This window comes from Actinosynnema pretiosum (assembly GCF_024171695.1).
GTDB classification, from domain to species: Bacteria; Actinomycetota; Actinomycetes; order Mycobacteriales; family Pseudonocardiaceae; genus Actinosynnema; species Actinosynnema pretiosum.
In genome coordinates, this window is the sequence record NZ_JAMTCF010000017.1 from 1 (window position 1) to 57671 (window position 57671).

Below are 57671 nucleotides of genomic sequence, written 5' to 3' on the forward strand. Positions count from 1 at the left end.
TCCGGTTCGCTGCACATGACCGTGCAGACCGCCGTGCTCATCGAGACCCTCGTCGCGCTCGGCGCGGAGGTCCGGTGGGCCTCCTGCAACATCTTCTCCACCCAGGACCACGCCGCCGCCGCCGTCGTGGTCGGCCCGCACGGCACCCCCGAGGAGCCGCGCGGTGTGCCGGTGTTCGCCTGGAAGGGCGAGTCCCTGGCCGAGTACTGGTGGACCGCCGAGTCCATGCTCACCTGGCCGGACGGCCAGGGGCCGAACATGATCCTGGACGACGGCGGCGACGCCACGCTGCTGGTGCACAAGGGCGCCCAGTACGAGAAGGCCGGCGTCGTCCCGGCCGCCTCCGAGGACGACTCGGAGGAGTGGGCCCTCGTCCTGGAGACCCTGCGCAACTCCCTCGCCGCCGACGCGGGGAAGTGGACGAAGATCGCCGAGGGCATCCGCGGGGTCACCGAGGAGACCACCACCGGCGTCATGCGCCTCTACCAGCTCGCCGCCGCAGGTGAGCTGCTGTTCCCGGCGATCAACGTCAACGACGCGGTCACCAAGTCGAAGTTCGACAACCGGTACGGCATCCGCCACTCCCTGATCGACGGGATCAACCGGGGCACCGACGTGCTCATGGGCGGCAAGGTCGCGGTGATCTGCGGCTACGGGGACGTGGGCAAGGGCGCGGCGGAGTCGCTGCGCGGGCAGGGCGCGCGGATCGTGGTGACGGAGATCGACCCGATCTGCGCGTTGCAGGCGGTGATGGACGGCTACGACGTGCAGACCCTGGAGTCGGTGCTGCCCAAGGCCGACATCGTGATCACGACCACGGGCAACAAGGACGTGGTGCGCATCGAGCACATGGCGGCGATGAAGCACCAGGCGATCGTGGGCAACATCGGGCACTTCGACAACGAGATCGACATGGCCGGTCTGGCCCGCTTCCCCGGTGTCCGCAGGATCAACATCAAGCCGCAGGTCGACGAGTGGGTCTTCCCGGACGGGCACTCGATCCTGGTGCTCTCGGAGGGCAGGTTGCTGAACCTGGGCAACGCGACCGGTCACCCGAGCTTCGTGATGTCCAACTCGTTCTCCAACCAGGTGATCGCGCAGATCGAGCTGTTCGGCAAGCACACCGAGTACGACCGCGAGGTCTACCGGCTGCCCAAGAAGCTGGACGAGAAGGTCGCCCGCATCCACCTGGAGGCCCTGGGCGGGGAGCTGACCAAGCTGTCCAAGGACCAGGCCGAGTACATCGACGTCGACGTCGAGGGGCCGTACAAGCCCGAGCACTACCGCTACTGACCGGGGTCCGGTGGGGCGGTCGGCTCAGCCCGGCCGTCCGCCGGTCCCGCTCAGGTCCACTCGACGGCGACGCCCGCCAGCCCCGGGCCGACGTCGCAGAAGTACGCGCTGACCACCCCGCCGAGCCCGCACACCAGCTCGTCCACCTCGACCGGCGTCGCGTCGGCGTCCTGGCGGAACTGCTTGGTGCACCGCGCGGGCAGCGCCCTGCGGTGGAACGCCACCTGGAGCAGGTAGCCCCGGCACGGCTCGCGGAACGTGCGGTGGTGCCCCGGCGTCGGGCCGCCGGTGTCGTCCACGACGGTGAAGCTGAAGACGTGCTCCTCGCCCTCGGCGAGCCTGCGGTCGAACAGCAGCTCGAACGCCAGCCCGCGCGACGCGCTCTGCCTGCGCACCCGGCCCTGGCGGCAGCCCTCGGCGGGGCGCACCAGCGCGTTGTCGATCAGGCAGCCCTCGTCGCCCTGGTGCACCGCGAGGTACCGGTCGGGCCCGGCCCGCAGCGCCCGCACCACCAGCCGCGTGGTGATGCTCCGCTGCTCGCGGGACGAGCCCACCACGATCGTGTCGTGCACGGACAGCACTTCCAGGTCCGCGTTGGCGCGGGCGCTCTCCGGCACCGCCTCGAACTCGGCCAGCAGCGGCGCGGTCTGCACCCACGCGGTGGCCAGCCCCGCGAACGAGGGCGCGGAGCGGGGGAGCCGGGGTTGCGGCCGGTTGCCGATCAGCTTCACCAGCGACTCGGTGGGCAGCCGGAGCACGCTCTCCAGGGCGCGCACGGTCGGGATCGCCCTGGGGACCTCCGGGTGGCGCAGCCCGCGCTGCCAGTAGCTCAGCGTGGACTGACCCACCTGAACGCCGAGCTGCTCCAGGTGCGCGCGCAACCGGGCGAGTGACAGACCCCGGTGCGCGATCGCGTCGTGCAACGCCCGGTGGAACGGCCCGTAGCGCAGCGTTTCCACCAGTGCGTCCGGCAGTCCCCCGGTGGAGTGGGCGTCGGGCTCCGCGAGGGGCCTGGCGTGTCCCGATTCCGCGCTCAACGCGGCACCACCCCTTCACACGGTGAGTTGGGTTCACCGTAGTCACTCATTACGGTGACCGAAAGGATCTCTGTTCACCCATATGGTGGATGTGTGCGGCCGAAAGGGCGGCGGAGGCGTTCCTGCGAGGGTTGCGGGGCGCGAAAACGCGGGGTGGCCGAGGTCGTCGGGGCCCGGGGCGCCGGTCCTCCCCGGTTCCCGGCCCGCCGCGTGCCGCCGAACGGCCGATGCCCGCCGCCCCGTAGGGTGGCCGCGTGGGGAGACTCGTGGTGGTCGAAGGCCTCGACGGCGCCGGGAAGCGGACCCTGACCGGGGCGCTCACCGCCGAGCTGGAGTCGCGCGGCGCGCGCGTGACGACCGGGGCGTTCCCCCGCTACGGCCGGGACGTGCACGCCGACCTGGTGCGCGCCGCCCTGTACGGCGAGCTGGGCCCGCTGGTGGACGAGGTGCGCGGCATGGCGCTGCTGTACGCGCTCGACCGGCGCGGCGCCCGCGAGGAGCTGCGCGCCGACCTGGCCTCGCACGACGTGGTGCTGCTGGACCGCTACATCGCCTCCGGCGCGGCCTACGGCGCGGCGCGGTTGCACCAGGGCCCGGACGGCGAGTTCGTGGCGTGGGTCCGCGCGCTGGAGGTGGACCGCTTCGAGCTCCCGCTGCCCGACCTGCAGCTGCTGCTGCGCGTCCCGGCCGCCGTCGCCGAGCAGCGGGCCGCCCACCGCGAGGCCACCGAGACCGACCGGGGCCGCGACGTCTACGAGTCCGACGGCGGCCTCCAGCGCCGCTGCGGCGAGGTCTACGACGGTCTCGCCGCCGCCTCCTGGCTCTCGCCGTGGCGCGCCGTCGACGGCTCGGTGCCCGCCGCCGAGCTGGGCGTCGCCGCCATCGCCGACCTGCTCGGCTGAGCACCCCGGTCCTCCTCCCGGCGGGGGAGTAACGAAACGTGACCGCTGGGCCGATCAGCTCCCTGACGGGCGAGGCAACGGCTGAGGTGGGCGGGTGGATCGGCGGCGAGCGCTGGTTACGGACCGGGACCGGGTGACGACCAGCGGCGATGAGCGCTGGGCGGTGCGGGAGAAGCGCGCGGGTAGTGGGACGATGTTCACCATGAAGGCACGCGTGCTCGTGGTGGACGACGACCCCGCCTTGGCGGAGATGCTGACCATCGTGCTGCGGGGCGAGGGGTTCGACACGGCCGTGGTCGCCGACGGCGCCCGTGCGCTCCCCGCGCTGCGCGAGCTCAAACCCGACCTCGTCCTGCTCGACCTGATGCTGCCGGGCATGAACGGCATCGACGTCTGCAAGGCGATCCGCTCGGAGTCCGGCGTCCCGATCGTCATGCTGACGGCCAAGAGCGACACCGTCGACGTGGTGCTGGGCCTGGAGTCCGGCGCCGACGACTACGTCGTCAAGCCGTTCAAGCCCAAGGAGCTGGTGGCGCGCATCCGCGCCCGGATGCGCCGCACCGAGGCCGAACCGGCCGAGATGCTCCAGATCGGCGACCTGACCATCGACGTGCCCGGCCACGAGGTGCTGCGCGAGGGTCGCCCGATCCAGCTCACCCCGCTGGAGTTCGACCTGCTGGTCGCGCTGGCCCGCAAGCCGCGCCAGGTGTTCACCCGCGAGGTGCTCCTGGAGCAGGTGTGGGGCTACCGGCACGCCGCCGACACCCGCCTGGTCAACGTCCACGTGCAGCGGCTGCGCTCCAAGGTGGAGCGCGACCCGGAGCACCCCGAGGTCGTCCTGACCGTGCGCGGCGTCGGGTACAAGGCGGGCCCTCCGTGATCGACGGCTCGACGGGGTCCTGGTCCCGGCGGTGATGAGGACGCGACTGCTGGACCCGGTGGCGCGCGAGGCTCGCCGGGTGGTCGAGCGCGCGCGTCGCCAGGCGGTGCGCTTCGGCGAGGTGTGGCGCCGGTCGATGCAGCTGCGGGTGGTGGTGAGCACCCTCGCGCTGTCCTCGGCCGTGGTGTTCGTGCTCGGCATGGTCCTGCAGGAGCAGATCGTCAAGCAGCTCCTCGACGCCAAGACCGAGGCCGCCACCCGCCAGACGGACGCCAGCGTCGCCGCGATCCAGCCCGACCTGCTCGGCCTGAACCCCGGCCCGGACAGTGTCAAGGCCCGGTTCACCGCCGCGCTCAACAAGATCAACGCCACCGGCACGACGCAGGAGGCCGCCACGTCCGGGGCGGGCGCGTTCGAGCCGGTGCTGGCCGACTCCGCGTTCGCGGGCTCGGACGGGCAGCTCAACGCGGTCGGGCCGTGGCGCGACGTGCCGGTGAGCCTGCGCGAGCTGGTCGAGCGCGGCAGCAGCGGCACCCAGATCAGCACCGTGGAGCGCGACAGCGGGCGCACCACGTTCCTGGTCGTGGGGGTGCCGGTGGCCTCGTCGGCCCGGTCCATGCAGCTCTACCTGCTGTTCCCGCTGACCAGCGAGCAGACCACCGCCGAGTTCGCCCAGAACACCCTGATCGTCGGCGGCGTCGTGCTGCTCCTGCTGCTCGCGGCGATCGCGAACCTGGTCACCCGGCAGGTGGTGCGGCCCGTCCGGCACGCCGCCGAGGTCGCCGAGCGGTTCGCCGAGGGCAGCCTGGACGAGCGGATGCCCGTCGTCGGCGAGGACGACGTGGCCAGGCTCGCCCAGTCCTACAACGAGATGGCCGCGAGCATCCAGCGGCAGTTCCACCAGCTGGAGGAGTTCGGCCAGCTCCAGCGCCGGTTCACCTCGGACGTGTCGCACGAGCTGCGCACCCCGCTGACCACGGTGCGGATGGCCGCCGACGTGCTGCACGCCTCCCGCGAGCAGTTCCCGGCCGGGCTGGCCCGCTCCACCGAGCTGCTGGTCGACGAGCTGGACCGGTTCGAGTCGCTGCTCGGCGACCTGCTGGAGATCAGCAGGCTCGACGCGGGCGTCGAGGAGCTCTCGCCCGAGCTGGTGGACGTGCGGGTGCTCGTGCGCCGGGCGCACGACTCGGTGCGCGCCATCGCCAACAGCAGCGGCACGTCCGTCGTGCTGGACCTGCCCGAGCACGAGGTCACCGCCGAGATCGAGGCCAGGCGGGTCGAGCGCATCCTGCGCAACCTGCTGGCCAACGCGATCGACCACGGCGAGGGGCTGCCGGTCGAGCTGACCCTGCGCGGGTCGGGCGACGCGATCGCGGTGACCGTGCGCGACCACGGCGTCGGCCTGCGCTCCGGCGAGGCGGACCTGGTGTTCAACCGGTTCTGGCGCGCCGACCCGTCCCGCAACCGCCGCACCGGTGGCACCGGCCTCGGGCTGTCCATCAGCCTGGAGGACGCGCGGCTGCACGGCGGCTGGTTGCAGGCGTGGGGCGAGCGCGGGCACGGCGCGGTGTTCCGGCTGACCCTGCCGCGCGTGCACGGCGACCGGTTCGAGGAGAGCCCGCTGCCGCTCGTGCCGCCGGAGCTGGCGGACGTCGAACCGGCGCCGGTCGAGGAGGAGGAAGTCGTCCTGCCGGTGGAGTTCACGGCGGGCGAGATCACCTGGCAGCCCGCGCAGCCGGTGGACGCGGACCGCGAGGTCCCGGACGAGCTGGGCGGGGTCGCGGTGGACGAGAGCTTCGAGCGCGACGAGCGCGCGGCGCGCGGGGACTACGGCGGGCTCGTGGGCGCGGACCTGGTGGACGCCGACCTGGCGGACGAGGAGCCGGGGGACGCGGAGCGGACCCAGCCGGTGCAGCCGCTCGGGCCGGACCGGCCGGAGCGGACCGGGCTGCTGCGGCGGGCGACCCGGCTGGCCAAGCGCGGCGCGGACCGGGCGGTCGACCGGGTGGGGCGCGCGGAGCGGTCGGAGAAGCCGGAGAAGCCCGAGAAGCCGGGGAAGCCCGGCAAGGGCGACCGGGCCGAGCGGATCGAGCGCGCGGGACGCGCTGGCCGGGCGAGCCGGGTCGGCCGGGTGGTCAGGGGCGGCCGGACGGCGCGCGCCGCCAAGGCGGGCGAGGCCGAGGTCGTTCCCGACGCGGGTGGGTCCGCGCTCGTGGACCGCGCTGACCGCGCTGACGGGGCCGACCTGGACCTCGACCCGCGCGCCGACCCGGCTCGTACCGATTCGGCTCGTACCGACCCGAATCGCGCCGACGGGTTCGACCGCGCGGTCGAACCCGGTGACGACCTCGGTGGCGACCTCGGGACCGGCCCGACCGCACGACCCGACGACGCCGACCCGAGGCGCGAGGAGGACCGGTGAAGAAGCTCGTCGCGCTGCTCCTGGCGGTGCTGACGCTGTCGGGGTGCGCGGCCATCCCGACCCAGACGTCGGTGTCGCCGATCAACCGGCGCGCGGGCAGCGCCGCCACCGCCGAGGCCGCCCCGCCGGTCAAGGACCTCGACCCGCTGAGCCTGGTGCGCGGGTTCGTCGACGCCACCAGCAACCCGGCGGGCGACTACGCGCAGGCCAAGGCCTACCTGACCGCCGACGCGGCCAAGGCGTGGAACACCAAGGACGCGCCGACGATCATCGAGACGGCGTTCAACACCGTGCCCGGCGAGGAGCCCGACGACCCGGACCGGCGCGCGGTGCAGCTCCAGGGCAAGTACCTCGGCAGGTTGGTCAACGACGGCTCGTTCACGCAGACCCTGGGCGACCTCCAGCAGTCGCTGGAGGTGGTGAAGGACGACGCCGGGCAGTGGCGCATCGCCACCGCCCCCGCGGGCGTCTTCATGCCGCTCAACGGCTTCCAGAGCAACTACCGCCGGGTCGTCCTGTACTTCTACACGCCGGACTTCTCCGTGCTCGTGCCCGACCCGCGCTACGTCGTGGTCCCGCCTGCCCCGAGCATCCCGCGCCGGGTGACCGAGCTGCTGCTCAACGGCCCGGCCGACTCGGTGCGCGGCGCGCTGGTCACCGCCATCCCGAACACCGCCCAAGCGCGGCGCAGCACCCAGGAGGGTGATGACGGGGCGTTGGAGGTGGACCTGAAGGACGTCGGCGACCTCACCCCGCAGCTGGCCAAGCAGATCGTGGCGCAGGTGGTGCAGTCGCTCAGCGGGGTGACCACCACCAGGGTCAAGGTGATGGTGGAGGGGCAGCCGATCTCCGCCGAGCAGGCCGAGTGGCGGGTCAACGACGTGGACACCGGCGAGGCCGCGGCCACGCCGGACGCCGAGCTGCGCGGGCTCGCGGTCAGCGGCGGGCGGGTGCTCGGGCTCGCGGACGGGCAGCCGATCGCCGGTCCTGCGGGCGAGGGCGACTACAACGTGCTCAGCGCGGCGCAGTCGCTGGGCGGCAGCGAGCTGGCCGTGGTGGCCACCGCGAGCGGCGGCGGGGTGCGGCTGCTGGTCGGCGGGCTGAACGACGCGCTGAACCCGGTCGAGCTGACCGCGCGCGAGATGACCCGGCCGACCTGGGTGCGCAGCGGGCGCAAGGGCGACCGGGCCAACGAGGTGTGGACCAGCCACGACGGGACGAACGTGGTGCGCGTGGTGCGCACCGACACCGGGTGGGCGGCGACGGCGGTGAACGCGGACGCGCTGTCGATCATCGGGCAGCAGATCACCGAGCTGCGGCTGTCCCGCGACGGGACGCGGGTCGCGGCGGTCATCAACGGCAAGATCGTGCTGGCGGCCGTGGTGCGGGCGCAGGACGGCGCGGTGACGCTCAAGAGCGCCAGGACGCTCCAGGGGAACACCCTGGGCACCAACGTGCTGTCGCTCGACTGGCTGGCCCCCGACGTGCTCGTGGTGAGCACGTCGCTGCCCGCGTGGCCGATCGCGAAGGTCAACATCGACGGGATGAAGATCGAGCGGTACAACACCTCGAACCTGACCGTGCCGGTGAGCTCGGTGAGCGCGGCCCCGGCGCGCAACGTCGTCGCGGTGGACCGCAGCGGGCTGTGGAGCACCGCCGACATCGGGGACGTGTGGCGGCAGCCGGGTCCGCTGCTGCCGTCGACGGCGAAGGTGTTCTACCCCGGCTGACCGCTTTTCCTCCGGCGCGGGGCGGCGCATTGCCGTGTCCGTCCTGTGATCAGGGGGTGGAAAGCGGCTTCTTCCGGTTGGGGTGAACCCTCCGGTCATCCCATGGTGAAGGACTTTCACCTCACTTCGCGTTTCACCTGATCGTGTCTGCGGGTACCCCGGTTTTCCGGTGTGGAATTGTCGGACCCCCGGAGCAGGCTCGACCACGTGCTGATCGAACTGCTGTTCCCACCCCGTTGTCCCGGCTGCGGCTCGGGCGGCGCGGCTGCCTGCCCCGCGTGCCTCGTGGGCTTCGGACCGCCACGCCGCGTGTCCGTCCGGGGCGTCCCGGTGTTCACACTCGCCGACCACGCGGGCGCGGCGCGGGCGCTGCTGCTCGCGTTCAAGGAGCGCGGGCGGCGCGACCTGGCCGCCGTGCTCGGCGCGCTGCTGGCCGCCGCGCTGCCGCTGCTGCCCCTCCCGCCCGGTCCGGTGTGGTTCGTGCCCGCGCCGTCCACCCGCCGCGCCGCGCGCCGCAGGGGCGGCTCCCACGTGGACGCCGCGCTGCGGGGTGCCGGAGTGCCGCGCGCGCCGGTGCTGGGGCTTGCCTCGGGCGTCGTGGACTCGGTGGGGCTGACGGCCGCCCAGCGGCGGGCCAACCTGCGCGGACGGGTCCTGCTGCGGGCCGGGCCGCTGCCGCCGCCGGGGGCGGTGTGCGTGGTCGTGGACGACGTGGTGACGACGGGCGCCACGGTGCTGGAGTGCGCGCGGGTGCTGCGCTCGGCGGGGTTCCGGGTACCCCTCGCGGTGACCTTCACGAGCGCCAGGAGAACGGAGCCCGACGGGTGAACGGGCTCGGGAACCCTGGCGCGTTCCCGTCCGTTGGCCGGACATGACGCCCGCGCGGAGGCCGTTCGGCCGGACCGGACAGCGGACGGGTGCGCCCATCGCACTGGACCTGTCGGGGGAGAAGGGCCTGCGGGCCCGATCCCGGCGGGACCAAGGTCCCGGCGCGCGCGACCGAAGGTCGTCGCTCTGCGTCATCAACCGGAAATTCTCGTTTTCCCCCGCCTCGGGGGCTGTCGCCGCAGCGGATACCGGGCTAACGTGCACCGCTATCAAGCGTTCCCGGCATTCACGGGGAGGAGGCGAAAAGCCCATGACCCTGGCACCGGAGAAGCGCTGAGTGACGCCAACCCCCCAGCGACTGTCCGCGACCGACGGGTTCGCGTGACACGGTGCCAAAACGATCCACAGGCAGAGCTCGCAGCAACGCGAGGGAGGTCGTGTATGGACATCGTCGTGAAAGGCCGCAACGTCGAGGTGCCCGAGCACTACCGGGTGCACGTCGCCGAAAAGCTGGCCCGGCTGGAGCGGTACGACCGCAAGGTCATCCGCTTCGACGTGGAGCTGTTCCACGAGCCGAACCGCAGGCAGAGCAAGAGCTGCCAGCGGGTGGAGATCACCGGCAAGGGGCGCGGGCCCGTGATCCGCGCCGAAGCGAGCGCTGGCGACTTCTACGCCGCGCTCGACGCCGCGGTGGCGAAGCTGGAGAGCAGACTGCGCCGCACGCACGACCGCAGGCGCGTGCACTACAGCCGCAGGGGCACCACGTCCGTCGCCGAGGCCACCGGAGGGCTCGCGGAGGTGCTCGTGTCCGACGGCCAGGCCGTCGCGCAGGGTCGCACCGCGCTCCTGGAGGCCGCGCCCGAGTCCGAGAACGGGTACGACGCCGAGGTGCCCGCTCAGCGCTGGGACGACGGGCTGGACGACAGCCTGCCGGGTCAGATCGTGCGCGAGAAGGAGCACGCGGCCAAGCCCATGACGGTCGACCAGGCCCTCTACGAGATGGAGCTCGTGGGCCACGACTTCTACCTCTTCGCGGACGCGGACTGCGGACGCCCCAGCGTCGTCTACCGGCGCAAGGGATTCGACTACGGCGTGATCAGGCTCGCCTGATCCACCCAGCGGTTCCGGCTGGTCTGCGCGCAGAAACCCCCGGAGCCGCCCGCCCGCAGGAGTTGCGGGCCGATGCCGGACAACGGCCTTCGAGCAGGCCCCAGTCGAACGCAGGAGGACCGACGCACCCTGAGCGGGCCAACCGGGCGCCCGGAGCCGAGGGCTCCACCGGAACGACCCGCTCAGGCTTGATCCGCGACAGATCCGAAGCGGCCCGGCGCACAGCCCCCACCGCCGGGACCACCGAGTCCGCCCCGCCCCAGCGCGGCGGCCGACCAGGTGGCCCCACGCCGTGGAGAGCCCGCCGCGACCCGCACCGCAGAGCGGTCCGGCCACCAGGGCCGATCCGCCCGAAGCCGGTTCCCGCGACCGCCGAAGCGAGGCCCGCGGACCCCGAGGCCCCAACCCCCGGCCCGCGCCGAGCCCGACCGGCGCTCCACAAGAGCGCCCGAGGGCCCGCGCGCACGCCGCCCACAACCAGGGCCCCACGACCGGCCGCAACCCGATCCCGTGAGCCGAGGACAACCCACGACCTACTGACCGAACCAGAAACCCCAACACCGGTCGGCCCCCGGCGCCCTCGCGCGCCGGGGGCAAGGCCGCGTGCGGGGAGCGCGGGGAGTTCGGGGATGGCCCGCGACCGACAGCAGCCTGTGCTGCGGCAAGGCCGCGCGGGGTGTTCGGGTTCGGCGGGCGGGGCCTCGTGCGGGGTGGCGGGGACGAGCAACGTCCGCCGGACAAGGCCTCGTACGAAACGCCCGCTGGGTGAGGCCGTGCGTCGGGGTGGGGGCGCGTTCAGCGTCCGCTGGACGAGGCTGTGCGTAGGGGTGGGTAGTAGGCGTCCGCTGGGTGAGGCCGTGTGCGGAGCGGTCGGCACCCGCTGGAAGAAGCGGCGTGCCAGGGTTGGATGGTCGACGTCCGCTGGACGAGGCTGCGTGCTGGCGTGGGTGGTCGGCGTCCGCTGGACGAGGCTGTGCGTAGGGGTGGGTAGTAGGCGTCCGCTGGGTGAGGCCGTGTGCGGAGCGGTCGGCACCCGCTGGAAGAAGCGGCGTGCCAGGGTTGGATGGTCGACGTCCGCTGGACGAGGCTGCGTGCTGGCGTGGGTGGTCGGCGCCCGCTGGGCGAGGCCGTATGCGGGGCGGTCGGCACCCGCTGGACGAGGCTATGTGCCGGGGTGGGTGGTCGGCGCCCGCTGGGCGAGGCCGTGTGCGGGGCGGTCTGCGCCCACTGGAAGGAGCCGCGTGCCGGGGTGGGCGGTTGGTGCCCACTGGTCGAGGCTGCGTGTGGGGTCGGTCGGCGCCGCTGAACGAGGCCGCATGCGGGGGATGAGGTCTCGCGCAGGGGTGACCTGCGCGTGGCAAGGCCACGTGCGGCGGCAAACCGATGCGGCGACAGGACCGGTTTTCGCCATGCCAGCCGTCCCGTCATGCTGGCCGTCCCGCCGTCACCGCGCTGGCCATCTCACCGCGCCAGCCATCTCGCCACGCTGGCCATGTCGCTGCGCCAGCCGTCCCGTCCCGTTGGTCGCCCTCTGCCGGTTGCTCACTCGTCCGGCGAGCCCTGCCCGCTGGTTGTCCTGAGCGAGCGTTGATCGCCGATTTCCCTCCGCCCGCCGGACAGCCGCCTCGCGTGGGCCGGGCCGTCCGCGAGGTGCCGTCCGCGAGTCGCGCTGTCGGCGTTCCGCGAATCGAGCCGTCCGCGCCCAGTGCGGCACCCCGGCTGTTCTCGTGCGCCGCCCCAACCGCCCGTTGTGCGGCAGCGGCCTGCCCCGCCTCGCCCGTCTTTGTCCCCGCCCGCCCTCTCACTCGTACCCCGCCTCCCCATTCCCTCCTTCTCCCACCCCTTCCCCCTCTCGCTCGTGCCCCGCCTCCCCGCCCCTCCCCCCTCCTACCCCGCCCCTCCCACCACGCCGTTCGCCCCCCTCACGACGGAGTGAACTTGATCGCCTTCTCGCCCCCTCCGCCCCGCTCCCGCCCTCCCCTCCCGCCAAGATCCCGGCCCATCACCCAGCCGTCCGCTCGGCCCCTGCTCCGACGAGCCCCGAAGGGCTCGCCGGGGGTTCCTACCTGTGTCTGTGCACACACCTTCACGACTTGCCTACGATGGCCATAGGTGAGGGGCCCACCGCCACCCCGGTGGACCCGAATGAAGGCGCCCGCCGGGGCGCGACGCGATGAGGTAATGAGGTCGACCCGAGATGGTGCTGTCCCGACTGCTCCGCGCAGGCGAAGGCAAGATGCTCAAGCGCCTGCGCAACATCGCAGCGCACATCAACAACCTCGAAGACGACGTCGTCGACCTCTCCGACGCCGAGCTCAGGGCCAAGACCGAGGAGTTCCGCAAGCGTCACGCCGAGGACGGCGAGTCGCTCGACGAGCTGCTCCCCGAGGCCTTCGCCGTCGTCCGCGAGGGCGCGAAGCGGGTGCTCGGCCAGCGGCACTTCGACGTCCAGCTGATGGGCGGCGCGGCGCTGCACCTCGGGCAGATCTCCGAGATGCGCACCGGTGAGGGCAAGACCCTGACCTCGGTGCTGCCCGCCTACCTGAACGCGATCGCGGGCAAGGGCGTGCACGTCGTCACGACCAACGACTACCTCGCCAAGCGCGACTCGGAGTGGATGGGCCGCATCCACCGCTTCCTCGGCATGACCGTCGGCGCGATCCTCTCCGACATGACGCCGGAGCAGCGGCGCGCGGCCTACAACGCCGACATCACCTACGGCACGAACAACGAGTTCGGCTTCGACTACCTGCGCGACAACATGGCGTGGAGCCTGGACGAGTGCGTGCAGCGCGGCCACTTCTTCGCCGTGGTCGACGAGGTCGACTCGATCCTGATCGACGAGGCCCGCACCCCGTTGATCATCTCCGGCCCGGCCGACCAGTCGTCGCGCTGGTACCTGGAGTTCGCCCGCCTGGCCACGCTGCTGCGCAAGGACACCCACTACGAGATCGACGAGCGCAAGCGCACCGTCGGCGTCTCGGAGACGGGCGTCGCCTTCATCGAGGACCAGCTCGGCATCGAGAACCTCTACGAGGCGGCGAACACCCCGCTGGTCGGCTACCTGAACAACGCCATCAAGGCGAAGGAGCTGTTCAGCAAGGACAAGGACTACATCGTCCGCAACGGTGAAGTCATGATCGTCGACGAGTTCACCGGCCGCGTGCTCTCGGGCCGCCGCTACAACGAGGGCATGCACCAGGCGATCGAGGCCAAGGAGGGGGTGGAGATCAAGGCCGAGAACCAGACCCTCGCCACGATCACCCTCCAGAACTACTTCCGCCTCTACGAGCGCATGGGCGGCATGACCGGTACCGCCGAGACCGAGGCGGCGGAGTTCTACCAGACCTACAAGCTCGGCGTCGTCCCCATCCCGACCAACCGCCCGATGAAGCGCCGCGACCAGCCGGACCTGGTCTACAAGTCCGAGGAGGCGAAGTTCCAGGCGGTCGCCGAGGACATCGCCGAGCGGCACGAGAAGGGCCAGCCGGTCCTGGTCGGCACGACCAGCGTCGAGCGCTCCGAGTACCTGTCGAAGCTGCTGGTGCGGATGAACATCCCGCACGAGGTCCTCAACGCCAAGCACCACGACCGCGAGGCGCTGATCATCGCCCGCGCCGGTCGCAAGGGCGCGGTCACCGTCGCGACGAACATGGCCGGTCGAGGCACCGACATCGTGCTCGGCGGCAACCCGGACATCCTGGCCGACCACGAGCTGCGCGACCGCGGTCTCGACCCGGTGGAGAACGTCGACGAGTACCAGGCGGCCTGGTCGAAGCTGATCGAGGACGTCAAGGCCGAGGTCAAGGTCGAGGGCGAGGCGGTCCGCGAGGCGGGCGGCCTGTACGTGCTCGGCACCGAGCGCCACGAGTCCCGCCGCATCGACAACCAGCTGCGCGGTCGCTCCGGCCGCCAGGGCGACCCCGGCGAGTCCCGGTTCTACCTGTCGCTGCGCGACGAGCTGATGCGCCGGTTCAACGCGGCCATGGTCGAGAACGTGATGACCCGCCTGAAGGTGCCGGACGAGCTGCCCATCGAGCACAAGTGGGTCACCAACGCGATCCGCAGCGCGCAGACCCAGGTCGAGCAGCAGAACTTCGAGATCCGCAAGAACGTCCTCAAGTACGACGAGGTCATGAACGAGCAGCGCAAGGTGATCTACGCCGAGCGCCACCGCGTCCTCGCGGGCGAGGACCTGCGCGAGCAGGTCACCCACATGATCAAGGACGTCACCGGCGAGTACGTCGACGCCGCCACCGCCGACGGCTACTCCGAGGACTGGGACCTCGACAAGCTCTGGACGGCCCTCAAGTCGCTCTACCCGGTGTCGCTGGACGCCAAGGCCCTGCTCGACGCCGAGGACGACCTCAGCCGCGAGGACCTGCGCGCCCGCGTGCAGGAGGACGCCTTGGAGGCGTACGACAACCGCGAGGCCGACATCGACGGCCGCGTCGGCCCCGGCGCCATGCGCGAGCTGGAGCGCCGCGTGCTGCTGTCCGTGCTCGACCGCAAGTGGCGCGAGCACCTCTACGAGATGGACTACCTCAAGGAGGGCATCGGCCTGCGGGCGATGGCCCAGCGCGACCCGCTGATCGAGTACCAGCGGGAGGGCTTCGACATGTTCAACGGCATGTTGGAGGCGCTGAAGGAGGAGATCGTCGGCTTCCTGTTCAACCTGCAGGTCGAGGCCGCCGAGCCCGAGCCCGCCCCGGAGCCCCCGGTGCAGGTGTCGATCAGCAACGGCGCGGGCAACCTGACCGGCAGCCGCGCCCGCGCGCGTGCCGCCGCGGCGGCCCAGGCCGAGGCGCAGCAGCAGGCGGCGGCCCAGCAGCAGGCCGCAGCGGCCAGGCAGCAGGAGGAGCAGCGCCGCCGCGAGGCCCCCGCGGGCTCGGCGCTGGCCCAGCTGTCGGGCGGCAACCCGATCCCGCCCGCCCTGCGCGGCAAGGGCCTCGACCCGCGCGCCAACACGAACCTGACCTACACCGGTCCGGACGAGAGCGGCGACGCGGAGAGCCACGGCACCACCAACCAGGGCGGCGGCAACCAGGGCGGCACCCGCAAGGAGCGCCGCGCCCAGGCCCGCGCCGAGGCCAAGGGCCACCGCAACCGGCCGCAGCACTGACCGGCCCGTGCCTCCGGTGACCGCGACGCGGTGACCGAAGGCGCGGCCACCGGGACACGCCCGCGCACGACCCCAGCAGCCCCAGCAGCCCCCGGACCCCACGCGGTCCGGGGGCTGCCGGCTTTCCGGGTGGGGGAGCGGGGACGGGCACGCCCTACTCGCGCGCCACCACCCGGCGAGCAGGCGCGGGGCAGCGGAAGGAGCCACGCAGGCCGAACTGCGGCACGGAACTGCGGCACGGTGCCGCGCCAGCCAGGCCGTTGGACGGCGAGGACCTGCGGGAAGAACCGCACCGGCCGACCTGCGGCACGGGACCACGGCGTGGTGGTGCGCGGGCCGCACGACGTCGAGGCACGGGCCGTCAGGACGTGCCACGGCGGCCGGGCCGCAGCGCCGTCCCACGACGAAGCGGTGCGGGCCGCGTCCGCCTGCCGAAAGCGCCGCACCGGTTGAGCCGCAGCCCGCACCCACCACGCAGCCCGCACCCACCACGCAGCCCGCACCCACCACGCAGTCCTCAACCACCGCGTAGCCCTCGACCACCGCGCGGCCCGCACCCACCGCACGGCGCTCACCCACCGCACGGCCCTCATCCACCACACGGCCCTCATCCACCACACGGCCGTGCGCGGTTCCGGGCTGTCGTGCGGCACGGGCCCGTTCCCCGCCCCTCAGCGCTCCCGTGACGCCACAGCGCGCCGCCCTCCGCACACTCACCCCAAGCGCGCCCGTCCCGCCGCAGCGGTCGTGTGCGGTCCACGCGGGTGCGGCCCTCACGGCAGCAGGTGGAAGCGCGAGAGCAGCCACCGCCCCTCCACCAGCTCCGCCCGCGCGGCCAGCGCCCGCACCCGAGCGCCCCGCCGCAGCGTCCCGGCGATCTCCGCGACCCGCTCCGACACCCGGCACATCCGCAGCCCGCCCACCGCCGTCCCCGACGCCCCCGGCGAGCGCAGCCGCCCGACCTCCCGCGCCGCCGCCCCCGTCAGCACCCCGCGCACCTGCCCGAGGGGCCGCCGCCCATCCACGGCCTCCACGACCACCCGCACCAGCCGCAGGTGCTCCAGCACCGCGCCGGGGCACCCCTGAGCGCCCCAGGCGTCCCGCACCCGCTCCAGTCCGCCGTACCCCTGCAACTCCCGCAACCACGTCATGACCAACACGACCCGCGAACCCCGGCATCGTGGACCGGGTTCACCCGGTCGAATGAAGGCGTAAGTTGTTCCCGGTGCGAGGACTGGTGCTCGACTTCGGCGGCGTGCTGACCGACAGCGGAAGTGAAGAACTCTTGATCGCGGTGGAAAGAGCGCGCCGCGCGGAGATCAGGACTGCGATCCTGAGCAATGCGGACGGCCGCTGGGCGCCGCCGCGCGAGTGGGGCCACCTGTTCGACGCGGTGGTCACCTCGGGCGCCTCGGGCACGGCCAAGCCGGACGCCGAGATCTACCTGCTCACGGCCGCCGAGCTGGGCCTCGATCCGGGGGACTGCGTGTTCGTCGACGACCTGCCGGTCAACGTGCGGGGCGCGGCGGCGGCCGGGATGGTCGGTGTTCACCACACGTCGGTGGAAACCACCCTCCAGGAACTTGAAATCCTCCTGGCAATCCCCCTCAGGGGGTAAGAACACCGGCTGCCGGTCACGGAAAAAGCGGAAATCCCCACCCCGACGAGTAATTCCAGGCCCGGTGCCTCGGGCGTACCGTGGAATCAGCGGACAACGCAGGCAATCCGAAGAGGAGTCCCGCACTTCGGGCCACCTCCCGGCTACCAGGAGCGGGGAGGCGGAAGCGGGACGCCGAACGGGTAGGGCCCCCTCACGTCGACGACCGGGACGTCGAAGGCTGTGACGGCGCAGGGCCGACCCACGCTGGTGCGGGCACCGGAAACCCCGGTGCCCGCACCAGTGCGCGTCCGATCAGCCCGCGAGCACCAGTACTCTCCGGCTCGGCGAGCCCCGGCCCGGTGCTCTCCGGCCTGCCGCGCCCGGCCTGCCGCGCCCGGCCTGCCGCGCCCGGCCCGCCGCGCCCCAGCCTGCCGCACCCCGGCTCAGAGCGAGCGCCTGCGGACCACCTCGAAGCACAGCACCGCCGCCGCGCTCGCCACGTTCAGCGACTCCACACCCGCGGCCATCGGGATCGACAGCCAGTCGGTCACGTGCTCCCGGACCCCGTCCGAGATCCCCGCCGTCTCGCTGCCCAGCACGAACGCCGCCCGCTCCGGCAGTTCCGCCGCGTACACGCTCTGCTTCGCCGCCGCGTCCAGCGCGAACAGCGGGTACCCGGCCGCCCGCAGCTGCGCGGCGGCCTCGGCGGCCGTCCCGCAGCGCAGCACCGGCGCCCGGAACGCCACCCCCGCCGACGCCTTCACCACGAGCGGGTCGATCGAGGCCACCCCGCGCCGGGGCACCACGATCCCCTCCACCCCCGCCGCCGTGGCGGTGCGCAGGATCATGCCGACGTTCGCGGGCGTGGTGATCCCGTCCAGCAGCAGCACCCCGCGCGGCCGGGACTCCAGGGCCAGCGCGAGCGGCGCCATGCGCGGGGCGACCACGTCCGCGAGCACGCCCTGGTCGTGCCTGCCGTTGCCCGCCAGCACCTTCACCCGCTGCGCGGTCGCCCGCTGCACCCTGACCCCGCGCCGCGACGCGGCGTCCAGGATCTCCTTGGCGGCGGGCCCGCGCGCGCCCTCCGCCATCAGCACCTTGTCGACCTCCAACCGAGGGTCGTCCAGCGCCTCCAGCACGGGCTTGCGGCCGTAGACCGTGACGAACCTGTCCTTGGGCGAGATCTCCACGCGTGCATGGTCGCACCTCCGCCCGGCGCACCGCGAAACCCCCGATCAGCCCTTGCGGATCAGCTGTCAACTGTGATGATCGTCCCATGACCCCGCGTCTGCGCAACGTCGCGCACCGTGACCACCTGCTGGCCCGAGGCCGCGAGGCCGACGTCTTCCTGCGCCCGGACGGCCTGCTCCGCAAGCGCAGCCGCACCGGTCGCGACCCGCGTCCCGAGGCCGAGCTGATGCGCCACCTGCGCGCCCACGGCATCCCGGTGCCCAGGGTCGCCGAGGCCGACGCCACCGAGATCGTCATGGAGTACGTGCCCGGCCCGCGCATGTCGCAGGAGCTGGACGCCAAGCCGTGGCGCGCCCGCCGCCTCGGCCGCCAGCTCGCCCGCCTGCACCGCGACCTGGACGCCGTCCCCGCCCCCGACTTCCTGCCCGGCGACGGCGCCCTGCTGCACCTGGACCTGCACCCCGGCAACGTCGTGCTCGGCCCGGACGGCCCGGTGCTCGTGGACTGGGCCGACGCCGCGCGCGGCGACCGCAGCCTGGACGTGGCGCTGAGCTGGCTCGCCGTCGAGGTCGGCCGGGTCGCGCCGCTGCGCAGGCCGGTCAGGGGCGCGTTCCTCGGCGCGTTCCTGGCGGGCCGCGTCGACGCCGCCGTCCGCCGCGCCATGCCCGCCGCCGCCCGCATCCGGCTCGGCAGGGCCCGCCGCGACGACGCCGAAGTCGCGGCCGTGAGCCGCCTCGTCGAGCGGTGCAGCGGATAGCCTGGCCCCATGCCCGACCGACTGTCCGCGCTGGACGCCTCGTACCTCTACCTGGAGGACGCGTCGACGCCGATGCACGTCGGCAGCGTCGCGGTGTTCCGCAGGCCCAAGTCCGGCTTCGACTACGACCGGCTGGTCGACCTGGTCGAGCAGCGGCTGTCGCTGGCCCCGCGCTACCGGCGCAAGGTGGTGCACGTGCCGGGCAGGCTCGCCCGCCCGGTGTGGGTCGACGACCAGGACTTCGACGTCACCTACCACGTGCGCCGCTCCGCGCTGCCCACGCCGGGCACCGACCAGCAGCTGCACGACCTGGTCGGCAGGCTCATGTCCCGCCCGCTCGACAACACCCGCCCGCTCTGGGAGGCCTACCTGGTCGAGGGCCTGGCGCGGAACCGGATCGCCGTGGTCACCAAGACCCACCAGGCCATGGTGGACGGGGTCGGCGCGCCCGACATCACCCAGGTCATGCTCGACGTGTCCGCGTCCCCGCGCCGCCAGGTCGAGAACCTGTGGATGCCCCAGCCCGAGCCCAGCGGCCTGCAGCTGGTCGTGGACGCGGTCGCCGAGGCGGTGCAGCGGCCCGGCGAGGTCGTGGAGAACGCCCGCTCCGCCGCGCTGGACACGGTCGCCACCGTCCGCAAGGCCACCGACGCGCTCGGCGGCCTCCTCTCGGCCGTCCGCACCGCCGCCACCCCAGCCCCCGGCAGCCCGCTCAACGTGCGGATCTCCTCGCCGCAGCGCCGGTTCGCGGTGGCCAGGACCCGCCTCGACGAGTTCCGCGCCATCCGCAAGGCGCACGGCGGCACGGTCAACGACGGCGTCCTCGCCGCGCTGACCGGCGCGCTGCGCGCCTGGCTGCTCTCGCGCGGCGAGGTCGTCTCGGCCAGCACCACCATGCGCGCCATGACGCCCATGTCGGTCCGCTCGGCCGACGGCAAGCCGGGCGAGGTGTCCGCGTACCTGGTGGACCTGCCGGTGGGGGAGCCGAACCCGGTGGTGCGCCTGCACCACGTCAGCCACGCCACCCGCGCCCACCAGGAGTCCGGCCAGAAGGTGGCCGCGCAGACCCTGGTGCGGGTCAGCGGCTTCGCCCCGCCGACGCTGCACGCGCTCGGCGCGCGGGCCGCCAGCTCGTTCTCGAAGCGGCTGTTCAACGTCGTGGTCACGAACGTGCCGGGCCCGCAGGTGCCGCTGTACGCGTCGGGCGCGAAGATGGCGGAGATGTTCCCCGTGGTGCCGCTGGCCAAGAGCCAGGCGCTGGCGATCGGCGTCACGTCCTACGACGGTGGTGTGTACTTCGGGCTGAACGCTGACCGTGACGCGATGCCGGACGTGGACGTCCTCGCGGGCATGGTCGAGGAGTCGGTGGAGGAACTGATGGGAACGGTGTCCGGATGAGGGTCTACCTGCCCGCCACGGTCGCGTCGCTGCGCGCCCTGGTCGAGACGGGCGAGTTCGCCCCGGTCGGCGGGACCGGGTTCGCGCTGACCCCGGCGCTGCGCGAGTCGTACGCGGCGGGCGACACCGAGGAGCTGGAGTACGCCGCGATGCTCGACGCCGCGCGCGCGTCGCTGCGGCTGCTCGGCCAGGAGCTGACCGGCGACGAGAAGGCCAGGCCCCGCCGCGCGGTGGTGTCGGTGGACGTCGAGGACAACGCGGTGAAGCTGCGCCCCGACCTGGACTTCTCGGTGGTGAAGCTGTCCGGCGCGATCCCGCTGAAGAAGATCGCCGCCGTGCACCTGGACACGGCCGAGGCCGAGGACGCGGTGCGCGAGGCGGCCAACGTGATCGACGCCGCCGACCTCGGCGACCCGGACGCGGACTTCGCGGTCGGCAGCGCCGAGGACCACGAGCTGGCCTGGTACGCCCCGCAGGAACTGCCGTTCGTGCTCGACCTGATGTAGCTGCCCGGCGCCCGCGCCCGGCTCACATGCCGCGCGCGGGCTCCCACAGCTCGACCCGGTTCCCCTCGGGGTCGACGCACCACCCGAACCGCCCGTACTCGGAGTCCTCGGTCTGCTCCAGCACCTCGACCCCGTGCGCCCGCAACCGGTCGAGCAGCCCCCCGAGGTCGTCCACCCGAAGGTTCAGCATGGCCCGCTGACCGGGCTCCCCGAAGTAGTCCGTGTCCTGCGCGAACAGCGCGAGCGTGGTGGTGCCGGGGTTGTCGTCCGTGGCGGTCTCCTCCCAGTGGAAGGTCACCGTCCCCCGATCGTTCATGGGGATGCCGAGGTGCGCCCGATACCAGGCCGCGAGCCGCGCGGGGTTGCGCGCCCTGAGGAAGATCCCACCGATTCCGATCACCCTTGCCACCCGCCGGACGTTACCCGCAGCACCCGCTACCACCGGGCGTGTTCACAACCGGGCCGCCTGATCCGGTGAACGGCAACTATCGGTAACCCGAAACCGGCCCACCCTGGGTAGCTGTTCCGGCAGACCGCTCACTTTGCTACCAACTGTTGACAGTCAACAGTTGGCGGCAACGTGCTGACCAGCAACGACGCACGACGAGCAAGCCTGAGGAAGCACGCCAGGTGAGAGACGCACGCAAGCCGGGCTGATCGACGCAGGCGCATCGCGGGCTGCGGGGCGAGCGCAGCGAGCCCGCAGCCAGCCCATCCCGCGTCCCTCTTCTCCGTTTGGCCTGGCGAAGCCCGAGCACGCTCGTCAAGATGCCGCCGCACCGCCCGGCAGACCTCCCGAGTCAAACGGCGTCTTGACGAGTGTGCTTGCCTGAAAGGAGGCCAAACGGAGAAGAGGGACCCCACCCACCGCAGTAGTACAACGGGACCACAAGACCAACCGCCACCAGCCGGCAGAGCTCGTGTCCCCTCTTTTTTGGAGGCCTGCCCCGCCGGCGAGGCGAGCCCTAGTCGTACTCCTCCAACTTCCCCCGAGACTCCAACAACCGCCGCAACGACTCCAACCGCCGCTCCGTCGCAGCCCCGCTGCTCACCAGCTCGTCCAACTTGCACTCGGGGTCCTCATCCCCCCCGAGGTGCCCACACCCTGGCGGGCACTCCTCCGCCATCTCCTTCATGTCCGGGAACGCCATCACGATGTCGTCCGGCGTGATGTGCGCCAGCCCGAACGACCTAATCCCCGGCGTGTCCACCGCCCACCCGCCCTCGGGCAGCGCCAGCGCCACCGCCTGGGTCGACGTGTGCCGCCCCTTCCCGACCCCGCTCACCACACCCACCGCCCGGTTCGCGTCAGGCACCAACCGGTTCACCAGGGTCGACTTCCCCACCCCCGAGTGCCCGATCAACGCCGACAACCGGTCCACCATCCGCTCCCGCAGCTCGACCGGGTCCTCGTCCGACCTCGTCACCACCACCGGGACGTCCAGCTCCGCGTACGCCTCCAACAACTCCTCCGCCGAAGCCAGGTCCGACTTCGTCAAGCACAGCAACGGCTCCAACCCACCCGCGTAAGCCGCCACCAAGCACCGGTCGATGAACCCCCGCCGGGGCTCCGGCTCGGCCAGCGCCGTCACGATCACCAGCTGCGCCGCGTTCGCCACCACCACCCGCTCGAACGGGTCCGTGTCGTCCGCCGTCCGCCGCAGCACGCTGGACCGCTCCTCCACCCGCACGATCCGCGCCAGCGTGTCCGGCTGCCCCGAGGTGTCCCCGACCAGCCCGACCTGGTCCCCGACCACCACCGGCGTGCGCCCCAGCTCCCGCGCCCGCATCGCCGTCACCAGCAACCCCGGATCCGAGTCCACCGCGCACGTCCACCGCCCCCGGTCGACGCCGACGACCATCGCGCCCACCGCGTCCGCGTGCTCCGGCCGCCGCTTGCTCCTCGGCCTGGTCCCCTTGCCCGGCCGGACCCGGACGTCCGACTCGTCCAGCTTGCGCCAATCCCGTCCCACGTCAGCGCTGCCCGAGCATCGCCGCCCACATTCCGGGGAAGTCCGGGATCGTCTTGGACGTCGTGCCGATGTCGTCCACCTCCACACCGGGCACCCGCAGCCCGATGATCGCCCCGGCCGTGGCCATCCTGTGGTCCGCGTACGCCTTCCACGTCCCACCGCTCAGCGTCCCGCCGCTCAGCGCTCCACCACTCAGCGCCCGAGGCCTGATCACCAGCCCGTCCTCGGTCTCCTCGACGTCCCCACCCAACCCGTTGACCTCGGCGGCCAGCGCCGCGAGCCGGTCGGTCTCGTGCCCGCGCAGGTGCGCGATGCCGCGCAGCACCGTCGGCCCGGACGCGAACACCGCCAGCGCCACCACGGTCGGGGTCAGCTCGCCCACGTCGTGCAGGTCCAGGTCCACCCCGCGCAGCTCGCCGCCGCGCACCCGCAGCCCGTCCGCGCCCAGCTCCACCGAGCAGCCCATCTCCGCCAGGATTCCCCTGATCGCGTCACCGGCCTGCGTGGTCGCCGTCGGCCACCCCGGCACGAGCACCTCGCCGCCGGTCACCGCCGCCGCCGCCAGGAACGGCGTCGCGTTCGACAGGTCCGGCTCCACGTCCCACTCGCGCCCCGCGACCGGACCCGGCTCGACCCGCCACCGGTCGGTCCCCGAGTCGTCCACCTCGACGCCCGCCTCGCGCAGCATCGCCACGGTCATCTCGATGTGCGGCAGCGACGGCACCGGCTCGCCCTCGTGCACGACCACCACGCCCTTGTCGTACCGCGCGCCCGACAGCAGCAGCCCCGACACGAACTGCGAGGACGCCGACGCGTCGATCACCACCTCGCCGCCGGGCAGCCCGCCCGCGCCGCGCAGGGTGAACGGCAGCGCGTCGCCGTCCACGTCCGCGCCCAGCGCCCGCAGCGCGCCCAGCACGGTCCCCATGGGCCGCACCCGCGCCTGCTCGTCGCCGTCGAACACGACCTCGCCCGAGGCCAGCGCGGCGACCGGCGGCAGGAAGCGCATGACCGTGCCCGCGAGCCCGCAGTCCACCCGCGCCGCCCCGCGCAGCTCACCCGGCTGCACCAGCCACGACCCGTCCGGGCCGTCCTCGATCCGCGCCCCCAGCACGCGCAGCGCCTCCGCCATCAGCAGGGTGTCCCGGCTGCGCAGCGGCGCGCGCAGCACCGAGGGGGCGTCGGCGATGGCGGCGAGCACCAGCGCGCGATTGGTGATCGACTTCGAGCCGGGGACCGGTACCGTCGCGTTGACGGGACCGCCGGCGGTGCGGGCGGACCACTGCTGCGTCATGCCCAGATGATCCCGCATGCCGTTCCCGGCGGCTCGCACCGGTCGCCGCGACGTGCGACGATGAGTCAGGAGGTGATCGGTTGTGTGCGGCAGGTACGCCTCCACCAAGAACCCGGCCCAGGTGGCGACCGAGTTCGACGCGGTGGACGCAACGGACGGCGCGGTCTCCGGTCCGGACTACAACGTCGCCCCCACCAAGACCGTGTCCGCGGTGGTCGACCGGCACCCGCGCGACGCGGAGGGCGAACCGGTGCCCGACGAGGTCGAGCGCACCGTGCGCGCCATGCGCTGGGGCCTGGTCCCGCACTGGGCCAAGGACCTCTCCGGCGCCGCCAAGATGATCAACGCCCGCTCGGAGAGCGTGCTGGAGAAGCCCTCCTACCGCGACTCCGCCGCCCGCCGCCGCTGCATCGTGCCCGCCGAGGGGTGGTACGAGTGGCAGCCCGGCGAGGGCCGCAAGCAGCCGTACTTCATCACCCCAGGCGACGGCTCCAGCCTGGCCATGGCGGGCATCTGGTCCGTCTGGTGGCAGCAGGACGGCGACGAGCGCAAGCCGATCATCACCCTCGCCGTGCTCACCACCGACGCCATCGGCGAGATGACCCAGGTCCACCACCGGATGCCGCTCGTGCTCCCGAGGGACCGCTGGGACGACTGGCTCGACCCCGACCGCGCCGACCCGAGCGCGCTGCTGGCCCCCGACCTCGACCTGGTGAACGCGCTGGAGCTGCGCCCGGTCTCGACGCGGGTCAACAGCATCAAGAACAACGACCGCACCCTCACGGACCCGGTGCGGTTGGGCGAGGACGAGAAACCGGAGCCCACCTTGTTCGAGCTGACGTGACCGCCCGCGTGGTCGACACCCCGCACGGCCCCGCGCGGGCCGTGCTGCACTGCGCCGCCGAGGGCCGCGCCGCGCTGCTGCTCGGCCACGGCGCTGGCGGCGGCATCGAGGCCCCCGACCTGGTCGCGGCCACCCGAGCCGCCGTCGAGGCCGGCGTGCACGTCGCGCTGGTGGAGCAGCCGTACCGGGTCGCCGGTCGCCGCGCCCCGGCCCCCGCCAAGCAGCTGGACACCGCGTGGCTCGCGGTCGCGGAGGACCTCGGCGCGGGCCTGTTCGACACCCTGCCGCTGGTGTTCGGCGGGCGCTCGTCGGGCGCGCGGGTGGCCTGCCGCACCGCCGCCGAGGGCCAGGCCGTCGCGGTGCTGTGCCTGGCGTTCCCGCTGCACCCGGTCGGCAAGCCGGAGAAGTCCCGGCTGCCCGAGCTGGACGCGGTCGACGTGGCGACCCTGGTCGTGCAGGGCGAGCGCGACCCGTTCGGCGTTCCGGGCGGCGCGCCGCACCGGGAGGTCGTGCTCCAGGAGGGCGACCACAACCTCAAGGCCGACGTGGAGGGGTTGCAGCGCTCGGTGGGGGAGTGGCTGGCCCGCGTACTGCGCCCCTTGGAGGTCTGACCCCGAGGTCTGACCCCGAGGTCTGACGGACCCCGAACCCAGGGGTTCGGGCCTCAGCCCGCGATCGGCGCGACCACGGCCCCGGTCAGCCTGATCAGCTCCGCCGGGTCCAGCTCCACCTCGACCCCGCGCTTGCCCGCCGAGCAGAACACCGTCGGGTACTCGCTCGCCGACGAGTCCAGCACCAGCGGCAGCCGCTTCTTCTGCCCCAGCGGCGAGATCCCGCCCGCCACGTACCCGGTAGCCCGCTCGGCCGCCGCCACCTCGGCCATCTTCGCCTTCTTCCCGCCCAGCGCCGCCGCGAGCGCCTTCAGGTTCAGCTGCCCGGTGACCGGCACCACGCCGACCGCGAGCTTCCCGTCGACCTCCGCCACCAGCGTCTTGAACACCCGCTCCGGCGCCACCCCGAGCGCCTCGGCCGCCTCCATCCCGTAGGACTCGTGGCGCGGGTCGTGCTCGTAGGAGTGCAGCTCGAAGGCCACCTTCTGCTTGCTCAGCAGCAGCGTGGCGGGGGTACCGGTCGCGGGCCTGGCCATGGGCGCGGACCCTAGCCGGGGAATGCCGCGCCCCGCCACCGCGTTGACGGGGACGTGCCAGCAGAGGTGATGGAGCAGCAGGTCGGCAGGCAGGCCAAGGCCCGGCCCCCGCGCGGGTCGGCGCTCTGCCGCCCGGGTGACCGCCGCGTATCCTCGAACGCGACCCAGACAGCCGCGAACACGGGGAGAGCGGTGCCACCAGCAGCGCGAGCACAGGCCGCCGAGAACGGGGCCACACCGCGTGGCCAGGCGCACGGCGAGGAGACGGCTGACCAGCGGGCAGCGCGGTTCGAGCGCGACGCGATGCCGATGCTCGACCAGCTCTACTCGGCGGCGCTGCGGATGACGCGCAACCCCGCCGACGCGGAGGACCTGGTCCAGGAGACCTACCTCAAGGCGTACGCCGCGTTCGCGTCCTTCTCCGAGGGCACGAACCTCAAGGCGTGGCTGTACCGGATCCTGACCAACACCTACATCAACGGCTACCGCAAGAAGCAGCGCCAGCCGCTCCAGCAGCCCACGGAGGAGATCACCGACTGGCAGCTGGCGCAGGCGGAGAGCCACACCTCCTCCGGGCTGCGCTCGGCCGAGGTCGAGGCGATGGACCGGTTGCCGGACACCGACGTCAAGGAGGCGCTCCAGCGCCTGCCCGAGGAGTTCCGCATCGCGGTGTACCTGGCGGACGTGGAGGGTTTCGCCTACAAGGAGATCGCTGACATCATGGGCACCCCGATCGGCACCGTGATGTCCCGGTTGCACCGGGGCCGCAGGCAGCTTCGCGAGCAGCTGGCCGACACCGCGCGCGAGCGCGGCTTCCTGCGCGGCGGTCAGCAGGAGGTGGCGGGACGATGAGCTGCGGCGAGCACCACGAGACCAACTGCTCCGAGGTGCTGTCGGAGGTGTGGCTGTTCCTCGACCAGGAGTGCGACCAGGCCCGGCGCGAGCTGCTGGCCACGCACCTGGACGAGTGCCACCCCTGCCTGGAGGAGTACGGGCTGGAGGAGCACCTGAAGGCGCTGCTCGCCCGCAAGTGCGGCGGCGACCTCGCCCCGGACGAGCTCAAGGCCAGGCTGCGGGCCCGCATCCGGGAGACCGTGACGGTCCGGGAGACGACCGTGCGGGAGACGACGGCCTCGCGCGAGGGCGCCGACGGCGTCGTCACCGAGGTCCGCCGGGTCGACGTCGAGGTGACGACCGCCACGACAACGGCTCCCAGCTCCCCCAGGGCGTCCTCGGACTGACCCCGGACCGGCCGCAGACCGGCCACGGGAGCCCGCGCGGCCCCCGACCGGTCCGCCGGGTCGGAGCTGGCGGTCCACCCGGCCCCAAGAACGCCGAAGGCCCCGGAGACCAGGTCTCCGGGGCCTTTCGCCAGGTCAGCGACCTCAGGCGTTGGGGCGCTTCCCGTGGTTGGCGCCGCCCTTCTTGCGGTCACGACGCTTGCGGGCACGCTTCGACATGGGGTTCTCCTCCAGCTAACAGTGCTTCACCCAAGTGTGACACGGCGTCACCTGACCGCCGGCGGCACGGTCTCCGAACCGTGGTTGGATGGCTGGCAGAGCCCGTTCGCACCGCGGTGTCGCAGGGCGGCCGTGGAGCGGGAGCCGACCTCATCGCGGTGGTCGAGTTAGGAGCACAACCTGTCCACGCTCACCGACCTGCTCGCCGAGCACACCAAGCTGTCCGGAGTCGCCGCCGACCACCTGCAGCTCGTGGTCGCCGAGTGGCAGCTGCTCTCGGACCTGTCGTTCGCCGACTTCCTCATGTGGGTGCCGCTGGACGACGGCACGTTCCTGTGCGTCGCCCAGGCCCGCCCGACCACCGCGCCGACCGCCCACCCCGAGGACGTCGTCGGCAGCACCGTCCCGGTGGACGAGCACCCGCAGCTGCGCCGCGCGATCGCCGAGGTGCGGATCTGCCGCGAGGAGGACCCGCGCTGGCACCTGGGCGTCCCGGTGCGCCGCGAGGCCATCCCGGTCCGGCTGGGCAGCGAGGTCATCGCCGTGCTCAGCCGCAACACGAACCTGGCCGTGCCGCGCGTGCCCAGCCCGCTGGAGATCTCCTACCTGGGCTCCGCCGCCGACCTGTGCCAGATGATCGCGGACGGCACGTTCCCCACCACCGAGCCGTCACCCGACGTGCACACCAGCCCGCGCGTGGGCGACGGCCTGGTGCGCCTGGACTCGTCGGGCGCCGTGGTGTTCGCCAGCCCCAACGCGCTGTCGGCCTACCACCGCATGGGCCACGCCGCCGACCTGATCGGCGTGCACCTGGCCCCGCTGACCCGCTCGCTGATCGGCGACCCGTTCGACGCCACCGAGGTGGCGCAGCGGATCAGGGCCGCGCTCGACGGGCAGCCGTCGATGCGGATCGAGGCCGAGTCGCGTCGCGGTGCGGCGGTGCTGTTCCGGGCGCTGCCGCTGCGGCCGAGGGGCAGCGCGGCGGGCGCGCTCGTGCTGTGCCGGGACGTCACCGAGGTGCGCAGGCGCGACCGGGCGCTGATGTCCAAGGACGCCACGATCCGCGAGATCCACCACCGGGTGAAGAACAACCTGCAGACCGTGGCCGCGCTGCTGCGGCTCCAGTCCCGCCGCACCTCCAGCGAGGAGGCGCGGGAGGCGCTGGCCGAGTCGGTGCGCCGGGTCACCTCGATCGCGCTCGTGCACGAGACGCTGTCGATGTCGGTGGACGAGCGGGTCGACCTGGACGACGTGGTCGACAAGGTCATCCCGATGATGAGCGACGTGGCGGCCACCGAGTCGCAGGTCGTGGTGCGCCGGGACGGGAAGTTCGGGATCGTGCAGGCCGAGCTGGCGACACCGCTGGTGATGGTGCTGACCGAGCTGGTGCAGAACGCCTTCGAGCACGCGTACAGCCCCGGCCAGCGCGGTGAGGTGGTCGTGCACTCCGAGCGGTCGGCGAAGTGGTTGGACGTCCTGATCTGCGACGACGGGCGCGGACTGCCGCAGGGCTTCTCGCTGGAGCGCACGGACCGGCTCGGGCTGCAGATCGTCCGGACGCTCGTCGAGTCCGAATTGAGAGGCTCCTTGAGCTTGCGCCGCAGGCCCCGAGGCGGTACAGAGGCGGTCCTGCGCGTGCCCCTCAGGGCGCGGCGTTAGACTACTGCTCGTGCACGCGTGACGGCCTTCCTCAGGGGTGGTCACGTGGTCATGCGGGAGGGTGTGCAACAAGGCCGAAGGGCCCGACACCTGGCACGGTGTCGGGCCCTTCGAGCTAGCTTCCGGTGGGCTCGCAGGTCGCGGTCCTACCGCGCTGACCTGTGCCTCACGGGCGGCGGCAGTGCTTCAAGCTGCCGCCTGGTGGTGCTGCCTTGCTCGTCCTGCGCGGGCTTCGAGCCGCCGCGCGGGCAGTGCTTGCTTCGGTGCTGAGCTGTGGTGCTGTGTTTCGAGGCTTGCCGATCAGGCGTTGCTGCGAGCCCTGGTCCGGGCGTTGCGGCGCTTCAGCGCGCGACGCTCGTCCTCGCTCATCCCGCCCCACACGCCCGCGTCCTGGCCGCTCTCCAGCGCCCACGCGAGGCAGTCGGAGACGACGGGACAGCGGCGGCACACGGTCTTCGCCTCGGCGATCTGCAGGAGCGCAGGACCACTGTTCCCCACGGGGAAGAACAGCTCCGGGTCCTCGTCGCGGCAGATCGCGCGGTGGCGCCAGTCCATTGGAACTACTCCTCAGCTATGGCGCGCTCGTAGGCACGCCACTCGTCAGCGGTCGGTTTTGGGGTGCTTGTGAATGCTTTCACGAACGCGCGGGATGTCAAGAGGTTAGATCCAACCCGGTGAGTGAACTCACCCGAAAGATCGGCCGCGTTCACCTGGGCTTTCAGTGCGTGGCGGCTATCCCGTGGGGAAAATCGCGTTTGGGTGGCGTAGTGGTCACGCCACGGTCACACGGCCACCGTGAGCACGCCTGGCGCCGAGGTGAACTCCACCTCGGTGCAGGTCCCGAGCAGGTCACCGTCCACCTGGAGGTTGACCGGTTCCTGGCTCGTCACCCGAATGTACGCAACATCGTCCCGGCGCAACAGGTTCTCGCCCTTGGGATTCCCGTCCGTGACGAGAAGATGCGTCAAGTAGCGGAGAACCGTCGGCAATCCGAGGCCGTGCAGCGCGAACAGGCCGAGATCACCGTCGAAGGACGTGCTGGGGTTGAGCCGCAGCGGCTTGTCGCCCAGGTAGGTCCACGGGTCGGTGTTCGACACGAAGGCCAGTCGCATGTCCTCGAAGACGGGCTCGCCGGGGATCTGCACGGTGAGCGCGGGCTCGTGCCTGCGCTGGCTGAAGTAGCTGGCCAGCGCGGTGCGCGCGTACAGGACGGGGCCAGCGACGCGGCCCTTGGCGCGCTGCTCCTCGACGCCCGCGACGACGTCGGCGTCCCAGCCGACGCCCGCGTTGAAGGTGAACCAGCGGTCGTGGTCCTCGCTGCCGCCGGCCGAGGCCACCCGGCCGAGGCCGACGCGGCGGCTCGTGCCGTGCTCGACGGACTGGAGCAGGCGGTAGGTCGCCTCCACCGGGTCGCGGGGCAGTCCGAGCGCGCCCGCGAAGACGTTCGCCGAACCGCCGGGCACCACGCCCAGCATCGGCAGCGGTCGGTCGGCGCCACCTCGGAGCACGCCGTTCACGACCTCGTTGACGGTGCCGTCACCGCCGTGGGCCACGACCAGGTCGTAGCCCTCCGCCACGGATCGCGCGGCGGCGTCCGCCGCGTGCCCCCGGTAGTCGGTCTCGACGACGTCCAGCTTCACCTCGCTGGCGAGCGCGTGCGCGAGCACGTCCCTGCCGGCGGGCGTAGTCGCCGTCGCCTGTGGGTTGACCACCAGTAGTGCGCGCACACCTGAAGAGTAGGACAGTTGGTGACCCGGCATCGGGGGTTGTTCCCCCAATGAGAGGTCTTGACGCGCACGAAAGTGGCCCATCTCATCTTCTGCGGCCGGTCACCGGCCGGCCGCGACGCTCCTCCCTGACGTGCTGCCGTGCTTTTCGACAAGTGCACCCCGACCCGACCGTCGGCTCGCCGAAGAGACCCCTTGATCTTCGCCTGCCGGACGGCCGAACGGGACTCGCCAACCGGGTGGCCTACGATCCGTGACGAGTACGCACGGTGAGGAAAGGGCCAGCGTGATGGTGGAACGGGGGGTACCCGGCGCCGTGCGCGCGGCCGGGGCGCTCACGATCGTGCAAGGACTGGTCGGTCTCGGCTTCGCGATCGCGCTCGTCGCGCGGTCGTTCGCGCCGGAGGTGGAGCGCGGTCAGGTGCTCGGCGAGGCCGCGTACTTCGCGGTGCTCTGCTCCGGCGTCGTCGCGGTCGGCGTAGGCCTTGCGCTGGGCAAAGGCTGGGGCCGCACCCCCGCGCTCGTCGTACAACTGCTCCTGCTCGGGGTCGCCTGGTACATGTACGGGCCCTCCGGCAGGCAGCTCTGGGGAGCGCTCATCGGGGTCTACGCGGTGGGGGTGATCTACCTGCTCTTCACGAACGCGGCGCGCGGGTGGGCGCTCGGGTTGCACGAGTCGGACGACGACTAGCGGCACGCCGGTTGGGACGTCCGACCCCCGCTGATCGTCTGGTTGCCCGCCGACGATCGGGGGGTTGGACGACTCACCGTGACGGGTGATGCTGTGCGTGGCGAATTCGCCACCCCCTGCAACCGCCCCTGCGTCCGAAGGTGACTCAATGCGACTGCCCCGCGCCCTGTCCGCGGCCATCAGCACCGGCGCCGCGCTCCTGGCCGCACTGGCCGTGACCGCCATCGCCCCGGCGGCCTCCGCGGCCCCCGTCCCCGACGACCTCTCGCCCGCCATCATCGGCGGCGGCACCGCGAGCAACGCCCCGTGGGCGGCGCGCCTGTTCGCGAACGGCCGGGAGAACTGCTCGGCCACCATCATCGCGCCGACCTGGATCCTGACCGCGCAGCACTGCGTGGCCAGCTCGGCGACCTACACGTTCCGCATCGGCAGCCTCGACCAGAGCAGCGGCGGCACGGTGGCGACCGCGACGCAGATCATCCAGCACCCGTCGGTCGACCTGGCCCTGGCGAAGCTGGACCGCTCGGTGACCGCCACCTACTCGCCGCTGGGGACCAACTCGGCGGTGGCGAACGGGCAGACCGTGCAGCTGTACGGGTGGGGCGCCACGTGCACCAACCAGCCGGAGATCAACTGCCAGTCGCGGTACCTGAAGGTCGCGGACACGCGGGTGTCGACCGTGAACGGGCGCGACTACCGGGGCGGCGTCGCGATCTCGGTGCGCCGGGTGAACGGCATCGCGGCGGGCGGGGACTCGGGCGGCCCGATGTTCGCGACGAGCCCGGTGGACGGCAGGTACTACCAGGTCGGCGTGGCGTCGACGAGCGACCGGTCGAGCGTGTCGAACTACACGGCTGTCGGGCAGTACCGGACGTGGATCCGGCAGTACGCGGGCGTGTGATCCTGCGGGTCGCCGCCACCGGGCTGGGGCTCGGTGGGTGACCCGGAGGTGAGTCGGCGGAGCGGCGGTCCCCTCGGGGGGACCGCCGCTCTGGCGCGTTCGGGGGTGTTGAGGTGGCTGGGGCGCGCGGGTTTGTGGCCGAGGTGGGCGTCACGTGGGGGCTGGAGGGACTGGGAGCCGCCCGGTTTTGTGACGGAGGCGGGGGATCGCGCGGGAGCTGAGGGCTGGGAGTCGCGTGTTCTGGGGCGGAGGCGGGGATCGCGCGGCCTCGTGACGGAGGTGGGGAGTCGCGCGGGGCGGTGCGGTCGGTGAGTCGGGTAGTTCGTGCCGGGGAGCGGTGAGCCGGGCGGTCCGGTGCGGTGGTCTTCGGGGTTGTGGTTGCGGGGCATCGGCTTTCCGAAGCCGTGCCGATCGTCTTCGGCGGGTGGTTCGCCCCGCGTTCGTCCGTCCGGGAACTGCCGACCGCCGACCGCAGGCAGTGGGCAGTTCCCGGCGCGGTGGCCTGCCTGCTCGACGGCGCGCGGCTGCCCGCCCGGTGTCCGCTTCTCGCCCTCCGCGCCGCTCCTCGCGCACCCGCGTCCGGCCGGGGTCGTGTTCGCGCCCGCCCCCCGCGTTCGGGGTTTTGTGCCCGGTTGCGGGCTGTGCGCGGTCCGATTCCCCCTCACCCGGAGTTGCGCGCTCGTTTCCCCCATTCGGTGTTGTGTGTCGCATTTCCGCTGACTCGCGCCATCGACCGTTACAGGGAGTTCCACGCGGGGCTCCCGAGGGCCTGAGCTGCGAGTTGTCGATCTTCCAACCGGGGGATCGGGGCCCGTCGGGATGACCCTCGGACGAGTGGTTAGCCCCCTTAGACCAGCAGCAATCACCCTTCGTGTTCACGATTGGCGGATGGACACGAACGGAGTAGCCCGGATACGGTTTCGCAGGCGTTCGCGCCGCTTCGCAGTCCAGGCAGGGTGAGGTGCGCTGTGCAGAACTCCCCGAGACCGGTGTCGGACGACCGGGACCGTCCGAACGCGGCTCGGCTGTACGACTACTACCTCGGCGGCGCGCACAACTTCGCCGTCGACCGGGAGTTCGCGGTCCGCGCGGTCAGCGAGGTGCCCGCCGACGCGATGGTGCAGCACGGCCGCGCGTTCCTGCGGCGCGCCGTGAAGCTGTGCCTGGAGCGCGGCATCCGGCAGTTCCTCGACCTCGGCTCCGGCATCCCCACGGCGGGCAACGTGCACGAGGTCGCCCACGAGGTCGACCCGGACTGCCGCGTGGTCTACGTGGACAACGAGCCCGCCACCGTCGCGCACGCCCGCGCGATGCTGCGCGGTCGGGCCGGTGTGGCGATGGCCGAGGCCGACGTCCGCGACCCGGCCGCAGTGCTGGCCTCGCCGGAGTGCCGCGAGCTGCTCGACCTGACGGCGCCCGTCGCGGTGCTGATGGTGGCGATCCTGCCGTGCCTGGTGGCGGCCGACCGGCCGGAGCGGGTCGTCGCGGGGTACCGGGACGTGATGGCGGCGGGCAGCCTGCTGGTGTTCACCCACCTCACGGCGGACTTCCAGCCCGAGGTGGTGGACAAGCTGCTCGGCGTCGCGACCGACGCGCACCCGCTCACGCCCAGGAGCAAGGCCGAGGTCGAGGTGCTGCTGGACGGGTTCGAGCTGCTGGAGCCGGGGCTGGTGCTGTCGTCCAAGTGGCGGCGTGAGGGCGACGAGCCGGAGTTCGGGGTCGAGGCCGTGTCGTACGGGGTGGTGGGGGTGCGGCGCTGAGGCGCCTGATCGTCGAGGGGCGCCGCGCGGCCGGGTCGCGGGGGCGCGCGGCGCGTCCGGTCAGTACTGGGGCGGGTAGCCGCCCTGCTGGGGGTGACCCGGCTGCTGGGGGTAGCCGGGCTGCTGCGGGTAACCGGGCTGCTGGGGGTAACCCGGCTGTGCGTAACCCTGCTGCGGGTAGCCCGGCTGCGGGTAACCCTGCTGGGGGTAACTGCCCTGGTACTTGTGCAGCGCCGCCGGGCCCCGGTAGGTCGCGTTGCCGAAGGCCAGCACCGGGAAGCCGATGACCCCGAAGAAGCCGAGGCCGAAGATCCCGAACGCGGACGACCTGCCGAACGAGCGGGCCAGGTCGGCCATGACGGTGAAGACGAAGAAGATGTTGGCGCACGGGACGAAGAGCAGCGCCAGCCACCAGTCCGGCCTGCCCGCCATCCGCAGCACCGTGAGGGTGTTGTAGACGGGCACGAGCGCGATCCAGCCCTCGTAGCCCGCTTTCGTGAAGACGCGCCACATGGACACGACCGTGATCGCGCCGAAGGCCAGGCTGAACAGCACGATGAGGAGCACCGCGACCGGGCTCAGCTCGACGCTCGCGCTGTACTGGTACTGGTAGTCGTACTGCTGGGTGAGATGCACCAGAAGAGGGTGACCGTTCCGCCGTTCGGGCGAAGGCGGTTGAGCGATCCGTGAGCTTCCCGACATGCGCGCGGGAGCTGCGGTGGGGCCGTCCCCACCGCGGCGCCACCGCCGGTCAGTCGCTCGCGAGCTCCCAGGCGGGCACGTTCAGCGACCGCACCTGGGGCACCCCGCGCTCGTCCCCGAGCACCGCGATGCCCGCCGGGTCGAGCGCGAACCGCACCCCGTCCTCCGGCCCGAGCCCGAGCCACGCGGCGATCACGGCGCGGGTGAAGTGCCCGTGGCCGACCAGCACGACGTCGCCCTTGCGCAACCCGGTGCGCGCCTCGTCGACCACCAGCGCGGCCCGGTCGCGCACCTGCTCGGCGGTCTCGCCGTTCGGGCAGGGGTGCGTCCAGACCGTCCAGCCGGGGACCTGCTCGCGGATCTGCTCGGTGGTGAGGCCCTCGTAGTCGCCGTAGTCCCACTCGGCGAGCGCCTCGGTCTTCTCCGCTTCGAGCCCGACGAGCTCGGCGGTCCGCCAGGAGCGCTCGCGGGTGGAGCACAGCGCGAGGGCGGGGGGAAGGTCGGTTCCGCGCAGCCTGGCCAGCACGGCGCCCGCGCGCCTGGCCTGCTGAACGCCGTGGGTGGTGAGGGGCACGTCCGAGATCCCGGTGTGCCTGCCGCTCTCGGACCAAGCGGTCTGGCCGTGCCGCACGAGGTAGAGGTGGGCCGTCACGATCACGAGCGTAGTGGCGGTGCGGGGCGGGCGCGGGGGTCGAGCGGGGTGGGATAGCGCACTTCGGGGACACGACGTGAACGCGGCTGGGGGACTGGTCGACCGGGTGGGTGGTGGGGGACGCGCGGGTGGGGCGGGAGGGGCGTGCGGTGCGTGAATGGACCCGCCGATGTGATGACGCGCTTATGGTTCAACCGTGCAGGATTTGCTACAGGGCGTGTTGCAGCTCCAGCCGGTGTGGAGCCAGGAGAACACCGTCGAGATGCAGGAGCGCGGCAAGCTGGTGCGCGACGGGATCACGCGCTGGTTGAGGGCGCGGGTCGAGCGGCTGGACGCGGAGCTGCCGGAGCCGATCGGCGACCTGCGGGTCGAGGCGCGGGACGGGACCGGTCGCAAGAGCGAGATCCCGTGGGCGCGGGTTTACTCGCACAGCAGGTCGCCCTCGGCCACCAAGGGCTGGTACCTCGTCTACCTGTTCAACGCCCAGGGTGACGGCGCCTACCTGAACCTCGGCAAGGGGGCGACCAGGTGGGAGAACGACGAGCTCCACCCGCTGCCGCACGACGAGCTCAGGCGGAGCACGGCCGTCGCCAGGGAGCGGTTGCGGGACCTGCTGGACCTGCGGCCCGACCTGGTCACCGAGATCTCCCTGGACGCCCGGCGCTCGCAGCTCGGCCCCGCCTACGAGGCGGGCACCGTGGCCGGGTTCCACTACCCGGTCGGCGAGGTGCCGGACGAGGACGTGCTGGAGCGCGACCTGGCGTTCCTGCTCGGGGTGCTGGCCGAGCTGCACCACCGGGACGGGCGCGCGCCCGAGGTCGCCGAGGCTGAGAGCGCCGCTGAGGTCGTCGCGGGCAGGCGGCGGGCGGGGCAGGGGTTCCTGCGGTCCGCCGCCGAGCGCAAGGCCGTCGAGGGGCGGGCCGTGCTGCTGGCCGCCGAGCACCTGGAGGGGCTCGGGTACGAGGTGGAGGACGTGGGCGCGGTGCGGTCCTACGACCTGGACGCGCGGCGCGGTGACGAGCGGTTGTTCGTGGAGGTGAAGGGCACCACGCAGGCCTGGGGCGCGGACAGCCGGATCGTGCTGACGCGCAACGAGGTCGAGCTCAACCGGCGGGACCACCGGGACTCGGTGCTCGTCGTGGTGAGCGGGATCTCGCTCGACCGGGCCACCTGCGCGGCGTCCGGGGGCGAGGTCCGGGTCGCGCACCCGTGGCGGATCGACGAGGAGCGGCTGACGCCGGTGTCGTACCAGTACGCGGTCGGGCACGACGTCGTGCCGGTCGACGGGGAGACCGCCTGATCGCGAGCGGCCCCGGAGACGGGAACGGCCCCGGAAACGGGAACGGCGCCCGCCTCCCGGTGGTGCGGGGGCGGGCGCCGGGGCAGCCTGCGCTAGCTCACGCCTGCTTGGTCTCCCAGAAGATCTTGTCGATCTCCGCGATCAGGTCCAGCAGCTGCTGGCCCGTCGCCGGGTCCATGTTGCCCTTGGTGCCCGACGCGCCCGCGGCCTTGGTGGCGCGGTTGAACAGGTCGTGCAGCTGCGGGTACTTCTCGAAGTGCGGCGCCTTGAAGTAGTCGGTCCACAGCACCCACAGGTGGTGCTTCACCAGTTCGCTGCGCTGCTCCTTGATCAGCACGGCGCGCTGGCGGAACTCCGGGTCCTCGTTGGCCTGGTACTTCTCCTGGACCGCCTTGATGGACTCCGCTTCGATCCTGGCCTGGGCCGGGTCGTAGACACCGCACGGGAGGTCGCAGTGCGCGGTGGCCTCCGGGATCGCGCGGTGGAGTTCACGGATGCGCGACAGAAGTCGCATCTTTCCTCCCTGACAATGGATGCTCCGACGTGCGGAACACTACTCCGAGTGAACCGGTCGGGCAGTCGGAGGTGATCGTGCTCGGGATGCTCAGGGTCCGCGGGCCCTCCATGCACCCCACCATCCGGACGGGTGATCTCGTCTCCGTGGCGCACGGGCGGTCGCCGCGCGTCGGGGACGTCGTGCTGGTCAGGTGGGCGCACCGGCCCGGCCAGCTCTCGGTCAAGCGGGCCGTGCGGGCGGACGGGGCCGGGACCGGGTGGCACGTCGAGGGGGACAACCCGTTCGCCTCCACCGACTCCCGCGAGCTGGGACCGGCCGAGGTGCTCGGGGTCGTGCGGTTCCGGGTGTGGCCCCGGCCCGGTCGGCTGGGGAAGTCGCCGTGGGCCGGGGGTGGCGCGGAGCTGGACGGGTGACGCCGAGCCGGACGGGTGACGCGGGTGGCGGGGGTCAGGCGCGCTTGAGCCCCGCGTACCAGCGGACGCACTCCTCGTAGTCCGGCAGCAGGCCCCGCTCCTCCGCCTCGGCCAGGCTCGGCGCCTGCGCGTCCTTCTCGGACAGCACCGGCTCGATCCCCTCCGGCCACGGCAGGTCCAGGCTCAGCGGGTCGACGCCGCGCTCCGCCTTCGGGTTGAAGCCCTCGCTGCACAGGTACGCGGTGACCGTGTCGTCCTCCAGCGCCATCAGCGCGTGGCCGAACCCCTCGGGCAGGTACACCCCGTTGAACTTCTCCGCCGACAGCTCGACCGCGTCCCACTGCCCGAACGTCGGCGACCCGACCCGGACGTCCACCACCACGTCCAGCAGCCTGCCGCGCGGGCAGTGCACGTACTTCGCCTGCCCCGGCGGCACGTCCGCGTAGTGCAGCCCCCTGATCACCCCGCGCCTGGACTGCGAGTGGTTCACCTGCGCGACCCGCAGGCGGTGCCCGGTGATCCGCTCGAACGCGGACTCCTGGAACGGGGCGACGAAGAAGCCGCGGTCGTCCGGGAAAACCGAAGGTGTGAACTCGAACGCACCGGGAATTCGCAACTCGCGTGCCTGCATGGGCGTCACCCTAGTTCATTACGGGTCTTGACCGATCCTGCCTGCGCAAATCCGCCGAACCGCGCGCCAAACCGGACGAGCGTTCTGGAAGAAGCCCCTGACCTGCTGCGATGGTGTGATCCCCACCGCACTCGGTGATGCCCTACGCTGCCACACCTGGCGAACCCAGGCTTCGCGGACCACCATTCGGTCGCAACTCGACCCCGAATGGGTGGTTCGCGCTCCATTAACACCGAACGGCCCCGTCGATCACGCGCGACAACGCGATCCGGAGTGCTGACCGGCCTCACGCGCCGCAGGAAGGACCAGGTCAAGTGACCGCAGTGAACGACACCCCAGTCCAGCTCACCGACGACGAGATCTTCACCGCCCACGAGGGCGGCAAGCTCGCCGTCGGGGCCACCGCCTCGCTCGCCGACCCCAGGGCGCTCTCCATCGCCTACACGCCCGGCGTGGCCAGGGTCAGCCGCGCCATCGCGCAGGACCCCTCGCTCGCCGACCGCTACACCTGGGCGGGCCGCCTGGTCGCCGTGGTCAGCGACGGCACCGCCGTGCTGGGCCTCGGCGACATCGGCCCGCGCGCCTCGCTGCCCGTCATGGAGGGCAAGGCCGCGCTGTTCAAGACCTTCGGCGGCCTCGACTCCATCCCGCTGGTGCTCGACACCACCGACGTGGACGAGATCGTCGAGACCCTGGTCCGGCTGCGCCCGTCCTTCGGCGCGGTCAACCTGGAGGACGTCTCCGCCCCGCGCTGCTTCGAGCTGGAGGCGAAGCTGATCGAGGCGCTGGACGTGCCGGTCATGCACGACGACCAGCACGGCACGGCGGTCGTCGCGCTCGCCGCCCTGCGCGGCGCGAACACCGTGCTGGGCAAGGACATCGCCGACCAGCGCGTGGTCGTCTCCGGCGCGGGCGCGGCGGGCGTCGCCATCACCCGCATCCTGCTCGCGGCGGGCGCGGGCGAGGTGACCCTGGTGGACTCGCGCGGGATCATCCACGCCGGACGCGCCGGGCTGAACCCGGTGAAGGAGCAGCTGGCCCCGCTCACCAACGGCAGCGGGCTGCGCGGCGGCCTGGACGTCGCGCTGCGCGGCGCGGACGTGTTCGTCGGCGTCTCCTCGGCGCAGGTGCCCGAGGAGCAGGTGGCGAGCATGGCCGCCGGGTCCGTGGTGTTCGCGCTGTCCAACCCGGACCCCGAGGTGCACCCCGAGGTCGCGGCCAGGCACGCCGCCGTCGTGGCCACCGGGCGCAGCGACTTCCCCAACCAGATCAACAACGTGCTGGCCTTCCCCGGCATCTTCCGGGGCGCGCTGGACGCGGGCGCCAAGCGCATCACCGAGGGCATGAAGCTGGCCGCCGCCGGGGCGATCGCCGCCGTGGCCGCCGAGGACCTCGCGGTGGACCGGATCGTGCCGAGCGCGCTCGACCCCAGGGTCGGGCCGGAAGTCGCCGCCGCTGTGGCCTTGGCAGCGGCCGAAGACGGAGTAGCCTGATCCCCTGTCGGAGTTGGGAGAGCTCCGGCCGACGCTGTCCGTCTTCTTCTCGGGAAAACGACGCCACGATCGGGTTCAATCGTTAGTCCGTTAAGGGGTGGGACGTGACGCTGCTAGGCGCTAGCGTCCTTCTCTTCCGGGGGAACGATCCCCGGTCGAGGGGACCGCTTTCGCGGGTGGTCCACGGGGCAGCGGCCGGGCCGGGCATCCCCGCCCCCAGACACGGGAAGGTGGGACCGTGCCCAAGCGGGTTGGCCGCGCTCCAGTGGTGCTTGACGACCCCGAGGGGCCTGCGCGACCCGAGGCCGTCGCGCTGGGCGGCGTGACGCTGCCCGACCCGCCCTCGCTGCTGTGCGACCCCGAGGGCGTCGTGGTCCGGGCCAACGTCGCGGTGGCCGTGCTCGCCGGGGTCGCCGACCCCGACGCGCTCGTCGGCCGCCCCCTGGGCGAGCTGCTCGCGGGCGACCCGCCGGAGCACCGGCTCACCCGCGCCGACGGCGCCGGGGTCGCCGTGCGGGTCGTGCGCGTCCCGGCCGCCGAGCCGGGGTTCAGCACCGTCCTGCTCGTGGACGTGTCCGACCTGGCCAAGTCCGCCGACGAGCTGCGCGACGAGCAGCGGCGGCTGCGCGCGGTCCAGCGCGTGGCCGCCATCGGCTCCTGGGAGTACGACCCGGACACCGGCGCGACCGTCTGGTCCGAGACCCACTACGAGCTGCTCGGCATCGCGCCGGGCTCGGTCGTGCCCGGCGCGCAGGCCGTGCTCGACGTGACCCACCCGGACGACCACGACGTGGTCGCCAACTACTGGAGCAACCGGGAGATCACCGGCGCGCCGATAGACATCGTCTACCGGGTCATCCGGCCGGACGGCGAGCTGCGCTGGATCAGGGGCGTCGCCGAGGCCGAGCTGCGCGCCGACGGCCGCGCCCGGCTGATCACCGGCTTCATCAGGGACATCACCGAGCAGTGGCGCGCCGACCGGGCGCTGGCCACCGAGCGCGCGCGCCTGCTGGAGGCGCAGCGGATCGCCCGCATCGGCAGCTGGACCTACGACGTGCGGGCCCGCTCGCTGCACCGCAGCGAGGTGCTGCTGGAGATGTACTCGGCGCTCGGCGTCTCGCCCGACCGCCACGACCTGCTCGGCGGCGTGCACCCCGACGACCGCCCGCACCTGCTGGAGCTGCGCCGGAAGCTGTTGCGCGCCAAGGACGGCCGCACGCAGGAGGCCGAGGTCCGCAGCGAGCTGGGCGAGCGGGTCTACGTGTGCCGCGCCCGCGTCGAGCGCGAACCCGGCGGGCGCGCCCCGGTGCGGCTGCACGGGACCGTGCAGGACGTCACCGAGGCGCGGGCCATGGAGCGTCAGCTGCGCGAGGACCGGCGCAGGCTCGCCGACGCCCAGCGCGCGGCCAGGCTCGGCGTGTGGGAGTGGGACCTCGCGACCGGCGAGGTGGTGTGGTCGGACATGCTCGCCGAGCTGTTCGGCGTGCCGCGCGACGAGCGCACCACGTACCGGACCTACCTGGACCTGGTGCACCCGGACGACCGGGGCTGGGTCGACGACATGTGGCAGCAGCTGGCCACCGAGGAGACGCCGGTGCAGTGCGAGCACCGGATCGTGCGGCGCGACGGGGCGGTGCGGGTGTTCCGCAGCCACGGCGTCGTCATCAACGGGCCGGACGGGCGCACGCTCGCCGTGGGCACCGCGCAGGACATCACCGAGCAGCGCGTCGCCGAGACCCGGATGCAGCGCTCCAGCCAGCGGTTCGCCGACCTGGTGTCGCTGACCCCGGTCGGCATCGGGCTGTTCGACGAGGGCGAGCGGCTGGTGGAGGCCAACGACGCGCTGTGCGACCTGCTGGGCATGGATCTGGAGCAGTTGCGCGGCATGACCGCCGAGCAGCTGACCGACCCGGCCGATAACGACGACCGGTTGCAGTCGGTCAGCCGGATGACCGAGTTCGGCGCGGAGCGGGCGCACAAGATCCCGCAGCGGATACTGGTCAGGCCGGACGGCGAGCGGGTCTACTGCGAGCTGCACATCGCGCTGTCCGTGCAGGACGACGGCAGGCGGTTCTGGCTCATCGTCTTCCAGGACATCACCGAGCGCCGCCGCACCGCCGAGGCGCTGCGCCACCAGGCCACCCACGACGACCTGACCGGCCTGCCGAACCGGGCGCTGGTCAAGGAACTGCTCGGCGAGCTGCTGGAGGGCGGTGACCGGGCGAAGGTCGCGGTGCTGTTCTGCGACATCGACAACTTCAAGCGGGTCAACGACTCCCTCGGCCACGACGCCGGTGACGAGCTGCTCGTCGCGCTGGCGCGGCGGCTGGAGGGCGGGCTGCCCGACGGGTGCACGGCGGCCCGGCTGTCCGGCGACGAGTACGTGATCATCTGCGAGAACATCGACGCGGTGGGCGGCGTGGACGCGCTGGCCACCCGCGTCGCCGGGCTGCTGCGCACGGCCGTCCCGGTGCACGGGCAGCTGGTCCGGGTGTCGGCGTCGATCGGCGCGGCGGTGCCCAACGGTTCGCGCGCCACCGGCGCGGACCTGCTGCGGTTCGCGGACGCGGCGATGTTCGAGGCCAAGCGGTCCGGCGCCGGGCGGGTGTCGCTGGCGTCGGCGGCGCTGATCGCGTCGGCCGACCGGCAGGTGCACCTGGAGGGGCAGCTGCGGGACGCGCTCGCCCACGACGGGCTGGCGCTGCACTACCAGCCGGTGGTCGGCGTGGACGGGTCGGTGCAGACCGCCGAGGCGCTGGTGCGGTGGCCGCACCCGGACCGGGGGCTGCTGTCGCCGGACATCTTCCTGCCCGTCGCCGAGCAGGGCGACCTGCTGCGCGAGCTGGACCGGTGGGTGCTGCGGACCGCGCTCAAGGAGGCCGCGACCTGGCCAGCGCCGGACGGCAAGCCCGTGGCGGTGGCGGTGAACCTGGCCGGGCTGGTGCCCGGCGACCCGGAGTTCGTGGACATCGTGTCGGCGACCATCGCCGAGTCGGGCATCCCGTGGGACCGGGTGGTGCTGGAGCTGGTGGAGACGGCGCTGGTCGACCTGCCCTCGCGGGTGCGGCAGTCCATGGCGGAGCTGGTCGAGCGCGGCGTGCAGTTCGCGGTGGACGACTTCGGCACCGGGTACTCGTCGCTGGCGCGGCTCAAGGACCTGCCCGCGCAGATCATCAAGGTGGACCGGCGGTTCGTGGCCGGGGTGGGCAGCGACTCGTCGGACTTCGCGGTGGCGCGGGCCGTGGTGGACATGGCGCGGGCGATGGGGCGCAAGTGCGTCGCGGAGGGCGTCGAGACGGCCACCCAGTTCCACGTGCTGCGCGGGGTCGGGGTGGACGCGTACCAGGGGTGGTTGTTCTCCCGGCCGGTGCCGCCGAAGGAGTTCCGGGCGGTGCTCGCGCTGGGGCCGCTGCACATCCCCAAGGCCGGGTGAGGGCGCCCCTCCCGGTGTGACGCGCCGCGCAGGGCCGAGGTCTTTTGTCGGATTTCGGCCACTCGATCGTGGGGTGAGCGCCATACTCCCGCTCCGGGACCAGTGTTCGTGCTGGTCAGGGGAGGGGAAACGTGGAGCCCGAACGGGTGATCGCCGAGTTGGAGGCCAGGGCCCGTGACCTGGCCGCGCGGTCGGCGCAGGCGCAGGAGCAGATCCGGCATGCGTCGGCGACCGTGCGCGCCAAGGACGGGGCGGTCTCGGTGACCGTGGCGCCGAACGGGGCGGTGCAGGCGATCGAGTTCTCGCCGAAGGCGGGCGAGCTGTCGCACGTGCAGCTGGGGCAGGTCGTGATGGGGGTGCTGCGGCAGGCCCAGGCGCAGGCGGCGCGGCAGGTCGCGGCGGTGCTGGAACCGGACTTCGGCGGGACGCAGGCGATGGAGTTCCTGACCGGGTTCATCCCGGTGGAGGAGGTCGAGGAGCCCCCGGCGCGGGAGCGCGAGGAGGGCAGCGTGCTGCGGGACGAGTCCTGGGGCGCCGGACCGGCGCGACCGGGCTACTCGGCCCCGCCCACGCCCCCGGCCCCGCCCGCGCGGCGGCCTGCGGACCGGGGCGAGCCGGACGAGGACGACGGCTTCGGGCCGGTGCTCAGGTGAGCGGCGGCGGGTACGAGGTCGTCACCGGGCAGCTGGAGGCGTTCGCCGAGGCGCAGGACGGGCGCGGCGGCGAGGTGGGCGCTGCGGCGGGCAAGGCCGGTGGAGTGAGCCTGGGCGGGGAGACGTTTGGGGTGCTGCTGTCGTTCTTCGCGAACGGCGCGGAGAGCGCGGCGGCGGAGGTCGTCGAGGGGATCGAGCGGCTGGCGGCGGCGTACGGGGAGGCGGCGGGGGACACCAGGGCCACCGCGGCGGAGTACGCGGCCGTGGAGGACGGGAACGCGGCGGGGTTCGGGGGTGAGGGCTGATGGTGGAGTGGACGGGGTTCGGCGACGGGGTGATGAGTCCGGACAACGTGGCTGGGGCGGGACCGGTCGAGTCCCTGTTCCAGACGATCGAATCCCTGACGCGGGACGGTGACAAGGACGTCGCCGAGATCGCGATGAACGGCGGCGCGCTCGCCCTTGACGTGCTCGGGGCCGCGCTCGACCCGCTGGGCGCGCTCGGCACGGCCGGTATCGGCTGGTTGATTGAGCACGTGTCCTTCCTGCGCGAGCCGCTGGACTACCTGGCGGGCGACGGCGACCGGATCAAGGCCGCCGTGGGGACGTGGAACGAGACCGGCGCGGCGCTGGACAAGATCGCTCAGGCGCAGCACGACGCCATCGGCGCCCAGGTGTCGGGGTGGCAGCAGCAGGCAGCCGACGCGTTCCGCGCCAGCCAGGGGCAGTTGGTGGACGAGACGCTGGCGCTCAGCCGCTCCTGCGTGTCCGTCGCCGGGGAGATCGCCACGGCCGGCACGATCACGGCCACGATCCGGGGCACCATCCGGGACCTGATCGCCATGTTCGTCTGGGAGGTCGTCCGGAACGCGGTCATCGCGCTCGCGTCCTCCGTGGTCAGCTTCGGCAGCTCCCTCGCCGCGTTCACCGCGTGGGCGGTCGGGCGCGGGGCGGTCGTGCTGGGCAAGATCACGCAGAAGTTGAGCAAGCTGGTGAGCGTTGTCACCCGCGTCCTTGGGCGGATCAAGCAGCTCACCGGTGCGCTGGGGCGCGCGCTGAAGGGGCTGGCGCGCTTCGGGAAGAAGGCGGGCGGGGGTGCGCCCTCGCCCGGCGCACCGCGCTTCCCCGGACTGGACAACCTGGGCAAGAGCCTGGACGACGTCGGCAAGCGCTTGGCCGACCGGGGGACCACGGCGCCGTCGTTGAGCGATGCCGCGGCCAAGGCGCGGCAGGGAGCGGGGGAGTTCGCAGACCGGTACAAGGACGCGGGCAACGTCGCGCAGAAGTTCGCCGAGCAGCACCACGTGTCCAAGCTCGACCAACTCACTCCCGTCGCGGACGCCTACACCCCGTTCAAGCCGATCACCCGCGCGGACGGGACCGTGTCGCCGCACTCGGTGCCCAGCATCGGTGACCGGGGTTTCCAGACGAAGATCCTCGCCGACTACCTCCGGGAGACCGCCAAGCAGGACGAGTTGGAGGCGGAGGGGACCGAGGACGAGGCGGGCAGAACCGCCCCCTTGTTCAAGCGCCAGACGGGATACCTGGACGAGTGATGGCCACAAAGCCCTCCGTGAAGAGGAGCAACCCGGTCCTCGTCGTTGTCGCGCTGCTCGGGGCCCTCGTCGGACCGCTCTTCGTCTTCTCCGAGACCAAGTGGGGTGTGGCGGGTCTTGTGGGCCTGGTTGCCTGGCTCATCGTGTCCGCGCTCCTCCTCGGCAGGCTCATCATGTTCCCGCTGGGAATCGTGGTGTTCATGCTGTCCTTCTTCGCGCTGGGCAGCTACGTGGAGCCGTGGTGGTACGAGCTTCGCGGCGAGAAGGTGGACGGATGCCTCGTCCTCGACGAGCGAAAGGGGAAGGGGGGACGGACCAGTCCGGATTTTTTCGTGCACCGGGTGCAGTGCGGTGATGATGTGCTCGTGTACGAGGACTCGGGCATGCAGGAGAGGGTCGAGGTCGGGAGCACGGTTTCGCTGATCGTGGACCGCGGGGGACTGCTGCCCCCGGTGATGACCATTCCAAACAGGGAGAACGCCCCGCTCGGACCGTACGCCCTGGGTGGTTACCTGCTGCTCACCATGGGGCACACGGCGGCCTCGGTCATCTTCCCCCCGCCGGTGCAGCCGCCCAAGCCCTCACGCCCGCCGCGAGGGCCGAAGTTTCCGCTGAAGAAGGATTCCACCTGATGGCCGGGCGAGCGAACTCCGCGAAGCGGAGCGGCGAACCGGGTCTCATCGCCTTCGTGCTGCCCGGCGGGGGGTGATTTCCTCTGATGGTTGTTCCGGGTAGCGGGTCCAGGGGGAAGAAGGTCAAAAGCCCGGTGCTCGTCGCTCTCGCGCTGCTGGGCGCGCTGATCGGACCGATCGGGATCTTCTCCGCTTTCGACTGGCACCCCCTCGGCTGGCTCGGCCTGTTCGTGAACTTCTTCTTCCTCCTCTTCATCGCGAAGCGGGCGATCGCGTTCTTCGTGGGGATCCTGCTCTTCACGCTCTACGCGTCGATCCTGACCTTCTTCGTGGAACCGTGGTGGTACTCGCTCCACGGCGAGTGGGTGGACGGGTGCGTGCTGGTGGACAGCGAGTACCAGAGCGGGGGCAGGCGCAGTTCGGGGTACTACGAGTACCGCTTCCGGTGCGGTGACCGGGTGTTGGAGAGCACCAGCAGGAGCGTGGAGTTCGTCAAGGTCGGCGACACGGTGTCGTTGTTGGTGGACAGCAGCGGGATGCTCCCCACGGCGGCGCCTGTGGCGAACGAGGAGAACGCTCCTTACGGGCCGTACGTGCTGGGGGCGTACTACCTGCTCTCGATGGGGAGCGTGCTGGTGGCGGCGCGCTTGCCCGAGCCCGCTGACCGGCCGAAGCCCAAGCCCAAGCGGAGCGCCGGTGGTCCGCTGAATGGTGACTTCCTCTGATGGTGGAGTGGACCGGGTTCGGCGACGGGGTGATGAGTCCGGACAGCGTGGCTGGGGCGGGACCGGTCGAGTCTCTGTTCCAGACGATCGAGTCCTTGTCGCGGGTCGGTGACAAGGACGTCGCCGCGATCGCGGTGAACGGCGGCGCGCTAGCCCTTGACGTGCTCGGGGCCGCGCTCGGCACGGCCGGCATCGGCTGGTTGATCGAGCACGTGTCCTTCCTGCGCGAGCCGCTGGACTACCTGGCGGGCAACGGGAATCGGATCAAGGCCGCCGTGGGGACGTGGAACGAGACCGGCGCGGTGCGCGACGAGATCGCCCAGGCGCAGCACGACGCCGTCGGGGCTCAGGTCTCGGGCTGGCAGCAGCAGGCGGCGGAAGAGTTCCGCGCCAGCCAGAAGCGGTTGGTGGACGAGACGCTGGCGCTCAGCGGTTCCTGCGTGTCCGTCGCCGGGGAGATCGCCACGGCGGGCACGATCAGGGGAACGATCCGGGACTTGATCGCCATGTTCGTGTGTGAGGTGGTTCGGAACGCGGTCATCGCGCTGGCGTCCTCCGTGGTCAGCATGGGCGGTTCCATCGCCGCGTTCACGGCATGGGCGGTGGGGCGCGGGGCCGTGGTGCTGGGGCGTGCGTTGAAGGGGTTGGCGCGGTCCGGGAAGAAGGCGGGCGGGGTGCGCCGACGCCGAGCGCACCACGCTTTCCGGGGCTGGACGGCCTTGGCAAGGGCTTGGACGACGTCGGCAAGCGCATTGGTCGACCGGGGGACCACCGCGCCGTCGTTGAGCGACGTGGCGGCCAAAGCCAAGCAAGGCGGTCAGGAGTTCGCGGACGCGTACAGCCCGTTCAAGCCGATCACCCGTGCGGACGGGGGCGTGTCGCCGCACTCGGCGCCGAGCTTCAACGACGGGGCTTTCCAGATCAAGTTCGTTGCGGACAACCTCCGCGAGATCGCCAAACAGGACGAGTTGGAGGCGGAGGGCGTCGGCGAGGAGTTCGCGGGCAAGGGGGTCGAGAAGAGCGTGCAGTTCGAGCGCAAGACGGGATACCTGGACGAGTGAGCTGGAAGAAGGCCAAGAAGCCGGTCCTGGTGGTGGCGTGCCTGGTGACCGGTTCAGCTGTGCCGCTCGTGGCGTTCACCGCGAGCCCGCTGTTCCTGGTGGGGGTCTTCGCGTGCGTGCTGTTCCCCCTCCTGTGCGCGTGGCTGTCCGGGCGGTTCGCCCTCGCCGCAGGGGCTTTCCTGCTGGCGGTCGGTGGAGGCTTGCCGGTGTCCTCCGCCGTGGGGTCGTGGTGGTCCTCGACTCACGGCAAGCACCTCGACGAGTGCGTCGTCGCGCGCGTCGACCGCAAGGCGAACCCGAAGGAGCGGCCCCACACCACGGTCCTGTTCGACTGCGGGAGCGAGCAGGTCGAGCACTTCCCCAGGCGGCGCGGTGAGTTCTCGGTCGGTTACCGGACCTCGCTGGTCGTGGACCCCAGCGGGATGCTGATCACCGAGGTGGGGGCGGAAGGGCTTCCGAGTGGGAAGAACGCCCCGTTCCTCGTCAGCGGTTACCTACTGCTGATGATCGGGCTCGTAGTGGCGTCCGCCTGGTTGCCCAGCCCTCCGAAAACGCCCAAGCCTCCGCGCCCGCCGCGTGGGCCGGGGGACCCGTTGCAAGCGGATTTCCTCCGGTCGTGAGGCTGACCGACAAGTTCCTCTGACCCCACCCGCCCCCCACCGTCCTCAGGGGAGGATCAACGGGTGGACGTGGTGGTCAAGAGGGTGTTGCTGGTGGTCGGCGTGCTGCTCGTGCCCGCAGGCGTGGTCGCGTTCCTGGTCGGGGCGCCTGTGCTCCTCGGGTGCGCGCTCCTCGTCCTCGGGTGCGCGGCCGGGTTCCTGGTCAAGAGCACGCTGTGGCGCGGGCAGCACGCCGGGTGGGTGCTCGGGCTCTCCGCGGTCGTGGTGCTCGGGGTGTCCGCGTTCTCCGCCGAGTCCGCCTGGCTCACCCTCACCGGGCGGGTCGAGCGGGACTGCTCGGTCGTTGGGCACCGGGTCGGGGACCGGGAGCGGAACCCGGCCGACTTCTACTCGGTGCGGTGCGGGGATCTGGTGACCGAGCACGTGGAGAACGGGCTGCGGGCGCCGCGGGTGGGGGAGGTCGGGGAGCGCGTGCCCGAGTTCGTGGTCGACCCGCGCGGGGTGCTGCGGGGGAAGTTGCCCGAGGAGGTTCGGCCGCTCGCGGTCTGGGAGGTCGGGGGCGCGACCGCGCTGCACGTCGCGGTCGGGGTGTGGTTCGCCACGCGGCGGGTGCTCGACCCCGTCGAGCGGGCCGTGGCGCGGGCTCGGGAGCGGGTGGCGCGGGAGTTCGACTGACCCCGGCGCCACCCTGCGCCACCCGGCGGACGGGCTCAGCGCGCGGACGCGGCGATCAGCGGCAGCAGCGCGGCGATCCGGTGCCTCGGCAGGTCGATCAGTCGCTCCTCCAAGTCCGCCGCCTCGCCTACCGCCTCCGCGATCCGCTCCCGCGCCGCCCGCTTCGTCAGCCCGCCCCTGGTCGCCGTCACCAGCGCCTCCCGCCACACGTTCCCCAGCTTGCCGTGCGCCCGCGACAGCACCTCGCGCACCGCCAGCCCGCCCTCGTCCAACCCGCCCGCCAGCACCTGGTCCGCCACCACGACGCACGTCTTCCCGTCCGGCGTGGAGCGCAGGTAGCGCAGCGAGAACCGCGTCCCCACCAGCTCGGCGAGCCCCTTCTGTCCCTTCTCCGACGCGACGTCCGGGTGGTTGTTCGGCACCAGCGCCGCCATCCTCCCCGGCGAGCACGCCAGCAGCGTCCGCAGCAGCCACGGGCCCGGATCGGCGCTCAGGTCCACCGCCAGCGACGCCGCGCCCTTGCCGACCGGCTCCGCCCAGCCCGGCTGCCTCGGCTTCGGCGGCGGGCTGGACTCCGGGCGCGGGGCCAGGTCCACCAGCGCCTCCAGGGCCTTGCCGCTCGGGCCCTCGGACTCCAGGGACTGCGGGCCGTGCGTGTAGATGCCCGGCTTGGTCACCGACACCGAGCGCTTCGACGTCGGCCTGCACACGTACAGGTCCGCCGCGCTGCCGATCGCCTGCGCCCCGTCGAACCGGTGGAACGCGGGCAGCACCGCCTCGAACAGCAGCCCCAGCCGCAGCAGCTCCTGCTGCACCTTCAACCCCAGCGCGGGCGTGCGGTCGCTGGAGCCGTGCGCCAGCAGCAGCCTCCCGTCCCGTCCCAGGCACTCCACGCCGCGCGCCGCGAACAGGCCCATGCCCTCCGGCGTGTACGGCGGATCGCTGAAGACCAGGTCCGCGCTCTCCAGCACCGACGGCGGGAGTCCGAAGCGGAAATCCGCGTGCAGCGTCGTGACGTCCCAGCCCCGCTCGGCCGCGATCCGGTCCACGTGCGCCAGCAGCCGGTCGTCCACGTCCACCACGACCACCCGCACGCTCGGGTCGACCGCGCACACCGCCAGCGACGTCAGGTCGTGGTCCCCCAGGCACAGCAGCACCCGGCCGGACAGGTCGTAGGTCGTGGTCAGCCACAGCGCCCGCTTCAGCGCCGTCTCCGGCGTGGCCTGCACGTGGTCCAGCGCGGCCACCGGCGGCGGCACGGACGCGACGTCGGCGCGGACCACCGCCAGCAGGTCCGGGTTCTCCGCGACCAGCGCGTCCGCCGCGTCCGGCAGCTCCTCGGCCGCGTACCGGGCGTACGCGCCCGCCCGCGCCGGCGTGATCCGGTGCCGGTCGCCGCTGGTCTCCAGGTCGTCCTGCGCCGCCGCCAGCAGCTCCTGCACGGTGCGGCGCGGCACGGCGGGCAGCCGGACCAGCTCCGCGAGGCTGTGCCAGTCCCGGCACAGCAGGGTCAGCACGCGGCGCAACCCGCGCGCGTGCACCCCCCGGCTCGCCAGGAGGTCGCGGACGCGGTCGCTCGGCTCATCTGCTGCCACAAGCAGAGCAGCCTAAACGGTGCCGGGGACCGGTCCCGCCACGCACGGCGTCCCGCCCGCTGCGAGCGACTTCCCGTTATCCGGGATGACCTGCCGCTGTCACCCCGACGGGCTAGGGTCGTCCGACAGCCGCAACCCAGGGGGAGGGAACCCGGTGTGATCGAGTTCAGGGGAGCGACCAAGCGGTTCGACGACGGGACGACCGCGGTCGACGGCCTGGACCTGGTGGCCGAGCCCGGTGCGGTGACCGTGTTCGTCGGGCCGTCCGGCTGCGGCAAGACCACCTCGCTGCGCATGGTGAACCGCATGGTGGAGGCCACGTCCGGCACCGTCCTGGTGGACGGCCGGGACGTGCGCGAGGTCGACCCGCCGGAGCTGCGGCGCGGCATCGGCTACGTCATCCAGCAGGCGGGCCTGTTCCCGCACCGCACGGTCCTCGACAACGTCGCGACCGTGCCGCTGCTGTCCGGCTGGGGCAAGCGCAAGGCGCGCACCCGCGCGGCCGAGCTGCTGGAGCTGGTCGGGTTGCCGCAGGAGCTCGGCGCGCGCTACCCGGCGCAGCTGTCCGGCGGCCAGCAGCAGCGCGTCGGCGTGGCCCGCGCGCTCGCCGCCGACCCGCCGGTGCTGCTGATGGACGAGCCGTTCAGCGCCGTCGACCCGGTGGTGCGCGAGGGCCTCCAGGACGAGCTGCTGCGGCTCCAGGGCGAGCTGGGCAAGACGATCGTGTTCGTCACGCACGACATCGACGAGGCGGTGCGGCTCGGCGACAAGGTCGCGGTGTTCCGCGAGGGCGGCGTGCTCGCCCAGTACGCGCCGCCCGCCGAGCTGCTCTCCCGGCCCGCCGACGACTTCGTCGCCGGGTTCGTCGGCCGCGACCGGGGCTACCGGGGGCTGTCCTTCGCGGACTCGGGCGGGCTCGCGCTCGGGCAGGTCGGCACGGTCGGACCGGACGACGCGCCCGGCGGCGGCGACGCCTGGCGGCTGCTGCTCGACGCCGACCGCAGGCCGCAGGGCTGGTACCCGCCGGGTGACGGGGGCGCAGCCGTGCCGGGCGGGAGCCTGCACGAGCTGGGCACCCCGCTGCGCGGCGCGCTCGACGCCGCCCTGTCCTCACCGGCCGGGCTGGGCGTGGCCGTGGACGCGGACGGCCGCTACGCCGGGGTCGTCACCGCCCGCGAGGTCCTGGACGCCATCGAGGCGCGGCGGGAGCGACCGGGGGCCGCCCGTGGATGACGTCCTGAGCTACCTCTCCGACGCGGGCACCCGGTCCGCCGTGCTCGACATGCTCGGCGAGCACGTCTACCTGTCGCTGTTCCCGCTGCTGGTCGCCGTCGTCCTGGCGATCGCGCTCGGCCTGCTGTGCCACCGGTTCCGCGCCGCGCGCGCCACCGTGATCGCCCTGTCGAACGTGCTCTACACCATCCCGTCGCTGGCCCTGTTCGCGATCATCCCGGCCCTCATCGGCACGAAGGTCCTGGACAGCGTCAACGTCGTCGCCGCCCTCACCCTGTACACGACGGCGCTGCTGGTGCGCCCGGTCGCCGACGCGCTCGACGCGGTGCCCGCCCACGTCACCGCCGCCGCCACCGCGATGGGCTTCCGGCCGGTGCGCCGGTTCTTCGCGGTGGAGCTGCCGCTGGCGGTGCCGGTGCTCGCGGCGGGCGTGCGGGTCGGGTCGGTCAGCAACATCAGCCTGGTCAGCGTCGGCGCGCTCATCGGCACCGGCGGGCTCGGCGTGCTGTTCACCGACGGGTTCCGGCAGCGCTACCTCGCGCCGATCGTCGTCGGCGTCGTGCTCACCCTGGTGCTGGCGCTGGTGGTGGACCTGCTGCTGGTCGCGCTGCGCAAGGTCCTGACGCCGTGGGCGGAGGTCGTGAAGTGATCTTCGCTGACGCGCTGGAGTGGCTGCTCTCGCCCGCGAACTGGTCCGGGTCCACCTCGATCCCGACGCGGGTCGGCGTGCACCTGCTGTACTGCCTCGTCGCCGTGCTCGGCGCGAGCGCCATCGCGGTGCCGCTGGGCCTGTGGATCGGGCACACCGGGCGCGGTGGGACGGTGCTGGTCGCGGGCGGCAACGCGCTGCGGGCGCTGCCCACGCTCGGCCTGGTCACCCTGCTGTACCTGCTGCTCGGCGGCGGGCAGGTGGGGGTCGTGGTCGCGCTGATCGTGCTGGCGATCCCGCCGCTGCTCGCAGGCGCCTACGCCGGGGTGCAGGACGTGGACCGGGGCGTCGTGGACGCCGCGCGCGGCATGGGCATGACCGGCTCGCAGGTGCTGTGGCGGGTCGAGCTGCCGAACGCGCTGCCGCTGCTGCTCGGCGGGGTGCGCAACGCGACCCTGCAGGTCGTGGCGACCGCTTCGGTGGCCGCGTACGTGGGTATCGAGACGTTGGGCCGTCCGCTGCTGGACGGCCTGCGGGTGCTGGACTACGGGCAGTTCGTCGGCGGCGCGGTGCTCATCGCGCTGCTGGCGGTCGCGCTCGACCTGCTGCTGGCGGGGGTGGGCAGGCTCGTCGTGCCCAAGGGCCTCACCCTCGGCACGCGGCGTCGCAAGGGGAAGCTGTCGGCGACCGCCGCCGCGCAGCGCGAAGCGAGGGGAAGCACGGCATGAAGCGCACGTTGACGGCGGTGGCGGCGGTGGTCGCGCTGGCGACCGCCGGTTGCGGCTCGGCAGAGGACCTCGGCGGGAGCGGCGACCAGGCCGCGTCCGGCGAGATCGTGGTCGGCTCGGCCGACTTCACCGAGAACAAGATCCTGGCCGAGATCTACGCGGGCGCGCTCAAGACCACCGGCGCGAAGGTGTCGGTGCGCTCCGGCATCGGCGCGCGCGAGCTGGTCGTGCAGGCGCTGCAGGACAAGTCGCTCGCGGTGGTGCCCGAGTACACCGGCAACCTGCTGGTGCACTTCGACAAGGCCAGCACCGCCTCCGAGGCCGAGGAGGTCTACTCGGCGCTCAAGTCCAAGCTCCCCGAGGGCCTGGAGGTGCTGGAGAAGTCGGCGGCCGAGGACAAGGACGTCCTGGTGGTCACCAAGGAGACCGCCGACTCGGGCGTGAAGTCCATCGCCGACCTCGGCGAGGGCAAGTACGTGCTCGGCGCGGCGGGCGAGTGGGCCCAGCGCTGGGAGGCCAAGATCAAGGAGCTGTACGGGGTCACCTTCAAGGAGATCAAGACCACCGACGCGGGCGGCCCGGTCACCGTGGACACGCTCAAGGACGGCGGGTCGCAGGTCGCGAACCTGTACACCACGCAGGCCGACATCGCGGTGAACGGGTTCGTGCAGCTGGAGGACCCGAAGAGCATGTACCCGGCGCAGAACATCCTGCCGCTGCTGCGGACCGGCGCCGTGGACGACAAGGGCAAGGCCGTGCTGGACAAGGTCTCCGCCGGGCTGACCACGGAGAACGTGGCCGAGCTGGTGAAGAAGGTCGACGTGGACAAGGAGACCGTGGCCAACGTGGCCGCGGAGTTCCTGAAGACCCTGTCCCTGTAAGGGGATTCGCGGTTCCGAAGAGCGGCGCTCCCACCTCCGGGGGCGCCGCTCCGCTACGCCCGGCTCCCGCCGATCCGCTCGGTGAGCGAGTCGGCGGCCTGCATGGCCTCCGCCGCCAGCTCCGGCCAGGACTGGCCGCACGGCTCCTCGCACAGGTGCCGGAACGTCACCGTGATCGCCGCGATCGGCCGCTCCCCGTGGTCGTACACCGGGGCCGCCACCGACGCGAAGCCCGCCGTCACGAACCCGTCCTCCACCGCCCAGCCGCGCCGCCGCTCCTCGGCGAGCAGCCTGCGCAGCGCGGGCAGGTTGCGCGGCCCCCGGCCGGTGCGGTCCACGAACGCCCGCGCGCTCGGGAACAGCGCCCGCACCTGCGCGTCCGGCAACCGCGCCAGCATCGCCCTCCCCGACGCGGTCAGGTGCGCGGGCAACCGCACCCCGACGTCCGACACGATCGTCTGCGGCTGCCTCGGCTGCTCCCGCACCAGGTACAGGGCCTCCGCGCCGTGCAGCACGCCCAGGTGCGCGGGCAGCGCCACCTGGTCCACCAGCCTGCGCAGCAGCGGGCGCGCCAGCCGTTCGAGCGGGTCGTGCCGCAGGTACGCCGAACCCAGCTCGAACGCGGCCACGCCCAGCCCGTAGCGGCGCTCCTCCGGGAAGTGCGTGGCGAACCCGGCGTCGGCCAGCTCGGCCAGCAGGTGGTAGGTCGTGGATCTCGGCAGGTCCAGCTCGCGCGCCACCGCCGCCGCCGACAGCGGGCCCGGCCTGCTCGCCAGCAGGCGCAGCACCGCGAGGCCCCGCCGCAGCGCGGGCACGTCGCTGCTCCCACCCATGAGCCCATCTCACCAGGAACCCGCGCTCAACAAAACACGCCCGCCGCGCATTGGAGGTCCGTGACAACGAGCTTCGAGGCGTTCGCCGCCGAGCACGTCACCCCGCTGCTGCGCTACGCGACCGCCCTCACCGGCGACCCGCACCTGGCGCAGGACGTGGTGCAGGAGAGCCTCCTGCGCGCGCAGCAGCGGTGGGACCGCATCGGCGGCCTGACCGCGCCCGGCGCGTACCTCAAGCGCATGGTGACCAACGAGTTCCTGTCGTGGCGGCGCCGGTTGCGGCGGTTCGCCCCGCTGGCCGACGACATCACCACACCCGACCCCACGACCGCCTACGACAACCGCGACGCGGTGCTGCGCGCCGTCGCCGTGCTGCCGCGCAAGCAGCGGGCCGCGCTGGTGCTGCGCTACTTAGAGGGCCTGGACGACCCCGCCATCGCGGACGTCCTCGGCTGCTCGCCGGGCACCGTCCGCACCCACGTGTCCCGCGCACTGGCCACCCTGCGCGTCGACGCCCGAGTGAAGGGGGCGCTGTGAACGAGCAGATCACGGAGGACCAGCTGCGCGACGCGTTCGGCCACCTCGCGGACCAGGCTCCGCCCGCCGCGCCCGTGCTGTCCGCGCTGGAGGCGCGCAAGGCGCCGCGCGCGCGCAGGTTCGCGATCGCGGTGGCGGGGCTCGCCTCGGTGGCGGCGCTCGGCGCGGCGCTGCTGGTGGTGCTCCCGACCACGTCGCCGGACGGGCCCGCCGCGAACCCGCCTTCCCAGTCCACCCAGACCACCCAGCCCTCCCCGAGCTCCACGCCGTCGCCCCCTCCCGTCGCGACCCTGCCCATGCCGTTCACGCTGATGACCCCACCTGCGGGGATGCGGGAGGTCAGGCGGAGCTACGGGCCCGGCTGGGCCACCTTCCTGTGGCAGACCGACGACCACAGGTGGGTGCGCTTCGCGTACCACCCCAAGGGGGTCAGCAGGTCGCCCTACGCGGACGAGGAGCTGCCCACCAACTACCACTCGGCCATGGGCAGGCCGCTCGACGAGCGGACCGAGGGCGAGGTCAGCACCGACCTGCCGAACCCGGCCAAGGTGCTGCCGCCGATCCAGGACGCCGTGGCGCCCACGCCCGAGGGGCGGCAGGGTCTGCCGATCGCCCACCCCGACGCGACGATCGGGAACGTCGTCCTGGAGCGCCCCGCACCGGACCTGATCATCGGCGAGGTGGTGCTGAAGATCGGTGGCGACGACTACCGGGTGGAGTTCGAGCGCCGCCCGACGCCGCTCGGCGGGGAGGGGATGAACCCCGAGTTGTGGCAGCCGACGCCGGTCAGGGGCCGCACCGGCTACTTCATGAACGGTGAGGCGCTGGTGTTCGACGAGGACGGCTGGAGCTACACGGTCAGGGGTCCCCGGTTCGGCGACGAGCTGGTCACCGTGGCGAACGGGCTCCAGCTCGCGGGCGGCACCGACCTCGGCTGGCGGGACGGGAAGTGAGCCCGCGGTGGTGGACCGGGCGTCCACCACCGCGCCGCTCGCCTTCGGCCGTCCGCACCAGCGCGGAGTCGGGCGCGAGGTGTCTGGCATCCCAGACACCTCCGCCCGATCTCCGCTCGTGCCGGGGGCCGCCGCAGGTTGTGATGTGCCCATGCAGCACGTCGAACTCGGGCCGAAGGCCCTCACCCGCGACGAGGTCGCCGCCGTCGCCCGTGGTTCCGCCGCCGTGCGGCTCACCGGTGAGGCGCGCGAGGCCGTCGCCGCCGCGCGGGCCCACATCGAGCGCCTGGCCTCGGCCGAGCGGCCCACCTACGGGGTGTCCACCGGGTTCGGCGCGCTCGCCGTCCGGCACATCCCGCCGGACCGCCGCGCCGCGCTCCAGCAGGCCCTGGTGCGCTCGCACGCGGCGGGCGCGGGCCCCGAGGTGGAGCGCGAGGTGGTCAGGGCGCTGGTGCTGCTGCGCCTGCGCACCCTGGCCTCCGGCCACACCGGCGTGCGCCCGGAGACCGTGGAGGCCATGGCCGCGATGCTGAACGCGGGCATCACCCCGGTGGTGCACGAGTTCGGCTCGCTCGGCTGCTCCGGCGACCTCGCCCCGCTCTCCGCCGCCGCCCTCGCCCTCACCGGTGAGGGCATGGTGCGCGACGCGGCGGGCGACCTCGTCCCGGCCGCCGACGCGCTCGCCGCCGCGGGCATCACGCCGCTGCGCCTGGCCGAGAAGGAGGGCCTGGCGCTGATCAACGGCACCGACGGGATGCTCGGGATGCTGGTGCTGGCCATCCACGACCTGCGTCACCTGCTCGACGTCGCCGACCTCACCGCCGCGATGAGCGTGGAGGCGCTGCTCGGCACCGACCGGGTGTTCGCCGCCGACCTGCACGCCCTGCGCCCGCACCCCGGCCAGGGCCGCAGCGCCCAGCGCATGGCCGACATCCTGGCGGGCTCGGAGATCGTGGCCAGCCACCGGG

General features: G+C 72.7%; 53 protein-coding genes and 3 pseudogenes (1 of these 56 running past the window's edge). 40 read left to right on the plus strand and 16 right to left on the minus strand.

From position 1 onward, the window contains the following. A partial coding sequence (gene ahcY / locus LV78_RS29650; protein ID WP_253849135.1) for an adenosylhomocysteinase occupies positions 1-1293 on the plus strand: 1293 nt, incomplete at its 5' end. 50 nt (positions 1294-1343) lie between these two features. On the opposite strand, the gene LV78_RS29655 is transcribed toward ahcY, so the two are convergent. Then, the gene (locus LV78_RS29655) at positions 1344-2330 is read right to left on the minus strand and encodes a hypothetical protein (protein ID WP_253849137.1); all 987 of its coding nucleotides are present in this window, start codon (positions 2328-2330) and stop codon (positions 1344-1346) included. Between the two features lie 254 nt (positions 2331-2584). Between LV78_RS29655 and LV78_RS29660 the strand changes: the two genes are divergently transcribed. The 7 genes and pseudogenes from LV78_RS29660 to secA all read left to right on the plus strand — a co-directional run bounded on the left by LV78_RS29660 (position 2585) and on the right by secA (position 15324). Continuing rightward, a complete protein-coding gene (locus LV78_RS29660) occupies positions 2585-3232 on the plus strand; it encodes a dTMP kinase (protein ID WP_253849139.1) in 648 nt (215 codons plus the stop codon). Positions 3233-3434: 202 nt separating this feature from the next. Then, positions 3435-4112, plus strand: coding sequence for an MtrAB system response regulator MtrA (mtrA, locus tag LV78_RS29665; RefSeq protein WP_253849476.1), 678 nt, complete (start codon positions 3435-3437; stop codon positions 4110-4112). A gap of 34 nt (positions 4113-4146) precedes the next feature. Next, positions 4147-5796, plus strand: a pseudogene (gene mtrB / locus LV78_RS29670) (MtrAB system histidine kinase MtrB); the annotation flags it as partial. 734 nt (positions 5797-6530) lie between these two features. Continuing rightward, positions 6531-8264, plus strand: coding sequence for an LpqB family beta-propeller domain-containing protein (locus LV78_RS29675; protein WP_253849141.1), 1734 nt, complete (start codon positions 6531-6533; stop codon positions 8262-8264). Between the two features lie 177 nt (positions 8265-8441). Then, positions 8442-9092 carry a phosphoribosyltransferase family protein gene (locus tag LV78_RS29680; protein ID WP_253849144.1) on the plus strand — a complete coding sequence of 217 codons (651 nt, stop codon included), beginning with the start codon at positions 8442-8444 and terminating at the stop codon, positions 9090-9092. 441 nt (positions 9093-9533) lie between these two features. Beyond that, positions 9534-10202, plus strand: coding sequence for a ribosome hibernation-promoting factor, HPF/YfiA family (gene hpf / locus LV78_RS29685; RefSeq protein WP_253849146.1), 669 nt, complete (start codon positions 9534-9536; stop codon positions 10200-10202). A gap of 2197 nt (positions 10203-12399) precedes the next feature. Then, positions 12400-15324, plus strand: a complete 2925-nt coding sequence (gene secA / locus LV78_RS29690; RefSeq protein ID WP_253849148.1) for a preprotein translocase subunit SecA — start codon at positions 12400-12402, stop codon at positions 15322-15324. A gap of 773 nt (positions 15325-16097) precedes the next feature. On the opposite strand, the gene LV78_RS29695 is transcribed toward secA, so the two are convergent. After that, positions 16098-16475 (minus strand): Rv3235 family protein, encoded by a 378-nt coding sequence (locus tag LV78_RS29695; RefSeq protein ID WP_253849479.1) that lies wholly within the window; start codon positions 16473-16475, stop codon positions 16098-16100. 86 nt (positions 16476-16561) lie between these two features. On the opposite strand from LV78_RS29695, the gene LV78_RS29700 reads away from it, so the two are divergent. Continuing rightward, positions 16562-16942 carry an HAD-IA family hydrolase gene (locus LV78_RS29700; protein WP_372495006.1) on the plus strand — a complete coding sequence of 127 codons (381 nt, stop codon included), beginning with the start codon at positions 16562-16564 and terminating at the stop codon, positions 16940-16942. A 425-nt stretch (positions 16943-17367) separates the two neighbouring features. Here LV78_RS29700 and LV78_RS29705 read toward each other — a convergent pair whose 3' ends face one another. Beyond that, positions 17368-18114, minus strand: a complete 747-nt coding sequence (locus LV78_RS29705) for a TrmH family RNA methyltransferase (protein ID WP_253849152.1) — start codon at positions 18112-18114, stop codon at positions 17368-17370. Between the two features lie 86 nt (positions 18115-18200). Between LV78_RS29705 and LV78_RS29710 the strand changes: the two genes are divergently transcribed. From LV78_RS29710 to LV78_RS29720, 3 genes are read left to right on the plus strand one after another with little or no spacing between them, the layout of a single operon-like run. Next, on the plus strand, positions 18201-18872 hold the full coding sequence (locus LV78_RS29710) for a phosphotransferase (protein ID WP_253849154.1): 672 nt from the start codon (positions 18201-18203) through the stop codon (positions 18870-18872). A 9-nt stretch (positions 18873-18881) separates the two neighbouring features. Beyond that, positions 18882-20270, plus strand: a complete 1389-nt coding sequence (locus tag LV78_RS29715; RefSeq protein WP_253849156.1) for a WS/DGAT/MGAT family O-acyltransferase — start codon at positions 18882-18884, stop codon at positions 20268-20270. Beyond that, a complete protein-coding gene (locus tag LV78_RS29720; protein WP_253849158.1) occupies positions 20267-20776 on the plus strand; it encodes a DUF6912 family protein in 510 nt (169 codons plus the stop codon). Before LV78_RS29715 ends, LV78_RS29720 begins: the two co-directional genes overlap by 4 nt. Positions 20777-20798: 22 nt before the next feature. Here the strand turns inward: LV78_RS29720 and LV78_RS29725 are convergent, their stop codons facing one another. From LV78_RS29725 to aroA, 3 genes are all read right to left on the minus strand, one after another. After that, positions 20799-21176, minus strand: coding sequence for a VOC family protein (locus LV78_RS29725; RefSeq protein ID WP_253849159.1), 378 nt, complete (start codon positions 21174-21176; stop codon positions 20799-20801). A 565-nt stretch (positions 21177-21741) separates the two neighbouring features. Further along, on the minus strand, positions 21742-22749 hold the full coding sequence (gene rsgA, locus LV78_RS29730; RefSeq protein ID WP_253849169.1) for a ribosome small subunit-dependent GTPase A: 1008 nt from the start codon (positions 22747-22749) through the stop codon (positions 21742-21744). A gap of 1 nt (position 22750) precedes the next feature. Then, complete coding sequence (aroA, locus tag LV78_RS29735) at positions 22751-24043, minus strand: 3-phosphoshikimate 1-carboxyvinyltransferase (RefSeq protein ID WP_253849171.1); 1293 nt, start codon at positions 24041-24043, stop codon at positions 22751-22753. A gap of 82 nt (positions 24044-24125) precedes the next feature. Here aroA and LV78_RS29740 point away from each other — a divergent pair, with 82 nt between their 5' ends. Both LV78_RS29740 and LV78_RS29745 read left to right on the plus strand, forming a co-directional pair. Beyond that, positions 24126-24887 (plus strand): SOS response-associated peptidase, encoded by a 762-nt coding sequence (locus LV78_RS29740; RefSeq protein ID WP_253849174.1) that lies wholly within the window; start codon positions 24126-24128, stop codon positions 24885-24887. Then, the gene (locus LV78_RS29745) at positions 24884-25498 is read left to right on the plus strand and encodes an alpha/beta hydrolase family protein (RefSeq protein ID WP_253849175.1); all 615 of its coding nucleotides are present in this window, start codon (positions 24884-24886) and stop codon (positions 25496-25498) included. Before LV78_RS29740 ends, LV78_RS29745 begins: the two co-directional genes overlap by 4 nt. A gap of 53 nt (positions 25499-25551) precedes the next feature. On the opposite strand, the gene ybaK is transcribed toward LV78_RS29745, so the two are convergent. After that, entirely contained in the window at positions 25552-26034 is a 483-nt protein-coding gene (ybaK, locus tag LV78_RS29750) for a Cys-tRNA(Pro) deacylase (protein ID WP_253849177.1), read from the minus strand. Positions 26035-26226: 192 nt separating this feature from the next. On the opposite strand from ybaK, the gene LV78_RS29755 reads away from it, so the two are divergent. Beyond that, on the plus strand, positions 26227-26886 hold the full coding sequence (locus LV78_RS29755) for a sigma-70 family RNA polymerase sigma factor (protein WP_253849179.1): 660 nt from the start codon (positions 26227-26229) through the stop codon (positions 26884-26886). After that, positions 26883-27275 (plus strand): mycothiol system anti-sigma-R factor, encoded by a 393-nt coding sequence (rsrA, locus tag LV78_RS29760; protein ID WP_253849181.1) that lies wholly within the window; start codon positions 26883-26885, stop codon positions 27273-27275. Before LV78_RS29755 ends, rsrA begins: the two co-directional genes overlap by 4 nt. 144 nt (positions 27276-27419) lie before the next feature. Here rsrA and LV78_RS42085 read toward each other — a convergent pair whose 3' ends face one another. Then, a complete protein-coding gene (locus tag LV78_RS42085; protein ID WP_096498094.1) occupies positions 27420-27494 on the minus strand; it encodes a 50S ribosomal protein bL37 in 75 nt (24 codons plus the stop codon). Between the two features lie 180 nt (positions 27495-27674). Between LV78_RS42085 and LV78_RS29765 the strand changes: the two genes are divergently transcribed. Continuing rightward, on the plus strand, positions 27675-29153 hold the full coding sequence (locus tag LV78_RS29765; protein ID WP_015804977.1) for a PAS domain-containing sensor histidine kinase: 1479 nt from the start codon (positions 27675-27677) through the stop codon (positions 29151-29153). 300 nt (positions 29154-29453) lie between these two features. On the opposite strand, the gene LV78_RS29770 is transcribed toward LV78_RS29765, so the two are convergent. After that, positions 29454-29708: a WhiB family transcriptional regulator gene (locus tag LV78_RS29770; protein WP_015104912.1), complete on the minus strand. Its 255-nt coding sequence runs from the start codon at positions 29706-29708 to the stop codon at positions 29454-29456. Between the two features lie 227 nt (positions 29709-29935). Next, on the minus strand, positions 29936-30880 hold the full coding sequence (locus tag LV78_RS29775; protein ID WP_253849184.1) for a diacylglycerol/lipid kinase family protein: 945 nt from the start codon (positions 30878-30880) through the stop codon (positions 29936-29938). A 289-nt stretch (positions 30881-31169) separates the two neighbouring features. Between LV78_RS29775 and LV78_RS29780 the strand changes: the two genes are divergently transcribed. From LV78_RS29780 to LV78_RS29790, 3 genes are all read left to right on the plus strand, one after another. Further along, positions 31170-31571, plus strand: coding sequence for a hypothetical protein (locus LV78_RS29780; protein WP_253849480.1), 402 nt, complete (start codon positions 31170-31172; stop codon positions 31569-31571). A gap of 148 nt (positions 31572-31719) precedes the next feature. After that, positions 31720-32472 carry a S1 family peptidase gene (locus tag LV78_RS29785; RefSeq protein WP_253849185.1) on the plus strand — a complete coding sequence of 251 codons (753 nt, stop codon included), beginning with the start codon at positions 31720-31722 and terminating at the stop codon, positions 32470-32472. A 968-nt stretch (positions 32473-33440) separates the two neighbouring features. Beyond that, entirely contained in the window at positions 33441-34232 is a 792-nt protein-coding gene (locus tag LV78_RS29790; RefSeq protein ID WP_253849187.1) for an SAM-dependent methyltransferase, read from the plus strand. A gap of 60 nt (positions 34233-34292) precedes the next feature. On the opposite strand, the gene LV78_RS29795 is transcribed toward LV78_RS29790, so the two are convergent. Both LV78_RS29795 and LV78_RS29800 read right to left on the minus strand, forming a co-directional pair. Next, positions 34293-34868 carry a DUF5684 domain-containing protein gene (locus LV78_RS29795; RefSeq protein ID WP_253849189.1) on the minus strand — a complete coding sequence of 192 codons (576 nt, stop codon included), beginning with the start codon at positions 34866-34868 and terminating at the stop codon, positions 34293-34295. Between the two features lie 115 nt (positions 34869-34983). Then, positions 34984-35586, minus strand: a complete 603-nt coding sequence (locus tag LV78_RS29800) for a histidine phosphatase family protein (RefSeq protein ID WP_253849191.1) — start codon at positions 35584-35586, stop codon at positions 34984-34986. Positions 35587-35782: 196 nt separating this feature from the next. Here LV78_RS29800 and LV78_RS29805 point away from each other — a divergent pair, with 196 nt between their 5' ends. Continuing rightward, a complete protein-coding gene (locus LV78_RS29805; RefSeq protein ID WP_253849194.1) occupies positions 35783-36886 on the plus strand; it encodes an MrcB family domain-containing protein in 1104 nt (367 codons plus the stop codon). A gap of 97 nt (positions 36887-36983) precedes the next feature. Here the strand turns inward: LV78_RS29805 and sodN are convergent, their stop codons facing one another. Further along, positions 36984-37400, minus strand: coding sequence for a superoxide dismutase, Ni (sodN, locus tag LV78_RS29810; protein WP_015804970.1), 417 nt, complete (start codon positions 37398-37400; stop codon positions 36984-36986). Between the two features lie 86 nt (positions 37401-37486). On the opposite strand from sodN, the gene LV78_RS29815 reads away from it, so the two are divergent. After that, on the plus strand, positions 37487-37816 hold the full coding sequence (locus tag LV78_RS29815) for a S26 family signal peptidase (protein ID WP_253849196.1): 330 nt from the start codon (positions 37487-37489) through the stop codon (positions 37814-37816). Between the two features lie 34 nt (positions 37817-37850). Here LV78_RS29815 and LV78_RS29820 read toward each other — a convergent pair whose 3' ends face one another. Continuing rightward, on the minus strand, positions 37851-38447 hold the full coding sequence (locus tag LV78_RS29820) for a dTDP-4-dehydrorhamnose 3,5-epimerase family protein (RefSeq protein ID WP_253849198.1): 597 nt from the start codon (positions 38445-38447) through the stop codon (positions 37851-37853). Between the two features lie 314 nt (positions 38448-38761). Between LV78_RS29820 and LV78_RS29825 the strand changes: the two genes are divergently transcribed. The 11 genes and pseudogenes from LV78_RS29825 to LV78_RS29870 all read left to right on the plus strand — a co-directional run bounded on the left by LV78_RS29825 (position 38762) and on the right by LV78_RS29870 (position 49294). After that, positions 38762-39940 carry an NAD(P)-dependent malic enzyme gene (locus LV78_RS29825; RefSeq protein WP_253849200.1) on the plus strand — a complete coding sequence of 393 codons (1179 nt, stop codon included), beginning with the start codon at positions 38762-38764 and terminating at the stop codon, positions 39938-39940. Between the two features lie 571 nt (positions 39941-40511). After that, positions 40512-42008 (plus strand): annotated as a pseudogene (locus tag LV78_RS42180) (PAS domain-containing protein); the annotation flags it as partial. A 117-nt stretch (positions 42009-42125) separates the two neighbouring features. Continuing rightward, positions 42126-43373: pseudogene (locus tag LV78_RS42185) on the plus strand (putative bifunctional diguanylate cyclase/phosphodiesterase); the annotation flags it as partial. A 131-nt stretch (positions 43374-43504) separates the two neighbouring features. Then, a complete protein-coding gene (locus tag LV78_RS41815) occupies positions 43505-44026 on the plus strand; it encodes a YbaB/EbfC family nucleoid-associated protein (protein ID WP_253849204.1) in 522 nt (173 codons plus the stop codon). Then, positions 44023-44331 (plus strand): type VII secretion target, encoded by a 309-nt coding sequence (locus LV78_RS29840; protein WP_253849206.1) that lies wholly within the window; start codon positions 44023-44025, stop codon positions 44329-44331. Before LV78_RS41815 ends, LV78_RS29840 begins: the two co-directional genes overlap by 4 nt. Then, positions 44331-45581, plus strand: a complete 1251-nt coding sequence (locus tag LV78_RS29845) for a WXG100-like domain-containing protein (protein WP_253849208.1) — start codon at positions 44331-44333, stop codon at positions 45579-45581. The genes LV78_RS29840 and LV78_RS29845 overlap by 1 nt, the downstream gene beginning before the upstream one ends. Positions 45582-45598: 17 nt before the next feature. After that, a complete protein-coding gene (locus tag LV78_RS29850; protein WP_253849211.1) occupies positions 45599-46213 on the plus strand; it encodes a hypothetical protein in 615 nt (204 codons plus the stop codon). A gap of 134 nt (positions 46214-46347) precedes the next feature. Next, on the plus strand, positions 46348-46938 hold the full coding sequence (locus tag LV78_RS29855) for a hypothetical protein (protein ID WP_253849212.1): 591 nt from the start codon (positions 46348-46350) through the stop codon (positions 46936-46938). Beyond that, entirely contained in the window at positions 46938-47999 is a 1062-nt protein-coding gene (locus LV78_RS29860) for a hypothetical protein (RefSeq protein WP_253849214.1), read from the plus strand. The genes LV78_RS29855 and LV78_RS29860 overlap by 1 nt, the downstream gene beginning before the upstream one ends. Further along, positions 47996-48619: a hypothetical protein gene (locus LV78_RS29865; protein ID WP_253849217.1), complete on the plus strand. Its 624-nt coding sequence runs from the start codon at positions 47996-47998 to the stop codon at positions 48617-48619. The genes LV78_RS29860 and LV78_RS29865 overlap by 4 nt, the downstream gene beginning before the upstream one ends. 63 nt (positions 48620-48682) lie before the next feature. Continuing rightward, positions 48683-49294, plus strand: a complete 612-nt coding sequence (locus LV78_RS29870) for a hypothetical protein (protein WP_253849219.1) — start codon at positions 48683-48685, stop codon at positions 49292-49294. 35 nt (positions 49295-49329) lie between these two features. On the opposite strand, the gene LV78_RS29875 is transcribed toward LV78_RS29870, so the two are convergent. Next, a complete protein-coding gene (locus LV78_RS29875) occupies positions 49330-50889 on the minus strand; it encodes a bis-aminopropyl spermidine synthase family protein (RefSeq protein WP_253849221.1) in 1560 nt (519 codons plus the stop codon). A 156-nt stretch (positions 50890-51045) separates the two neighbouring features. Here LV78_RS29875 and LV78_RS29880 point away from each other — a divergent pair, with 156 nt between their 5' ends. The 4 genes from LV78_RS29880 to LV78_RS29895 are packed head-to-tail and all read left to right on the plus strand — an operon-like array spanning position 51046 to position 54380. Further along, positions 51046-52122 (plus strand): ABC transporter ATP-binding protein, encoded by a 1077-nt coding sequence (locus LV78_RS29880; RefSeq protein WP_253849223.1) that lies wholly within the window; start codon positions 51046-51048, stop codon positions 52120-52122. Positions 52123-52171: 49 nt separating this feature from the next. Further along, positions 52172-52771 carry an ABC transporter permease gene (locus LV78_RS29885; RefSeq protein WP_301307617.1) on the plus strand — a complete coding sequence of 200 codons (600 nt, stop codon included), beginning with the start codon at positions 52172-52174 and terminating at the stop codon, positions 52769-52771. Further along, entirely contained in the window at positions 52768-53499 is a 732-nt protein-coding gene (locus LV78_RS29890) for an ABC transporter permease (protein ID WP_253849227.1), read from the plus strand. Before LV78_RS29885 ends, LV78_RS29890 begins: the two co-directional genes overlap by 4 nt. Continuing rightward, positions 53496-54380, plus strand: a complete 885-nt coding sequence (locus LV78_RS29895) for an ABC transporter substrate-binding protein (protein WP_253849228.1) — start codon at positions 53496-53498, stop codon at positions 54378-54380. The genes LV78_RS29890 and LV78_RS29895 overlap by 4 nt, the downstream gene beginning before the upstream one ends. A gap of 53 nt (positions 54381-54433) precedes the next feature. Here LV78_RS29895 and LV78_RS29900 read toward each other — a convergent pair whose 3' ends face one another. Next, complete coding sequence (locus LV78_RS29900) at positions 54434-55213, minus strand: IclR family transcriptional regulator (RefSeq protein ID WP_253849231.1); 780 nt, start codon at positions 55211-55213, stop codon at positions 54434-54436. A 60-nt stretch (positions 55214-55273) separates the two neighbouring features. On the opposite strand from LV78_RS29900, the gene LV78_RS29905 reads away from it, so the two are divergent. From LV78_RS29905 to hutH, 3 genes are all read left to right on the plus strand, one after another. Beyond that, positions 55274-55750 (plus strand): SigE family RNA polymerase sigma factor, encoded by a 477-nt coding sequence (locus tag LV78_RS29905; RefSeq protein WP_253849233.1) that lies wholly within the window; start codon positions 55274-55276, stop codon positions 55748-55750. Further along, the gene (locus LV78_RS29910) at positions 55747-56703 is read left to right on the plus strand and encodes a hypothetical protein (RefSeq protein WP_253849235.1); all 957 of its coding nucleotides are present in this window, start codon (positions 55747-55749) and stop codon (positions 56701-56703) included. The genes LV78_RS29905 and LV78_RS29910 overlap by 4 nt, the downstream gene beginning before the upstream one ends. A gap of 151 nt (positions 56704-56854) precedes the next feature. Further along, a protein-coding gene (gene hutH, locus LV78_RS29915; RefSeq protein ID WP_253849236.1) for a histidine ammonia-lyase crosses the window boundary here: on the plus strand, positions 56855-57671 show its 5' portion. Its footprint extends 695 nt past the window's final position; only the first 817 of its 1512 coding nucleotides appear in the window; its start codon is at positions 56855-56857; its stop codon lies off the right edge, out of view.

What these genes read in the sequence shown, in the direction of transcription:
- mtrA (WP_253849476.1), top strand. Translation starts at nt 3,435, where the DNA reads ATGAAGGCACGCGTGCTCGTGGTGGACGACGACCCCGCCTTGGCGGAG.
- hpf (WP_253849146.1), top strand. Translation starts at nt 9,534, where the DNA reads ATGGACATCGTCGTGAAAGGCCGCAACGTCGAGGTGCCCGAGCACTAC.
- secA (WP_253849148.1), top strand. Translation starts at nt 12,400, where the DNA reads ATGGTGCTGTCCCGACTGCTCCGCGCAGGCGAAGGCAAGATGCTCAAG.
- LV78_RS29695 (WP_253849479.1), bottom strand. Translation starts at nt 16,475, where the DNA reads ATGACGTGGTTGCGGGAGTTGCAGGGGTACGGCGGACTGGAGCGGGTG.
- LV78_RS29710 (WP_253849154.1), top strand. Translation starts at nt 18,201, where the DNA reads ATGACCCCGCGTCTGCGCAACGTCGCGCACCGTGACCACCTGCTGGCC.
- LV78_RS29715 (WP_253849156.1), top strand. Translation starts at nt 18,882, where the DNA reads ATGCCCGACCGACTGTCCGCGCTGGACGCCTCGTACCTCTACCTGGAG.
- LV78_RS29720 (WP_253849158.1), top strand. Translation starts at nt 20,267, where the DNA reads ATGAGGGTCTACCTGCCCGCCACGGTCGCGTCGCTGCGCGCCCTGGTC.
- aroA (WP_253849171.1), bottom strand. Translation starts at nt 24,043, where the DNA reads ATGACGCAGCAGTGGTCCGCCCGCACCGCCGGCGGTCCCGTCAACGCG.
- ybaK (WP_253849177.1), bottom strand. Translation starts at nt 26,034, where the DNA reads ATGGCCAGGCCCGCGACCGGTACCCCCGCCACGCTGCTGCTGAGCAAG.
- rsrA (WP_253849181.1), top strand. Translation starts at nt 26,883, where the DNA reads ATGAGCTGCGGCGAGCACCACGAGACCAACTGCTCCGAGGTGCTGTCG.
- LV78_RS29770 (WP_015104912.1), bottom strand. Translation starts at nt 29,708, where the DNA reads ATGGACTGGCGCCACCGCGCGATCTGCCGCGACGAGGACCCGGAGCTG.
- LV78_RS29780 (WP_253849480.1), top strand. Translation starts at nt 31,170, where the DNA reads ATGGTGGAACGGGGGGTACCCGGCGCCGTGCGCGCGGCCGGGGCGCTC.
- LV78_RS29785 (WP_253849185.1), top strand. Translation starts at nt 31,720, where the DNA reads ATGCGACTGCCCCGCGCCCTGTCCGCGGCCATCAGCACCGGCGCCGCG.
- sodN (WP_015804970.1), bottom strand. Translation starts at nt 37,400, where the DNA reads ATGCGACTTCTGTCGCGCATCCGTGAACTCCACCGCGCGATCCCGGAG.
- LV78_RS29815 (WP_253849196.1), top strand. Translation starts at nt 37,487, where the DNA reads ATGCTCAGGGTCCGCGGGCCCTCCATGCACCCCACCATCCGGACGGGT.
- LV78_RS29820 (WP_253849198.1), bottom strand. Translation starts at nt 38,447, where the DNA reads ATGCAGGCACGCGAGTTGCGAATTCCCGGTGCGTTCGAGTTCACACCT.
- LV78_RS29845 (WP_253849208.1), top strand. Translation starts at nt 44,331, where the DNA reads ATGGTGGAGTGGACGGGGTTCGGCGACGGGGTGATGAGTCCGGACAAC.
- LV78_RS29860 (WP_253849214.1), top strand. Translation starts at nt 46,938, where the DNA reads ATGGTGGAGTGGACCGGGTTCGGCGACGGGGTGATGAGTCCGGACAGC.
- LV78_RS29885 (WP_301307617.1), top strand. Translation starts at nt 52,172, where the DNA reads ATGCTCGGCGAGCACGTCTACCTGTCGCTGTTCCCGCTGCTGGTCGCC.
- LV78_RS29895 (WP_253849228.1), top strand. Translation starts at nt 53,496, where the DNA reads ATGAAGCGCACGTTGACGGCGGTGGCGGCGGTGGTCGCGCTGGCGACC.
- LV78_RS29900 (WP_253849231.1), bottom strand. Translation starts at nt 55,213, where the DNA reads ATGGGTGGGAGCAGCGACGTGCCCGCGCTGCGGCGGGGCCTCGCGGTG.